A 51491-nucleotide genomic window follows, 5' to 3' on the forward strand; every position below is an offset into this window, starting at 1 on the left:
ACGGCGTAAGTTACCGCACCGAGCTGAACGCATGCGTCAGCCACGGCAACCGCCCTAGTGTAGGGAACTTTGGCGCAAGTGTCCACCGGGATCCCATGTCGCCTCCCCCACTGCCGCCCGAAGGATGCGATCGGGAAGCTATCGACGCACCCCGAAATCTGAACTGCTCGTTCGGCACCGAAGAACGACACCGACGAACGATGATCGCTTTCAACCAGAGTCGCAGCGGGGCAGTTCTTTTCAGGATCGGCACGATTCACATCTCGATGAAAACCACGAATGGGCGTGGGTTCCAAAGGAACCCACGCCCATTCACATGCGTGGTGTGACGAAGCCCGAGGGCCTCAGATCACCAAGAGCTCTTGCGAACTCCGGGAAGCTCGCCGGCGTGAGCCATCTCGCGAACGCAGATACGGCACAAGCCGAACTTGCGGAACACCGAGTGCGGGCGACCGCACCGCTGGCAGCGGGTGTAGGCGCGAACCGCGAACTTGGGCTTCTTGTTGGCCTTGTTGACCAATGCCTTCTTAGCCATGCGCTCAGTTCTCCTTGAACGGGAAGCCGAGGTGCTTGAGCAGTGCACGGCCTTCTTCGTTGTTGGTTGCGGTGGTCACGACGGTGATGTCCATGCCGCGGGGGCGATCGATCTTGTCCACGTCGATCTCGTGGAACATCGACTGCTCGTTGAGGCCGAACGTGTAGTTGCCGTTGCCGTCGAACTGGTTGCCCGAGAGACCGCGGAAGTCGCGGATACGGGGCAGAGCGACAGACACGAGGCGGTCCAGGAACTCCCACATGCGGTCACCACGGAGGGTGACGCGTGCACCGATGGGCATACCTTCGCGGAGCTTGAACTGCGCGATGGACTTACGTGCCTTGCGGATCTCGGGCTTCTGGCCCGTGATCAGCGACAGGTCATGGACAGCGCCGTTGATCAGCTTGGCGTCACGGGCAGCGTCGCCGACGCCCATGTTGACGACAACCTTGACGACGCCGGGGATCTGCATGACGTTCGAGTAGTCGAACTCGCTGTTGAGCGCGTCCTTGATCTCAGCGCGGTAGCGTGCCTTGAGGCGCGGCTGGACCTTGTTTTCGGTGGAGGTCATGTCAGATGTCCTTCCCGTTCTTCCGGGAAATCCGAACGCGCTTGCCGGACTCTTCGTCGGTGCGGTAGCCCACGCGGGTGGGGTTTCCGTCCGAGTCGACGACTGCAACGTTGGAAACGTGGATCGGGGCTTCCTGCGTGACGATGCCGCCGGAGGATGCTCCGCGCTCGTTCGCGGAAACCGCGGTGTGCTTCTTGATTCGGTTCACGCCTTCGACGAGGACCTTGTCGGTCGCGGGGTAGGCCTGAATGACCTTGCCCTTCGCGCCCTTGTCCTTGCCGGCGATGACCAGAACGGTGTCACCCTTGTGCACCTTCATCACAGCACCTCCGGGGCAAGCGAAACGATCTTCATGAACTTCTTCTCGCGCAGCTCACGGCCGACGGGTCCGAAGATGCGGGTTCCACGGGGATCACTGTCAGCCTTGATGAGCACTGCAGCGTTCTCGTCGAACTTGATGTAGGAACCGTCCGGACGACGGCGCTCCTTGGTCGTGCGAACGATGACGGCCTTGACGACCTCACCCTTCTTGATGTTTCCACCGGGGATTGCGTCCTTGACGGTGGCGACGATGACGTCACCGATCCCGGCGTAGCGACGTGACGAACCGCCGAGAACGCGGATGCAAAGGATTTCCTTGGCACCCGTGTTATCAGCGACGCGAACTCGCGACTCCTGCTGAATCACTTGATCTCCCTAGACCTGGAATTTCGTGCGCAACGGATTACCGACCCGGTGCGCGCGGTCATTGTTGCCACCTGCGTCGTGTCTGAGCTGCAGTCCCACCGACTGACGTCGGGAGACGATCACTGCAAGCACCGTTCGAGCTGCGCACGTGAAGACACACCTCTGCCACAGGCAACCGTTCTATTGTAGGGAAGGGTTCACCGAATACCAAATCAGCCGTACTCGACGCAACTCGAACCCTTCGCCCGGAAAGCCGAATGGCCCACTCCCCCAAGGGGAAGCGGGCCATTCGGTGATACTCGATCAGCTCGAGGATTCGATCAGGCTTACTTGGCCTTTTCGAGGACCTCGACCAGACGCCAGTGCTTCGTCGCGGACAGCGGACGGGTTTCCATCAGCTGAACGCGGTCGCCGACGCCGGCAACGCCGTTCTCGTCGTGCGCCTTCACCTTGGTCGTACGGCGGATGATCTTGCCGTAGAGCTTGTGCTTGACGCGGTCTTCGAGCTCGACCACGATCGTCTTTTCCATCTTGTCGGACACGACGTATCCGACACGGACCTTACGGCTCGCGCGCTCTTCTGTGCTCACTGCTTTTTCCTCACTCATGCCGCGTCACCTGCATCCGGACCCACAGCGAGTCCGAGCTCACGCTCACGCAGGACGGTGTAGATGCGCGCGATCTCGTGACGAACGGTGCGCAGTCGTCGGTTGTTGTCCATCTGGCCGGTAGCCATCTGGAAACGAAGGTTGAAAAGCTCTTCCTTCGACTCACGGAGCCGGGTGACCAGCTCGTCTTCACTGAGCTCGCGGAGCTCTGCTGCTGGGGTTCCAGTAGCCATCAGAACTGCTCCTCTCTGGTCACGATCCGGCACTTGCACGGGAGCTTGTGCATCGCGCGGCGCAGGGCCTCACGAGCAATCTCCTCGTTGGGGTATGTCATCTCGAACAGAACGCGTCCGGGCTTGACGTTGGCAATCCACCACTCGGGCGAACCCTTACCGGAACCCATTCGGGTTTCGGCCGGCTTCTTCGTGAGGGGGCGATCCGGGAAGATGTTGATCCAGATCTTGCCGCCACGCTTGATGTGCCGAGTCATGGCGATACGAGCGGACTCGATCTGCCGGTTGGTGATGTAGGCAGGCTCGAGAGCCTGGATGCCGTAGTCACCGAAGGTCACCTGGGTACCGCCCTTGGCGGCACCCGAACGGCTCGGGTGGTGCTGCTTGCGGTGCTTGACCCGCCGTGGGATCAACATGCGTCAGCCCTCCTGATTCTGTTCAGTTGCGGGAGCATCGGCGGTTGCGGTCGCTGCGCGGCCGGCCTCGGTGCTGGTCGCAGTGGTACCGGTGGCACCGGAACGACGCGGACGGCTCGGACGCTCACGACGCGGGCGATCCCCGGCCGGTGCGGCCGTGTTGGCGGCGAGCTCACGCTTGCCACCGACGATGTCGCCCTTGTAGATCCAGACCTTGACGCCGATGCGACCGAAGGTGGTCTTGGCCTCGTAGAGGCCGTAGTCGATGTCCGCACGAAGCGTGTGCAGCGGCACACGGCCTTCGCGGTAGAACTCCGACCGGGACATCTCGGCGCCGCCGAGACGACCGGAGCACTGAACGCGGATTCCCTTGACGTTGGGCTGACGCATGGCCGACTGGATGGCCTTGCGCATTGCACGACGGAAGGCAACGCGGTTCGAGAGCTGCTCGGCCACACCCTGTGCGACGAGCTGTGCTTCAGCTTCTGCGTTCTTGACCTCGAGGATGTTCAGCTGAACCTGCTTGCCGGTCAGCTTCTCGAGCTCGGAGCGGATGCGATCGGCTTCGGCGCCGCGGCGGCCGATGACGATGCCCGGACGTGCAGTGTGGATGTCCACGCGAACACGGTCACGGGTGCGCTCGATTTCGACCTTCGCGATTCCTGCGCGCTCCATGCCGGTGGCGAGGAGCTTACGGATCGCGACGTCTTCCTTGACGTACTCCGCGTACTGCTTGTCTGCGTACCAGCGAGACTTCCAGTCGGTGGTGATGCCGAGACGGAAGCCGTGCGGGTTGATTTTCTGGCCCACTACTGAGCACTTCCCTTCCGGCGATTACGGGTCGATGTTCCGGTCTTCGGCAGGCTCTCCACGATCACGGTGATGTGACTGGTGCGCTTGCGAATACGGAACGCACGTCCCTGTGCACGCGGCTGGAACCGCTTGAGGGTCGCGCCCTCGTCCACGAACGCCGTAGCAACGACAAGCGTGCTGGGGTCGAGGTCGAGGTTGTTCTCGGCGTTGGCTGCTGCGGAGGCGATCACCTTGGCGACCGGCTCGCTCGCTGCCTGCGGCGCGAACTTCAGGATGTTCAGGGCGTCTTCAACCGAGCGCCCGCGGACCAGGTCCACAACTCGACGTGCCTTCATCGGCGTAACGCGAACGTGCTTCGCTACAGCCTTGGCAGTCGGGTTGGCGGTTTCGGTGTTGCTCATCGCCTCTTCGCCTTCCGATCATCCTTGATGTGACCCTTGAACGTGCGGGTCGGTGCAAACTCTCCGAGCTTGTGTCCGACCATGGAGTCGGAAACGAACACGGGGACGTGCTTGCGGCCGTCGTGAACTGCAAACGTGTGGCCGATGAAGTCCGGGATGATTGTCGAACGACGGGACCAGGTCTTGATGACCTGCTTGGTTCCCTTTTCGTTCTGTACATCCACCTTCGCGAGGAGGTGGTCATCGACGAACGGGCCCTTCTTAAGGCTGCGTGGCATCCTTCACTCCCTCCTAGCGCTTGTTCTTGCCGGTGCGGCGGCGACGGACGATCATCTTGTCGCTTGCCTTGTTCTTGCGGGTACGGCCTTCAGGCTTACCCCACGGGCTGACCGGGTGGCGTCCACCTGAGGTCTTGCCCTCGCCGCCACCGTGCGGGTGGTCGACCGGGTTCATCACGACACCACGAACGGTCGGGCGCTTGCCCTTCCAACGCATACGGCCGGCCTTGCCCCAGTTGATGTTCGACTGCTCGGCGTTGCCGACCTCGCCGACGGATGCGCGGCAGCGCACGTCGACGCGACGGATTTCACCGGAAGGCATACGCAGCGTGGCGTAGCTGCCTTCCTTACCGAGGAGCTGGATACTGGCGCCTGCGGAACGAGCCATCTTGGCTCCGCCGCCGGGACGCAGTTCCACACCGTGGATGGTGGTACCAGTCGGGATGTTGCGCAGCGGCAGGTTGTTGCCCGGCTTGATGTCGGCGCCTGCACCGGACTCGACCGGTGAACCCTGCACCAGGCCCTTGGGGGCGATGATGTAGCGCTTCTCACCGTCTGCGTAATGCAGGAGTGCGATGTTTGCTGTGCGGTTGGGGTCGTACTCGATGTGAGCGACCTTTGCCGGGATGCCGTCCTTGTCGTTGCGACGGAAATCGATCAGTCGGTATGCACGCTTGTGTCCGCCACCCTTGTGACGGGTGGTGATACGACCGTGTGCGTTACGTCCACCGCGACCGTGCAGCGGGCGAACCAGCGACTTCTCGGGGGTCGACCGAGTGATCTCGGCGAAGTCCGAGACGCTCGAGCCACGACGGCCCGGTGTTGTCGGCTTGTACTTACGGATTGCCATGAGTCTTCTCGTCCTCTATGTCTCGTCAAGTCCCGGCGCTTACGCGACCGGTCCTCCGAAGATCTCGATGGGCTTGCTGTCAGCGGACAGGGTCACGAGCGCGCGCTTGGTGTCCTTGCGCTTGCCGTAACCGAATCGGGTCCGCTTACGCTTGCCCTGACGGTTGGCGGTGTTGACGCTGGTCACCTTGACGCCGAAGACCTTCTCGACGGCAATCTTGATCTGCGTCTTGTTCGAGTCCGGGTGCACCAGGAAGGTGTAGGTGCCTTCCTCGATCAGTCCGTAGGACTTCTCGGAGATGACCGGAGCGAGCAGGATGTCGCGGGGGTCAGCGATGGTGCTCACTTGGCGTCCTCCTTGTTCTGAGCGCTCTCTGCGGGCCCGTGGATGAACGCGTTGAGTGCCTCGACGCTGAACACGACATCGTCTGCATTGAGCACGTCGTAGGTGTTGAGCTGGTCGGGTGCAATGGGATGCACGCCTTCCAGGTTCTGCACGCTCTTCCAAGCGGCTACATCCTGGCGACCCACGACGAGCAGCAGCTTCTTGCGATCCGAAATCTCGCCGAGGAACGCGATTGCGCCCTTGGTCGAAGGCGTCTGCCCTGCAACCAGTTCGGTGATGACGTGGATGCGCTCGTTGCGTGCGCGGTCAGAGAGGGCTCCGCGAAGAGCGGCTGCCTTCATCTTCTTGGGGGTGCGCTGGCTGTAGTCACGCGGCTGCGGGCCGTGAACGGTTCCGCCGCCGACGAACTGCGGTGCGCGAGTCGAGCCCTGGCGTGCGCGGCCGGTGCCCTTCTGGCGGTACGGCTTCTTGCCACCGCCGCGGACGTCGCCGCGGGTCTTGGTGGAGTGGGTTCCCTGACGAGCAGCTGCGAGCTGCGCGACGACAACCTGATGGAGAAGCGCGATGTTGGCCGGAGCGTCGAAGATCTCAGCGGGGAGATCGACGGTGCCGTTGGTCTTGCCGCCGGCGACCTTGACGTCCAGGGTCAACTTGGTCTCGGTGCTGGTCATGCCCGTGCACCACCCTTCACTGCACTCTTGACGATCACGAGGCCGCCCTTGCGGCCGGGGATCGCACCCTTGATCAGCAGCAGGCCGTTCTCTGCATCCACCTTGTGGACCGAGAGGTTCTGCGTCGTGATGCGGTCGCTACCCATGCGTCCGGACATGCGCATGCCCTTGAACACGCGGCCGGGAGTTGCACAGCCACCGATGGAGCCCGGGCGGCGGTGAACAGCCTGGGTACCGTGCGACGCGCCCTGTCCCTTGAAGCCGTGACGCTTCATGGTTCCGGCGAAGCCCTTGCCCTTGCTGGTTCCGGTGACGTCGACGTATGCGCCGTCCTCGAAGACCTCGGCGGTGAGCTCCTGGCCGACCTCGTAGTCGGAGGTGTCCGCAACGCGGAGCTCCACTACGTGGCGACGCGGGGTCACACCAGCCTTGGTGAACTGGCCGGAAGTCGGCTTGTTCACCTTGCGCGGGTCGATGGCGCCGAACGCGAGCTGAACGGCGCTGTAGCCGTCACGCTCTTCGGTACGGATCTGGGTTACGACGTTCGGCCCAGCCTTCACGACGGTGACCGGGACAACCCGGTTGTTCTCGTCGAAGACCTGGGTCATGCCGAGCTTGGTGCCCAGGATTCCCTTGATCTTGGTATCAGTCATTGTTTTTGTCTCCGCCGTCACTGAATGTTCACGTCGACACTGGCCGGAAGGTCGATGCGCATGAGCGCGTCAACCGTCTTCGGCGTCGGGTCGAGAATGTCGATCAGCCGCTTGTGAGTACGCATCTCGAAGTGCTCGCGCGAGTCCTTGTACTTGTGCGGCGAGCGGATGACGCAATATACGTTCTTCTCGGTCGGCAACGGCACAGGTCCAACGACGCGGGCACCCGTACGGGTTACCGTCTCGACGATCTTGCGCGCTGACGCGTCGATCGCCTCGTGGTCGTAGGCCTTGAGCCTGATGCGGATCTTTTGTCCCGCCACGCTTAGTGTCCTTTTCTTGCCGCGTTTCGTAGCCCGCCTGGTCAGGCTCGAGCTACCTCGTCTGCACAGTCCTTGCCTGGACGATGACACGACGAACACTGAAGCGATCGGGACCAAGTCCAAGTTCTCGGGAGTACCGAGATTCGGATCGAGATCAGGATCTGCTGCCGCTGTTCGTTTGTCATTGTTCTCCGGTACACGCGGTCGGGCGTGTCGCCTTCTCACTCATCCTGCGCCGGACAATCTTTCGATTATCTGGCGCGTGATGCGTACCGGACGTGTTCGATGTCGAACACAAAGTAGGTACTGCTTCCGTCCTGCATTACTTCTCGTCTTGCATGGTCACAGTCGTTGACCCGATTACCCTGACGGGATCTGCGATCGATCGTCTGTGACGTCTTACCCTTACCCGATCACGGCCGCAATCGACCGCGTCCCGGACAAGGCAACCCGACCAGTATGCCGTACCTGGCCCAAATCCTCAACTCCCCCGAACTGCCTTTTCCGAGTGAGCTGCGCGACAACAACCTTACTCAGAAGTAAGATACGCCTATGACTACCTCCAGCCCTACCTATCGCGGATGGCAGAAATTGCCGGACAACGCCCTCGGACATGCAGTTTTCTCGGCGGCGATGTCCATTCGCGTGCCCTATTTCGCCTCTGTTCTCCCCCGGGTGACCAAGTTGGAACCAGGGCTCTGCGAGGTACGCTCCCCCAAATGGTGGGGCGTCCACAATCATCTCGGCACTTTCCACGCGATCGCTGCCTGCAACCTCGCGGAGGTCGCGATGGGCATGCTGAGCGAAGCGACGGTTCCGAACTCCCACCGCTGGATCCCCAAGTCGATGAAGGTCGACTACCTCGCCAAGGCCGAGACCGGCCTGCGGGCGGTCGCCCGACTCGAGACTTTGCCGGACTTCGCGGCGATCGAGAGTGGCACGGAACTTCTCGTTCCCATCTCGATCTTCGACCGGGGCGGCAAGGAAGTAGTCCACGCCGAAATCACCACCTGGGTCTCCCCCAAGTAGGCACTCACGAACCCGCCTGCATCGCAACCTGATTCGCCCGCCAAACAGGCTTCGCAGAATTAGGCACCACCGCAGGTTTCGGCGAATGACGATCGTGGAACACCTCCCCGAACGGCGATGGTCGGTCGGGGTGCCGGTGTCCGGAGGTGGGTTGCGTTCCGGGCACCACATTGTCGACCTCGCGTCACGCCGAGCACCGGGAGGCCTCGTGGAAGAGTTCTTGACCACAACGAGTTCCGAAGCAGGCACGCAGACCTCGTCGTATCCGGACGAGGCCGAGGGATTGGACAGCTTCCGGCGCGACCTCGACGCCATCGACGCTCTACTTCTCGAGACGGTGCGGCAGCGGCTGGAACTCTGCCTGCGCATCGGCGAGTGGAAGCGCTCCCGCGAGGTTCCGATGATGCAACCCGGCCGCGTGCGCGTCGTGCAGGAGCGGGCGCGTGAATTCGCTCGTAGACACGACCTCTCTCCTGACTTCTTCAACGCCCTGTACGAGCTGATGATTGCCGAGACCTGTCGACTCGAAGACCTGGTGATCAACGCACCTGTTGAGGAGGAGGACACTGTTCGGGAATCCGTCGGACCGAGATCAGGATCATCGACATGAGTTCCCGCACCCTTCTGGTGGACAATTACGACTCGTTCACCTACAACCTGTTCACCCTGTTGACCGAGGTCAACGGGGTTGTGCCGATCGTGGTCCGCAACGACGCGGATTGGGATTCCCTCGATCTCGCGTCGTACGACAACGTGGTCATCTCCCCAGGTCCCGGCCGGCCGGATCGCGACCGTGATTTCGGAATCAGCCGCCGTTTCATCGAAGAAGCGCCTCTCCCACTTCTCGGTGTCTGTCTCGGCCACCAGGGCCTGTGCGAGTTGTTCGGCGCGGACGTGGTGGTTGCGCCCGTACCGATGCACGGCCGAATTTCGCTGATCGATCACGACGGCTCGGGCATTTTTGCCGGACTTCCGTCGCCGTTCCGAGCTGTTCGCTACCACTCGTTGACCGTCGAGAATCTGCCGAACGCCTTCGTTCGTACCGCGTGGACGTCCGACGGTCTGCTCATGGGTGTCCGGCACCGGACCAAGCCGATGTGGGGAGTTCAGTTCCATCCGGAGTCCATCAGCACCGAGTTCGGCATAGATTTGCTCGCGAACTTCCGCGATCTGTCCGTCGGACGCACTCTGGATTCGGTGATCCGACCCGAACCTGTTCCGCAAACACCCGACCTGCGGCCGGCGATCAACTACGACGTCGACGACGTGATTCTCGATTTTGCAGTGGACCCGTCGGCGGCCTATGCAGCACTGTTCGCCGACGGCCCGAACGCGTTCTGGCTGGACCGCGCGGCAACCGCAGAGCCGAGTGCGCGCTTTTCGATTCTCGGCGATTCGTCGGGGCCGCTGGCTGAGTTCATCACGTACGACGTGCAAGCCGAGGTACTGACTGTCAGCCGAAAAGGCTTGTCCGACGAGCACATTCGAGTTCCGTTCTTCGATTACTTGGACGCACAACTCGCGACGCGCTTCGTGCCCTCCCATCCGGAACTCGACTTCAACCTCGGCTACGTGGGCTACCTCGGCTACGAACTGAAAGCACAGACCGGAGGAAGGGCAGTCCATCCGGCACCCACTCCTGATGCTGCTCTGGTGTTTGCCGACCGCGCCGTCGTCATCGATCACACCGCGGGCCGCACTCACGTTTTGAGGTTGCGCGAGAAAGTCCGCGACGCCGGCTATGACGATTGGCTCGAATCGACCGTCGACACTTTGGCGCGGATCGGCGCGGACCTTCCGGAACGCACCCCGGTTCCGCTGATCAGCGACACCGTCTGGACGCAGGCTCGCCTTCGGCATGATCGCGATCAGTACCTGTCGTTGATCGGAACGGCCCTCTCGGAGATCCGGGCGGGTGAGTCCTACGAGGTGTGTCTGACCAACATGGCGAGCGTCGACGAAACGATCGATGCACAGCAGGCGTTCGAGTATCTGCGCTCGATCAATCCGACGCCGTACAGCGCACTTCTCGACTTCACCGGTATCTCGGTGGTCTCGGCCTCGCCTGAGCGGTTCCTTCGTGTCGACTCGGCCGGCAACGTCGAGTCCAAGCCGATCAAAGGGACCCGCCCGCGCGGCGTCACCCGAGCGCGTGATGCTGCCCTACGGCAGGACCTGCTCGACAGCGAGAAGGACCGCGCCGAGAACCTGATGATCGTGGACCTCACCCGCAACGACCTCACCAAGGTCTGCGTTCCGGGAAGTGTCCACGTTCCGAGGCTGTTCGCGATCGAGTCGTACTCGTCCGTTCACCAAATGGTGTCGACGGTGCGCGGACACCTGAGTCCGGGGTCGTCGGCGGTGGACTGTGTGCGTGCCGCGTTCCCCGGTGGATCGATGACCGGCGCCCCGAAGGTACGGACGATGGAGATCATCGACCGTCTCGAATCAGGCCCACGTGGGGTCTACTCGGGATCGATCGGGTACTTCGCGCTCGGTGGCGCCGCGGACCTCTCGATCGTGATCCGGTCGCTGGTCTGCACCGAGAGCGGCGTGACCTTCGGAATCGGCGGTGCCATCACAGCGTTGTCCGATCCGGAAGAAGAATTCGACGAGACCACGGTCAAGGCGTCCACGCTGCTCCGTGCGCTCGATGCGGTGTCCTCGCGGGTCCTCGAGTACGGCGGGTAGATCCAGCCATGACGGCGACATCAGGCACAGCGACGGTTGTCGGCGGGCTGGGTGCCGTCGGATCCATGTTCGTCGAACTGCTTCGCGCCGGGGGGTCGACCGTCACCGTCGTCGACCCAGCAGGCAGCGATCCCGACGGAGATGTAGTCGTCGGAGACATCACGAAACCCAGTGAGCAAGTCCTCGCGCACGTGGAGTCCTCGCGCATCATCGTGCTCGCGGTTCCCGAACAGGTCGCTCTAGCCGCACTACCGAGCCTTCGGACATCCGGCGCTCTCGTTGTGGACACGCTGTCGGTCAAATCGCGGATGGACGCAGCAATCGCCGACGCCGGCCGAGAAGGGGAGTTCCTCGGACTCAACCCCATGTTCCGTCCGTCGCTCGGGCCACGCGGTCGGGCCGTCATCGCAGTGCCGTACGTCGGCGGTCCGCAGTCCGACAGATTCCTCGACATCGTGCGCTCGTGGGGAGCGTCGGTCGCGGTGATGGACGCCGATCGTCACGACCGGTTGGCTGCGGCCACCCAGGTTCTGACACACGCGTCGGTGCTGGCTTTCGGCGTTGCCCTGGCCGAACTCGGAGTTTCCGCGGACGAACTCCTCGCGGTCGCCCCTCCCCCGCATCGGGCCTTGCTCGCGCTCCTGGCGCGTGTAGCCGGCGGCGAACCGGAGGTGTACTGGGACGTACAAGCGGGCAATCCGTACGCAGGTGCGACACGAAAAGCACTGTTCGATGCCACCGCACAGGTGGACAGGGCGGCCGAGACCCTCGGCGACTTCACGACGCTGATGAAAACCGCCGACGCAGCGCTCGACAATCGCTCAGGCGAATTGAACGCGGAGTGCCAGAGCTTGTTCGATCGCATTTCCGAAGGGCACGGAGAGATCGCCGAAGGGCACAGAGAGTAGGGCACGATGAGACCTGGAGTGAGTCCGCCCAGCCTCCCGGAGTACGACGCCTCCGATCCGGTCGAGAGTGCAATCGTCCGCCGCCTTGCGAGCAATTGGGCGCGCCGGGCAACCGTGAAGAAGGCGGAACCGGAACTGGACGATCTCTTCGATTCGTCGCTGTCCGACTACCCCGAAGCACTTCTCCCGTTCGCGGAGCATCCGACCTACCTGGCATTGAGCCCCGAGCAGAAGCAACGCCTGCAAGCCTGGGCATGGATCGCGTTCAACAAGAACGTCATGGACATCGAGAAGTACGTCGTCAATCCCGGCTTCGACGTTCTCGCCGAAGACCGACTCGGCGTCGGTCTCGGAGATTGGGCTGCAGTGGCGGTCAATCAGGCGATGGTCGACGAGCAATATCACACGCTCATGCACTTCAATGCCAGTTCAGCGACCCGTCGAGGCAGGGGCTGGGGGCTGCCGGCGAAGGCACTGCCAGACGTCCTGACGGTCCGCACGCGGGCGCAAGCTCTCGACGCAGCCGAGGGGCCTCGCAAGATTGCCCTGACACAGTTGGCGTTCATGACCGTCGCCGAGGTGTCGATCACCGCATACCTCGACCTGATCTCGGACGACCCGGGCGTGCAGTCGATCAACCGCGCGACCATTCGGTTGCACGCTCGCGACGAGTACTGCCATGCCTCGATTGCCGGGGAACTGGCGGTACTGGTCTGGGATTCCTTGAATCGTGGAGATCGCAGCTATCTACTGGAAGGCTTCGAGGGCGCCATGCGCGCTTTCAGCGGGACCGACTTCGGCGCGTGGCGAGCAATCATGGAGATCGAAGCCGTAACCGGCGGACAGAAGATGCTCGACGACATCGAATCGGGACGGCGCAACAACCTGTTCGTCCAGGACTTCAGCGGTATCGAGAGGTTGTACAAGACCTTGAATCTGGACAGGATGTAGCCGACTCTCACGAATCCACGGGCATAGTGCGGGCTCCGGAACCTGACAGCAGTTTCCGCCATGACAACCGATCGGTTTGCCGGTCGTACATTCGGTACGCCGGCCACAACAGAGCATGCAGAATTGACGTCTTGAGAATCATCAAACGAAGTCGTGTAGTCATAGCCTGGTGATACTCGAGCGTTGTCACCGAAGCCTTGTTGTATGACAGAAACTCGATGGGTCCAGTCTCTCCCCTACGACCGGAGATTTCGCTGCGCATGTCCAGGTCAGTGCCGAACTGCATCCCTGCCTTCATCAGGCACAGCGACAGATCCACGTCTTCGTGAATGTCGGTGCGATCACTGACCTTGTCGCGGATCGAGCGCCACGACGTCGCCCGAATCGCCATATTCGAACCAGTCAGTGCGTGCGCCGGTTTGATTCCGTGGAAATCGCCACGGGCCTCGGCTTTGTTCACCGCTGCTCGTTGAAGACCCGAAAACGGTGACTCGTAAAACAACGAGAAACCGGTAACGGCATCAAGATCATGAGAAGCGAAGGAACTTCGAACCGCTCGCGCCCACCCTGGTGCGACACGCGAATCCGCATCGACCCTGCCGATGAATTCACCCACTGCGATGTCGAACCCGGCATTACGTGCATGAACAACGCCCTGACGCGGTTCTACAAGATATCGAATTCGAGAATCCCGCTGCTCGAAAGAACGCGCGATTTCAGGGGTGCGATCGGTGGAATTGTTGTCGACAACTATTATCTCGAGGATCTCGTCCCCTTGACAAGCGAGGGACTCCAAACACCCGGCGATGTAGTCCTCCTCGTTGTACACGGGAACCACCACTGACAACGTGCCGATATCCATGAGCAGTAGGTTACCTCGCCAGAGGGAGTCGACTTGATGATCGAGTCAGGGGTGCCCGTCGATCGAGTACGAACTCGTAGTATTCGACGAGCATTCAGGACGCGCGAACACGGTTCACACCTGTCGGCGACCCGAAATCAGGCCCGGTATCGGACACTGTGCGATATCGCACATTCCCGTCGGTCGGCCTGACCGCGGCTTATCGCCAAGCTGCACATTTGCATCGATCCCCACCGCGCGAAGGCCGGAACGAGGTTGTCCCTCCGGTAACATCCACTGTGCATCCGGAGATAGACGTACAAGGTTCCCGCAACCACTGGGGTCCTTACCAGTGACTCCGGCTCGGGCTACGGCTTGCTCGAGAAAGGACAGTGCCGAGAGGCCCTGTCCAAGCACAGCTCGGCCCGAACACCCATGTAGACAGCGGAGAATTGATGCCCTTATCGACGGACGCGGCGGTAGTCGTGGAGGACGTTCACAAGTCCTTCAAGGATGTGCACGCATTGCGTGGCATCAACTTCCAAGCTCCCAAGGGCACAGTGCTCGGCATCCTTGGACCCAACGGCGCAGGTAAGACCACCACCGTCAAGGTTCTGTCCACGTTGATTCGGCCTGACCGCGGCGTCGCAATGGTTGCCGGATACGACGTCGCTCGCAACCCAGCCGACGTTCGCCGTTCGATCATGATGACTGGCCAGTTCGCCGCACTCGACGACGCACTCACCGGACGCGAGAACATCGAACTGTTCGCTCGCCTGATGGGCCTCGATCGCGCATCCGCCAGGCAACGCGCCGTGGACCTTCTCGAGGAATTCGATCTCGTGGAAGCTGGGGGGCGAGCCGTTGCAGGCTACTCCGGCGGCATGCGACGACGCATCGACATTGCGTGTGGATTGGTAGTGAGGCCAGAAGTCGTATTTCTCGACGAGCCGACGACTGGACTGGACCCCCGCAGCCGCCAGAGCGTGTGGAACCTCGTGCAGACTTTGAAGGAGCAAGGCATCACGGTTCTGCTGACCACTCAGTACCTCGAGGAAGCTGACCTCCTCAGCGACAACATCATTGTCATCGACAAAGGATCTGTCATCGCGGAAGGGACGGCCAACGAATTGAAGGCACGAACCGGCGCCAGCTTCTGCGAAATCGTTCCCGCCGAGGCAAGCTTGCTGGGGCCAGCAGCCAACGCGTTGGGTAATTTGGTTCCGCCGGACTTCCGCTTCGATCTGGCAGTCGAGAACGGCCGAATTGCAATTCCCGCACCCCGTGGTTCTGCGACCCTTGCAGAAGCTCTGCGGCGTCTCGATCACGCACGGATACCACTCGCGGACATCGCCCTGCGCAGGCCTTCACTTGACGACGTGTTCCTGTCGTTGACGGGGCAGTCGCGTCCGAGCGAAACAAGCGATGCGACGTGACCACGACGACGAAATACGCAACTCAAGATCTTGCCTTGAAACAGGTAGGTCAACGGTCCATCACGGTGCCGAATGCAGCTCGGATCGGACGCCATCGTCGTCCGCAGCCATCCGCGGTCACACAGTGGTGGACCCTTACCGGCCGTACCGTTCGCGCAATGATTCGCCGGCACGAATTGCTAGTCGCAATCGTCGCGCCATTGATCTTCACGGTCGGCTTTTACCTGCCCCTCAAGTTCGTAATGCAGCTGCAGGGAATCAATTACGCACAGTTCCTGATGCCGATCATCGTCTTGCAGGCGATGGCCTTCACTTCGATCTCAGCGGCGCAGATGTCGGCGACCGAACGCATCACTGGCTTCAGCAGTCGGATGCAAACCATGCCGGTTTTCGGCCCGGTTCCACTGTTTTCGCGGATGAGTAGTGGATTCCTCCGATCCGTCGTCTCCCTGACGGCAGCAGTGATCTACGGATACGCGATCGGATTTCGCTTCGTCGGTGGTCTGTCACAGGCCATGCTCTTCTGCGTGATCGCGTTGACTTTCAGTACGTGTTTGTCGCTCGGCGGTGATGCAATCGGCTCGCTGTCGAAGAGCCCACAAGCAACCAGTCAGGCATTGACACTTCCCCAATTGATCCTCGGAATGCTCTCGTGTGGATTTGTTCCGGAGAGCGGATTCCCGGAATGGATCCGGCCGTTCGTACGCAATCAGCCCGTATCTCAGTTCTCCTACGCCATGCGGGACCTGGCTGCCGGCACCCTCACCCCGAATACGTTGGTGCCAGTTGCGGCTTGGTCGATCGGTTTGATAGCGGTATGCGGGCCACTCGCATACTGGGCAAGTACGAGGCGAGCGTGATGAGTTCTCTCGAGAAGCGTGAGGAGATACGCAGTGGGAGGGCGCTCGCGTTCCCTCTTCCCAACGCGGCACTACCCGAGAACTCGGCCAGCGCGCTCTGGACCCACAGCCTTATTCAGGCGAAGCGGCTTCTGATCAACTGGGCGCGCGATCCTTCAACGACTGTTCAGGCGCTCGTTTATCCCGCGTTGACCTTGATCATGTTTCGCGTTGTTCTGGGAAATTCCATCACAGCTGCCACCGGGCAGCCGAGTATCTATGGGACTGTCCCGCTCATCATTCTCGTGGGGGCGATGTTCGGTTCGATCGCCAGCGCAGTTGGCTTGCGGGGCGAGCGGAAGAGCGGTCTGCTCGGTCGATTCTGGACGCTGCCCGCACACCGAGCATCGGGCCTGGTGGGCCGGATGATCGCTGAAGCCGTTCGAGTTCTACTGACAACGATCGTCATCATCGGCGTTGGTTATGCCGTCGGCTTCCGGTTCACTCAGGGCCCGCTTGCGGCAGTGGCAATGATACTTCTACCCATCGCATTCGGCATTGGGTTCGCGGTGATGGTCACGGCTCTCGCCACGATGTCGGAAAATGTCCCGCTCGTCGAATTGGTTTCCATTGGGTGCACCCTGTTGATGTTCTTCAACAGTGGTTTTGTCCCGACAATGGCATATCCGGTCTGGCTTCAACCCGTAATTGCCGCACAACCGATGTCCGTCGCAGTCGACGCTATGCGCGGACTTTCGCTCGGAGGCCCGGTCCTGGTGCCAGTTCTGAAAATGCTTGCCTGGTCAGCGGGAATGATCGCTGTTTTTCTATATCCTGCGATTCGGGGTTACCGCCGGGCTGCGGAGACTTCATGACAGACGCATCCAGCGAGTGTGGCCTTATACCAGAATTTAAATATCTAAATACGGTAACAGTCCACAAACAATAACCGACTCAATTCTCTGAATGCGACAAGGTCGCAATCGACAATGAATCAACCGAAAGGTATGAGGTCTTGACGCGAAATTCTACGACCTGGCGACGCACCGTACAGATCGGTGCATTGGCCGTTGCCGGCTCACTGCTCACAGCCGGTCTCGCGCAGGCCACCCCCGCGCGCGTCGGTGGCGACTCATCCGAAACAGCGTCGACGGGCTCCTACATCAAATCCGTCGAGAAGGTCAATGACCGTCAGCTCGTCGTCAACGTCTATGCGGCGTCGATGGACAAGGACGTTCCGATTCAGGTGATCACCCCGGCCGACAACTCCGAACCTCGCCCGATCGTCTATCTGCTGAACGGTGCCGGCGGCGGAGAAGATGCCGCGACATGGGAACTACAAACTGATGTAGTCGATTTTTTCGCTGACAAGAACGTGAACGTCGCCACGCCTGTCGGTGGGCGTCTCTCCTACTACACCGACTGGGAGAAGGACGACCCCAAGGCCGGACGCAACAAGTGGTCGACCTTCCTGGGCAAAGAATTGCCCCCGTTGTTGAACGAAGAGCTGGGGAGCAACGGTAAGCAAGCCATCTCGGCCATCTCGATGTCCGGTACGTCGGTACTGAACTTGGCGATCGAGTACCCCGGTTTCTACAGTTCTGTTGCCGCTTACAGTGGCTGCGCACAGACCAGCGATCCCCTCGGACAAGCATTCGTCCGGACGACCACGGAATGGATCGGCGGCGTCGACGACATCACGAATATGTGGGGACCATTGGACGGACCGGGATGGGTCGAACACGATCCGCTCGTCAACGCAGAGAAGCTGCGTGGGACGCCCATCTACATGAGCACCGGAAACGGGCTTCCTGGAATTCCGAACGACACATTCCTCAACCCACGTCTGAGTGATGGTCGCGCATATACGGAGAACCAGATCATCATCGGCGGCCCGATCGAAGCAGCGACCAACCTTTGCACTTCGAACATGGCCAAGCGCCTGTATGAATTGAATATTCCGGCCGTTGTCGACTTCCAGCCGGTCGGGACCCACTCGTGGGGCTACTGGCAGGATCAGCTACACAAATCATGGCCGTTCATCGCCGGTTCGCTCGGAATCTGAGACAACCGCAGGAACATTCTCAACCAGCCAGCCTGTTCTTCTCGATCAAATGCGAGAAGAACAGGCTGGCTTTCCTCTATACCTCAGTCCGTAGGTACATGGCTTGCGGAATAGCTGACATCAACGAGGGCTTCGCCAGAAAAAGTGACTGAAGTGATCGAAGTGTGAGCCACATCGCGTTCATGCTGCCGACGCCACAATGATTCGCTCCTCAACGAACGCCGCAAGGTACAGATGGGCAGCTCGTGGCTGAAGCACACGCCCTCCTTGCCCGCGCTCCGACGCCGAGCCGAATCCAGGGCAGCAGACATACGTCTGACCATCGATTTGTAGCTCTCCCCCCACGAAGGCGTCACTGGATTCCACGTTTTGAGCAGCAACCCGACCGACGGCTTCAGTCTCGGGTCTCCCGCTGCGATCCCGTCGAACCTTCCCTCCCACTCCACAAGATCTTCGTTCTTCTCGATGGGTAGATTCAACAAATCGGCTAGCGGAGTGGCAGTTTCAATCGCGCGTTCGAGCGGGCTGGAGAAGATCGAAGAGATTGGACGATCACCGAGAATCTCGGCGACTGCCTTCGCCTGGCGATTGCCCAATTCGGAAAGCGAGTATCCGGGTAGCCGGCCGTAAATTACTTTCGACGGATTGAACACCTCTCCGTGACGTACAAAATGCACGACAGTGCGAGGTTCGGCCGACCGAGCCGGGGTTTCATCAGTCATGACGAGCGCTTCTCCTGCGTACGTAGGTACTCGGCGACGATCGGCCCGATCAACTCGAGCTTGTCCGGATGCATCATCGACGTGTGATTGCTGTCGATATCGATGTCAGTGATCTGTCCACCGATCACCGATCTCCATTCGTCTGTCACTGTGAAGTCCATGTCCATGCCCGCAGCTGCCCGGAACATCACCACGTCGCCATCATATTTGCGCGGCTCATACCCGGAGATCAATTCACCACTCGCCGAAGCGAAGTCGTAAAGTGCGCCAATCTGTGTCTCAGTCATGAACGACACCGAGTCCAGCGTTTTACCGATGGCGATGATCTGGCTGCGATCAAGAGAATTGACGTCGGCACCTTCACCGAGTTCCACTCCCCAACTAGCTGCCATGTCACGGGTGTTCTCGAGCGCTACATCATCGTCGACCTCCCTCGGATGACGTGGATCCACCATGAACAGAGAGACCTCGAAACCTTGCTCGCGTAGAAGAACAGCACATGCATGGCCGATGAACCCTCCAACTGAGTGGCCGATTATGTTAAACGGCCCAGTCGGATTCACATCGATCATCTCACGCACGTAACGGTGCGCTAGCTCGTCGACAGAGGTCGGTAATGCCCACGCCTCCGTCATTACGGGAGTTTGCAGGCCGTAGATCGGTGTATCTGCCTCTAGATACGGAGCGAAGCCCGAGGCCTTCCACGCCAGACCACTCATTGCATGGATATAGAAGAGCGGTGGCCGCTGTCCCTCGATGCGAACGGGAAAGAGCACGCCGATCGCATGATCGTCCGGTGTCGCCGAACCTGATTCCCGAGCCTCATCGATCCTGGCAGCGAGTAATTCGGGTGTCGATGCACCGAAGAGCATGCGGACAGGAACATCGAAATCGAGTGTGCTGCTCAAGTTGGCGGTCAATTTCATCGCGATGAGGGAGTTGCCACCCAACTCGAAGAAATCATCATCCAACCCCACCCGATCAACACCCAACACACCCACAAACGCCGACGCCACCACCAACTCCACCGACGACACCGGAGCCCGAAACACCCGAGCCTCGAACACCGGCTCCGGCAACAACGCCCGATCCAACTTCCCCGACGAATTAAGTGGAAACGCATCCAACACCACCACAGCAGCCGGAACCATATAACCCGGAACCCGCTCCCCCACAAACCCCCGCAACACCGACACATCCACAACCGACCCCACCGCCGGCACCACATACCCCACCAACTGATCACCCATCACCGACCCACGCACCACCACCGCAGCCGACAACACCGACCCATGCGACACCAACGCCGCCTCGATCTCCCCCAACTCGATCCGCTGACCACGGAACTTCACCTGAAAATCAGTACGACCGATGTACTCCAACTCACCAACTGTGTTCCAACGGACCAAATCACCCGTCCGATACATCCGCTCACCCGAACCGAACGGCGACGCCACAAACCGATCCGCACTCAAATCCGGACGACCCACATACCCCCGAGCCAACTGCACACCCGACAAATACAACTCACCCGCAACACCCACAGCAACCGGCCGAAGGCGCGAATCCAACACAAACACCCGGCAATTCCACTCCGGCACACCAATCGAGACCACCGACCCCGACCCGGCAGCCGTCACATCCGCAAACGTAAACGACACCGCCGCCTCAGTCGGACCATACAAATTATGCAACCGCGCCGACGACACCAACCCGAACTCACGCACCGCCTCCACCGGCAACGCCTCACCGATCACCAACACATCACGCAACGAACCCAACAACCCCGGATCCACCAACGACGAAAACGTCGACAACATCGTCGGAACAAAATCCGTCACCGACACACCCTGATCATCAATCACCGACGCCAAATACCCCGGATCCCGATGACCATCAGCCGACGCCAACACCAACACCGCACCCACCCGCAACGGCATGAAAAAACCCCACAACGACACATCGAACGTCGTCGCCGTCTTCTGCAAATACACATCAGACGACGTCAAGCGATACTCGCCCTGCATGAACTCGAGCTGATTCACAATCGCCGCATGCGAGACCGCCACACCCTTCGGCCGACCCGTCGACCCCGACGTGAAAATCACATACGCCGTATTCGACGCCCGCAACGGCGAGCGCCGATCCACATCAGAAACCCGCGCACCCGAAAAACCAGACACATCAACAACATCCACACACACAACCCGACGACCCGACGCCACGAAACCATCACGCTCCGTCGACACCACACACACCGGATCAGCCGAATCCAACACATACTCATTACGCGAGGACGGCGCATCAGGATCCAACGGCACCCACGCCCCACCCGCACGCACAATCGCATACAAACCAACCAACAAATCAACCGACCGCCGAACAGCCAACCCCACCAACGACTCCGGCCCAACACCCAAACCAATCAAATAACGCGCAAACCTATTAACCCGCTCATCGAACTCCCCATACGAAAGCACCACATCCCCACACACCACCGCACGCGAACCCGAACAAACCCCCACCACAGAATCAAAACCATCCAACAACAACCCACCCACAACCGGACGAGACGTGTCGTTCCACGACTCGAGCACCAAAGCACGCTCAGACACAGTCATGACCTCGACGTCACCGACCGCTGAACCGGGATCTGCGACCATCGCGCGCAGTATGCGGACAAACCGATCGGTGAAGGCGGACATGGTCGAGGCATCGAACAGATCCGTAGCGTAGAGCCAGGACAGCGCGATCCCTGCGGCATCCCCCGACTCGTTTTCCCGTGGAGCTGCGGTCAATTGCAAATCGAACTTCGCGATGTCGACGCCCGCGTCGAATCCTGAGACACGCAGTCCGGGCAATTCCAGTGCGTCGTCGGCCATGTTCTGGAAGAACAGCGCAACTTGGAACAACGGGTGGTGCGCTTGGGATCGTACCGGGTCGAGCACTTCGACAAGCCGCTCGAATGGCACATCGGCGTTGGCAAAAGCCCCCAGATCGATGTCACGCACATGGTCGAACAAATCGGAGAAGCTTGCTCCTGGATTCACGGCCGTGCGTAACACCAGGGTGTTTACGAACATGCCGATCAGATCGTCGAGTTCGGGTTCCCCTCGTCCAGAGATTGGTGAACCGATCGCCACGTCACCGCTGCCGCTCGACCTTGCCAACAGGACCGCCAGCGCCGCATGGACGACCATGAACAGTGACACGTTGTGGTCAAGTGCGAGTTGCTCCAGGGCACTGTGCAATTCAGCGTCCACGTCCGAACGGTGGACGCCGCCTCTGGTGGAGAGAATTGAGGGTCGTGGACGGTCGGCCGGGAGTTCGATCTTCTCCGGCAGGTCTCGCAAGGTCGTCTTCCAGTACGCGAGCTGCTCGGACATCAACGATGTCGGATCGGAATCCACGCCGAGAACCTCACGCTGCCACATCGCGAAGTCTGCGTACTGCACCGGCAGCGGTGTCCACTCCGGACTCCGGCCGTCCACACGCGCAAGGTAGGCGAACGCAACGTCCCGAACCAACGGCGCTACGGAAACGCCGTCCGCTGAAATGTGGTGAACGACCATCGCCAGGACGTACTCGGACGGATCCGTCTGGAAAAGCTTGACCCGCAACGGAACTGCCGAGCTGACGTCGAATCCGGCGGTAACGAGCGCCAACAGTTCGCCGAGAAGTGCCGAATCGGCCAACGGAACGGGATCGAGGTCGATGTCTGCGGTCGATTCCGGCAGAATTTGCTGATAGCCCACACCGTCGATTCCTGGGTAGACAGTACGAAGGACTTCGTGCCGAGCTAGGACGTCACCGACCGCTGAGGCGAGCGCAACCGTGTCAAGCTCACCACTCAGGCGGAGGACGATCGGAATGTTGTTGACAGCAGATTCGGAATCGAACTGGCTCAGGAACCACATCCGTTGCTGCGCCAGCGACAACGGCACATGTTCCGGACGAATCACCGGCGCAAGCTGTACTCTGGCGGACCCCTCCGCCTCGGCTTCGATTCGGGCAGCCAATGCTTCGACCGTCGATACCTCGAAGAGGGTTTTCACCTGAATGCGTGTCCCGAACGCAGCTCCGAGACGTCCAGCCAGCCTTGCTGCAACAAGTGAGTTGCCGCCGAGTTCGAAGAAGTCGTCTTCGGCACCGACCCTCTCGACTCCGAGCAGGTCGGCGAAGGCCGCTGCCACGAGTACCTGTGCAGGCGTTGATGGTTCGCGGTACGCACGCGAGATGAAGATCGGCTCGGGAAGGCTGCCGGTGTCCAACTTACCCACAGGGGTGAGAGGAATCCGGTCGATGACCATGATCGATGCAGGCACCATGTGGCGAGGAAGAACGGCCCGAGCGCTGGCGGTCAACGAGTCTGGGTCCAGGTCGACGTCGGCATTCGCCATGACATACGACACCAGCGCGGCGTCACCTGAGGAACCGGTGATCGCAACGGTGGCGACGAAGTCGACTCCGGGTTGAGCGGCAAGGACGGCATCGATCTCGCCCAGTTCGATCCGGAAGCCGCGAATCTTGACCTGTGAGTCCCCCCGCCCGAGATATTCGAGGTCGCGCTCACCACTGGTCTGATCGGTGGCTCCGCCATCGCCGCCGGTGCGGATCCACCGCACGGTATCGCCGGTCCGGTAGAGCCGCTCCCCGGCGCCGCCGAACGGATTTGCGACAAAACTTGCCGCAGTAGTTGCGGACAGGCCGTTGTACCCGCGGGCAAGGTGGGTGCCCGACAGGTAGAGTTCGCCGGCGGTTCCGGTGGCGACCGGCTGAAGTCGAGAATCGAGGACGAACACGCCGACACCACGGACGGGACCACCGATCGTCACGGGACGATCGACGGTCAACTCGGCGATGTTGCTGGCGACGGTGGCTTCCGTGGGTCCGTATGCGTTGAAGAACCGTCGGCCGGGTGCCCAGGTGGACAGCAGCGCGGGTGAACACGCTTCACCGCCGACGACCACCACGGCGAGATTGTCGAACTGGTGGGCGCCGTCAACGAAAATCGAACCCAGCGCTGCCGGGGTCACAAACGCGTGCGTGATCTTTTCCGACACCAGAAGTTCCGCGAGTTCGTCGCCGCCGAACATGTCCGGACGCGCGATCACCATCGTCGAGCCTGCACCGACGGCGAGCAGCAGTTCGAGCACGGAAGCGTCGAAACTCGGCGAAGCAAAATGCAGTGTCCGCGACGTAGAGGTGAGCGCATACCGTTCGACCTGTTCCACACACAGGTCTGAAAGCCCGGCGTGGGTGACGACGACGCCCTTGGGCCGTCCTGTCGACCCCGAGGTGTAGATCACGTATGCCGGATGATCCACGCGAAGGGTTCGAACGCGTTCGGTATACGACACCGGATCCGGGGAGATACCGGACAACACGGCCGTCAACACGTCGCCGTCCACTTCCAGCCATTGGACGCTGCGAGGAAGGTCGATAGCGTACGCGGCCGTGGTCAGCCCTATCGAGGCTGCAGAATCGGTGATCATGTGTTCGACGCGGTCTGCAGGATAGCTGGGATCGACCGGCACGAAAGCTGCGCCGGTCTTGGCCACCGCCCACACCGCACAGACCGACTCGACGGAGCGGGGAATCGACACCGCCACCCGGTCCTCCGGCCCGATTCCGCGGCTGATGAGCAACCGAGCCAGACGCGAGGACAGCGCGTCCACTTCGGCATAAGTGAGGGTTTGACCCCCGAATGTGATCGCCGGTGCTGCTGGGTTGAGGTCTACTGCAGCTGCGAGTAACTGAGGCAGCAATGGCACCCGCGCGCGCCTGGTGCGTGCCGGTCGTTCGTTCCTGCCGGCGCGAGATGTCTTCCGCCGGGTCGCGTCGTCAGTACTCATACGACCGCCACCTGCGGTCGAACGGTGTGTACGGAGACCCAACGCTGCATCGAGCAACTCACCTTCGCGTCATACTTCTGAACTGTCACTACCGGTCTGTCCAGACTGGACGCCGGGGAACCCACAATTGCATCAGTGGGCTCCCCCAACACATCCAACCCCTACCGCCCATTGTTACAGCCGGTAACACCGATCCGGGCAACGGCACGATCACCTATGAATTCGGCCACTGGCACGGTCGCCGACGGAGCCCGATCTCACCACCCGAGTAGTTCGCCCGTTGCGAGGACGTACTCGAGATCGGGTAAGTCGGTTCGATCGACGGCCGAGCGGACCTCGTCCGGAAGCACCACATGCGTCACCCAGTCGTCAGCAAGTGAGTCTTCGATTGCCTCGTCGTCACCGAGAATGACGACAGCCGCTCCGGCTGACGCCGCCAGGAGGACCGCGACCGAGTGCTCCGGCGAGCCGACCGCGCCGGCGAATGCCAACCTCGACTCGAAGTCGACGGAATACCGCTTACGCAGCTCCGCCAGAGAGTCCGACAGGTCGCCGTACGTCAGCACTCGGTCACCGTCGACGATCGCCGGATCGTCCGCCATTGTCGACCGGGCGCGATCGACGTAGCTGATCGGACGATCCGACATCGTCGCCAGCCGAGACTCGATCTCCGGTGACGTCAAGAGCAGCGTCGAGGTGTCGGAGTCATTCGACAGGGTCAGGCTTGCCGGATCCGACGGATGCGCCCCGGTAACGGCTGCGCCGGTCTTCACCACAGACCAGTAGGCGATCACGGCATCGACACCACCACCGATGGAGATCGCAGTGCCGGGACCTGCACCTTCCTCGATGAGCAGGCGAGCCAGACGCGAAGACTTCGCGTCGAGTGCCGCGTAAGCGGTCTCCTCGCCGTCTGTTACCACCGCAGGCGCGTCCGGGTCGCTTTCCACGACGGAGGCGAGCAACTGAGGCAGCAACGTCGTGCTCGCGACTGCGCTGGCTTCGCGAACGCCGTCGGCGACCTCGGACTTCTCCATGTCGGTCAGCAGATCGAGATCGCCGACCTGCCTGGTCGGATCGTCGGTGACCTGCTCGAGTACACGAACGAACCGCTGTGCGAACGACTCGACCGTGGTCTTGTCGAACAGGTCCTCGGAATACAGCCACAGGCCGGAGAGTCCGAGGCCGTCCGCTGCGGTGGTCAGGGTGAGCTGAAGGTCGAACTTCGTGGTCAGGACTCCGCTGTCGACGGCGCCTATGGTCAGGTCTGCCAATGCAAACTCGGTCTGGGCGGTCGGTTCCAGCGACAGGACGATTTGGAACAGGCCCCCCGCCCGAGGCGGCAGCGCCTCCACGATTTCCTCGTAAGGAACATCGGCTTCGCCGAACGCGGCCAGGTCGACGTCGCGCACATGCGAAACGAGATCCTCGAAGCGTGCACCGGCATCGACCGTGGTGCGAAGCGCGAGTGTGTTGACGAACATACCGACGAGATCGTCGAGGGCGCGCTCGCCCCTGCCGCCGACAGCGGTACCGATCGCGAAGTCGGAGCCTCCACCCAACCTCGAGATCAGGACCGCCAGTGCGGCGTGGATTGTCATGAACACCGTGGCGTTCTTTGCTCGGGCGATGTCGCTCAGTCGCGAGTGGACATCAGCGTCGACGGTGAACTGGACTGCCCCCGCTGCGGCGGACTGCACCACGGGACGCGGTCGGTCTGTCGGCAAGCCGACATCGGTAGGCAGATCGTCGAGCGCTGTGCGCCAGAAGTCGAGTTGGCGCGCGGCGATCGTTCCCGCGTCATCTACCGATCCCAGTACGTCGCGTTGCCACAGCGCGAAGTCTGCGTACTGCACTTGGAGTGGGCTCCACGACGGTGCACTGCCCCGGGTACGCGCTTCGTAGGCCACCATCACGTCGCGGGCCAGTGGCCCCATCGACTGCCCGTCGGCCGCGATGTGATGCGCGACGAGTACGAACACGTACTGATCTTCTCCGATCTGGAGAAGATCAGTACGTACCGGAACCTCCGATGACACATCGAATCCGGCGGTCGTCGATTCGACTACCTTCGTGTACATCTGCGCGCCGTCGTGGACCGCTGTCGGTTCCCCGAACATGGGCACGAGGTCGGCGCCGACGATCCGCTGCACCGGCCCCAGCCCGTCGGACGGGTAAAGCGTTCGCAGTGACTCGTGGCGCGAGATCACGTCACGCAGAGCAAATTTCAGCGCGTCGACGTCCAACTGCCCGGCCAGACGCAGCGCCATCGGGATGTTGTAGGTCGAGGCGTCGGTGTCCATCTGGTTGAGCACCCACATACGCTGCTGCGCCAGTGACAGCGGAATGCGCTCGGGGCGATCTTGGGCAACGAGCTGCTTTCGCGAACCGGTTCCGACGTGGACTTCGATCGCGCTCGAGAGTTCTTCGACTGTCCGGGTGTCGAACAGAGTCCGTACGGGGACTACGGCGTCGAGGGATCGGCTCAGTCGTGCCGCCGCCCGGGTCGCGATCAATGAGTTACCACCGAGTTCGAAGAACTCGTCGTCGAGTCCGACCTGAGGAACCTCCAGCAATTCGGCGAATACCGTCGCCACGGCCTTCTCGGTGTCGGACACCGGCGCTCGATATTCGGCGGAAGCGAAGACGGGTGCAGGCAGCCGAGCGGAGTCGAGCTTCCCGTTCACCGTGAGGGGCAAGGCGTCCAACAACACTGTCGCGTCGGGAACCATGTAGCCGGTGAGGAAGTCGGCCGCACTTGTGCTGACCGTGCTCGCGTCGAGGTCCGAACCGGCTTCGGGCACGACGTACGCGATGAGCCGATCGCCCAGATCTGCGTCCTTGCGGACGACGGCCACGGCACGGGCGACACCACCGACTCGGAGCAGGGCCGTTTCGACCTCGCCGAGTTCGATCCGGAAACCTCGAAGCTGAACCTGCGAATCGGAACGCCCCAGGTATTCGAGCTGGCCGGCGCGGTTCCAGCGCGCCACATCACCGCTTCGGTACATCGACTCGCCGTGCGATGCAAACGGATTCGCGACGAACCGCCCGGACGTCAATCCGCTCTGCCCCAGATACCCGCGTGCCAGTTGTCCGCCGGCGACGTAGATCTCGCCGGCCGTGCCGATCGCAGCGGGCTGCAAACGGTCGTCGAGTACGTACACCCGAAGGCCGTCGAGTGGTCGACCTATCAACGACGCCGTTGCGGTCTCCGCGCTCGCACGATCGAGCGGGAGATAAGAGACGTGCACCGTGGTCTCGGTGATTCCGTACATGTTGACCAGTTGCGGCGAGTCGTCCGGATGACGGTCGTACCACCGGGTCAGCTGTGCGAGATCGAGTGCCTCGCCACCGAAGATCACGTACCGGAGCGCAAGATCCGACGCGGTACCGTCCGATCCTCCGGAAACACGGTCCGCCTCCGCAAGCTGGTAGAAAGCCGACGGAGTCTGATTGAGCACCGTGACGCCCTCGGTGGTCAGCAATTGTCTGAACTGGTCTGGCGAACGCGACGTCTCGAAGTCGACGACCACGAGTACACCGCCGTGAATGAGCGGACCCCACAGCTCCCACACCGAGAAGTCGAATGCGTAGCTGTGGAACAAAGTCCACACATCCGAGGAATCGAATGCGAATTCCGTCTGCGCGTTGGCGAACAACTCCACAACATTCCGATGAGTGACCGCAACACCTTTGGGGCGGCCGGTAGATCCTGATGTGTAGATGACGTACGCCAGGTCTCTCGAACGCAAAGGCCGCACGCGGTCTGCGTCGGTCACGGGGCGGGAGTCGGCTGCGGCGTCCCGGGGCGAGACAGAAGGGCAGGGCAGTTCCCGCAGCGAATCCGGAGCGACGATCGCACACACCGGAGACGCGTCGGCAAGGGTATATGCGATCCGCTCATCCGGATAGCTCGGATCGATCGGCAGATACGCGGCACCAGACTTGACGACGGCGAGCAGCGCCACGACCAGATCGACCGATCGCGGCAAGAGGACCGCTACCAGGTCCTCGGATCCGACTCCCGAATCGATCAGCGTGCGGGCCAGACAGTTTGCGCGGGAATCGATGTCCCGATACGTCAATCGCTCGTCTCCGAAGACCACCGCAATCTCGTTCGGTGATCGGGTCACCTGTGCATCGAACAGTCCGGCCAGAGTGGTCGAGTCGTCGACGACCGCCCCGGGCGTGGCCCACCCTTCGAGTATCGTCCGGCGTTCGTCCTCACCGAGAATGTCGATGTCGCCGACTGCATTGGACGAATTGGCGACGACGGATGTCAGCACGGCGTTCAGTCGTGACTCGAGGCCTGCAATCGTCGATTCGTCGTAGAGATCGGTGGCGTAGGTGACGGCGAAGGTGAGCCCGCCCGCCTGAGCCGGAGTCTCCCAGACCGTGAACTGCAGGTCGAACTTGGCCAACGTCGGCGCAATGTCGACACCGGAAATGCTCAGACCCGGAATCTCTACGGATCCGTTCGCGCCCTGACCGAGATTCTGGAACGAAAAGCCCACCTGGAAAAGCGGATTACGCGCCTGCGACCGTTCGGGGTCCAGTGCTTCCACCAGACGCTCGAACGGAACGTCAGCGTTCTCGAAACCGGCCAAATCAGTGTCCCGTACCTTCGACAGGAGTGCAGTGAACGACTCGCCCGGGTCGACCTCGGTCCGCAGGACCAAAGTGTTGACGAACATGCCGATCAGATCATCGAGAGCCTGTTCACCTCGTCCGGCCGCTGGTGTACCGATCACGATGTCGGCGGTGCCGGACAGCTTCGCCAGCAGGACGGCCAGCGCGCTGTGCAGAACCATGAAGAGTGACACATTATGTTCTCGTGCAACATGATTCAATGATTCATGCATGGCCGCTTCGATATCGAAGCAGTACTCGGCACCGGAGTGTGAAGCGACTCGCGGACGCGGCCGATCCGACGGCAGGGTCAGTTCGACGGGCAATCCGTCCAGTTGCGACTTCCAGTATTCCATCTGTTTCGAGATCAACGATCCCTGATCGGACTCGACACCGAGTACCCGGCGCTGCCACAGCGCGAAGTCCGCGAATTGGATCGGTAGCGGCTTCCACGTCGGAGCGATTCCCTGCGACCTCGCGGCGTACGCCGAGACGACGTCCCGGACCAGCGGCCCCATCGAAAAGCCGTCACCGCTGATGTGATGGATGGCGAACACCAGAACGTACTGCGAGTCGGCGAGATCGAACAAACGTGCCCGGACCGGCACGTCTGCAGTGACATCGAATCCGGCGAGTACGTATTCCGCCACCCGGTCGGTGACGACGGACTCGTGGATACGTACTGGCGACAGATCAGGCAGTGCATCCGCGGTGTCGAGGACTCGCTGGTATCCGATACCGTCGACTTCCGGATATGTGGTCCTGAGAATCTCATGTCGCTCGAACAGATCACGAAGAGCTGCCTGCATGGCCTCGATGTCGAGATCCCCCGTCAACCGGATCGCGATCGGAATGTTGTCCACTCCGGACGCCGAATCGAATCGGTTCAGGAACCACATGCGCTGCTGCGCGATCGACAGCGGAACCAACTCAGGGCGCTCCTGTGGTTCGAGCGGCGGACGGCCGCCCCGCCCCACGAGCACGTCGATTCGCGCCGCGAGCGACTCCACTGTCGATGCATCGAACAAGATGCGGACCGGCACAGTGGTGTCGAGTGCATGCCCGAGTCGAGCGACGATCTGCGTCGCGATCAGTGAATTACCGCCCAGCGCAAAGAAGTCGTCGTCCAAGCCGACCTGACCGATACCGAGGAGGTCGGCGAAAATACGCGCAACTTCGACCTCGACCACAGATTCGGGTTCCCGGAAGACCGCGATCTCGACCTCAGGATCGCGCAGTTGCTTCCGGTCGAGTTTTCCCGAGGCGTTGAGCGGCAGTTCGTCCAGAACAACATGTGCCGTGGGCACCATGTATGACGGAAGATGTTTCCCCAGTATCGATTCCAGTTCCAGCCAATCGATCAGAGACTCACCGGCCGCCGTCAGGTACGCGACCAGTTGATCGTTCCGGACGGCAACCACCACCGAACCGACCGACGGATGATCACGCAGAATCGACTCGATCTCCCCCAGCTCGATGCGTAGTCCGCGTAGCTTGACCTGAAAGTCGGTACGTCCGATGTATACCAACTCACCCGACGCATTCCATCGCACCAGGTCTCCGGTCCGATACAGGCGTGAGCCGGCAGGTCCGAACGGATCGGCGACAAACCGGTCCGCGGTGAGGTCCGGCCGAGCCACGTACCCCCGGGCCAACTGCACTCCCGCGAGGTAGAGCTCGCCCGCGACCCCGACGGGCACCGGATGCAGTCGTGAGTCGAGTACCAGAACGCGTGTGTTCCAGACCGGCGCGCCGATCGGCATGGTGGTGGTGTCGGCGTCCGTCACCTCATGGAAGGTCACGTCGACCGCGGCCTCCGTCGGTCCGTACAGATTGTGCAGTTCAGTTCCGGGAAGAACCGTCCGGAACTGCGCGGCCACCTGCGGGGCGAGCGCCTCACCCGAGGCGAAGACTCGGGTAAGGGTAGAAGACCTCGTGACAACCGTATCCGCGAGGAACACTTCCAACATCGACGGCACGAAGTGAATGGTGGTCACTCGTTCGGACGCGATCAGCGCGGCCAGATAGGCCGGATCTCGGTGGCCGTCGACGGCAGCGATCGCAAGTCGAGCTCCGACTTGCAACGGCCAGAAGAACTCCCACACGGAGACATCGAAGGTAAAGGGAGTCTTCTGGAGGACCACGTCGTCGCCGAGGAGGCTGTACTCGGCCTGCATCCAGATCAGCCGGTTGACGATCGCGCGGTGTGACACCGCAACGCCCTTCGGTTTGCCCGTCGACCCGGAGGTGAAGATCACGTACGCCGTGTTCTCCCCTCGCAGCGGGCCGAGGCGGTCCGCGTCGGTGACCGGTGCGTCGGAACAACCGGACAGGTCTACGGTATCGATCCTGACTACCAGCACTCCCTCAGCGTCGAATCCATCTCTCTCTGTTGTCAACACACAGATCGGAGCTGCAGTCGACACGACGTATTCGTTGCGCTCGACGGGCTGATCGGGGTCGATGGGCAGATAGCCGCCGCCGGCCTTGACTACCGCGTACATCGCCACCAGCAAATCGAAGCTTCGGCGAATGGCCAAGCCGACCAGGGTATCCGGGCCGACGCCTTCCGACACGAGTTTGCGGGCGAGTTGATTGACCCGCCGGTCGAATTCGAGATACGTCAGCTGATGCCCATCGAAGGTCAGCGCGATCGAATGGGGAGAGCGGACGACCTGTTCATCGAACAGATCCACCAGCGTCACATCGCGAACATCGTGACCGGTGCTGTTCCAGCGCTCGACGACCAGCCCTAGATCGGAGTCGCCGACGACGTCGACGTCCCCGACCGGCCCAGCGGGGGCAGCCGCGACCGCCGAGAGAGTCGCCGTCAGATACTGGACGAAGGAGGCCACCGTCTTACGGTCGAACAGATCCGTTGCGTAAGTGAAGAGTCCACGGAGTTCACCGTCATGCTCGGTGATCGTCAATTGCAGATCGAATTTCGCCACGGACGCATCGACGTCGAGGGCCGATACCGTGACGCCGTCGATGTCGGCCGATTCGTCGCTGCCCTGGGCGACGTTCTGGAACGTGAGCATGACCTGGAACAGCGGATTGCGTGACTGCGATCGTTCCGGGTTGATGATTTCGACGAGGCGCTCGAACGGCACGTCGGCATGCGCGAACGCTTGCAGGTCCGACTCACGCGTGCTGCGAAGCAATTCCGTGAACGACAGCGACAGATCGACGTTCGTCCGCAACACGAGTGTGTTGACGAACATTCCGATCACATCGTCGAGTTCCTGCTCACCACGCCCCGCGACCGGAGTACCGATCACGATGTCGGAGGTGCCGGACAGGCGCGCCAGCATCACGGCGAATGCACTGTGCACGACCATGAATCGCGAAGCCTGATGCTCACGCGCAATTCGGTCGAGGGAATCGACGACGCCCTGCTCGATGGCAAATTGGTACTCTGCACCACCGTTCGTTGCTACGGCTGGACGTGGCCGATCGGTCGGCAGGTCCAGCTGATCCGGGATTCCCGCGAGCCGGCTCTTCCAGTAGTTGACCTGGCCCGAGATGATCGAGTGCGGATCGTCCTCGCTGCCGAGCACCTCACGCTGCCACAGGGTGTAGTCGACGAACTGGACAGCCAGCGGCGACCAGGACGGCGCACGCCCGTGCGATCGCGCCGCATACGCTGTCACCACGTCACGTACCAACGGCACCATCGAGAAACCGTCTCCGCTGATGTGATGGACGACGAAGACAAGCACGTACTCATCGTCGGCAAGTTGGAAGAGCGCGGTACGGAGAGGGATCTCGACCGTGACGTCGAATCCGGGCTGGATCAGCTCCCGCACACGGAGTTCCACAGCCTCGGCCGGAACTCGAACCGGTGACAGATCGAGATCGACTGCCGCCGAACCGAGAACCTGCTGGTAACCGACGCCGTCGATCTCGGGATAGATCGTGCGTAGGCTTTCGTGACGGTCGATCAGGTCCCGCACGGCCCCCGCCAGAGCCGCCGTGTTCAACGGACCGGTCAACCGCACGGCGACCGGAATGTTGTCGACCCCGGATTCCGGCTCGAACCGGTTGAGGAACCACATTCGCTGCTGCGCCAACGACAGCGGGACTCGCTCGGGACGCTCCTGTGGGACGAGAGGCATCCGCCCCGCGTCGCCGGTGTGAGTGCTCAGTCGTGCGGCCAGGGCCTCGACCGTCGACACGTCGAACAGCAGTCGTACCGGCACTACGGTGTCCAAGGACTGACCGAGCCGTGAGACAACTCGCGTGGCAATCAACGAGTTGCCGCCGAGTTCGAAGAAGTCGTCGTCGAGACCGACCTGAGCTACACCCAGAACATCCGAAAAGATCTGGGCCACAGTTTCTTCGACCACAGTGGTCGGAGCGCGGTATGACAGTGTCGCGAACGTCGGCTCGGGCAGGGCCCGCCGATCGACCTTTCCGTTGGCGTTCAATGGAACCGTCTCGATCGCCACGAACGCAGACGGCACCATGTAGTCAGGCAGACGCGCCGCGACGGTCGAACGTATCGCCGCGATGTCGACGTCGGCCCCGTGTGCTGGTACCAGATAAGCCACCAGGCGGTCTCCGACCAGGCTGTCCTTGTGTACCACCACGACAGCAGCCGATACCGAATCGAGTGCCACCAGGGCCCCTTCGATCTCGCCGAGTTCGATTCGGAGTCCACGGATTTTGACCTGGAAGTCGGTGCGGCCCAGATAGTCCAGCTCTCCCGAACCGTTCCACCGGACCTGGTCTCCGGTACGGTACAGCCGCGAGCCTGCCGACCCGAACGGATTCGCCACGAACCTCTCGGCAGTAAGGTCGAAGCGTCCGCCGTATCCGCGGCTGACTCCCACACCTCCCACGTAAAGCTCACCGACCACTCCGGCCGGGACCAGCTGCAGGCGCGAATCCAGCACGTAGAGTTCGATATTCGGAATTGGAATCCCGATGGGGACTCCGTTGACGTCTCCCGGTGCCGCCTCCTGGAAGGACACTACGTCGGAGGCCTCAGTGGGGCCGTAACTGTTGACGACGCGCACACCGGCGGCCATCAGATCTTTGAGCCGACCAACCTGAATGGGCTCACCACCGAGGAACACGACGTCGAGTGATTCGAGGACGCCGTCCACGTCGGCATCGACCAGTGCATCAAATGCACTCGGCGACATGTTCGCGACCTGGACGTCGTCGTCGGAGACGGCGCGAAGGATCTCGGCGGGGTCGAACCCCGCTGCGGCGACGTGAACACTGCCACCGCTGGTAAGCGGTCCCCACACATTCTTCTGCGTGAGATCGAAACTCGGTGACGACGCAACGACCACACCAGCGGCGTCCGGAAGTTCGGATCGGTACCAGGCTGTCGTATTCTCGATGCCCGCCATCGGTACGACCGTGGGCTTGGGCCGACCCGTCGAACCAGAGGTCGAGATGACGTATCCCACGCGCTCACCTGCGCCCCGCTCACGCCAATGGTCCACCCATTCCGGAACAGAATCGCCGGATTCCGCCCCATCAGTGCTCTCGACCCGCAGCACCGGGAGCGCCGTCTGGACGCCGCCGGACGCGATCACCACGCGGGCACTGGTGTCTTCGAGCAATGTATTCACGCGCTCGGTCGGCAACGTGGGATCGATTGGTGTGTAACCGGCGCCGGTCTTCCACACCGCGAGCATTGCCACTACCCACTGCCACGACCTGGGCAGCACCAGCGCAACCACGTCGTCCGCTCCCACACCCGCAGCGAGCAAGTCCTGAGAGAGCACCGACGACCGCGCATCGAGTTCCCCGTAGGTGAGGGTCCGATCATCGGCCACGACTGCAACCGTCGACCGGTCGCGACTGACATGCCGGGCAAAGAGTGCAAGTGGCGATCTGTCGCCGATCGACACACGCTGCCCCACCGACCAGTCGAGCACGCGGGCTGCCTCGCCGGCGCCGAACAGATCGATCTCGCCGACGAGAACGGCCGGATCGGCAGCGACCGCACCGAGCAATACGGACAGCCTGGAACCGAACGTCTCGATGGTCGAGGCATCGAAAAGGTCACGCGCATAATCGATGACGACTGACAGCCCGCCGACCTCGATGTCTTCCCACACCGTGAACTGGAGGTCGAACTTGGCGACTGCGGACTCGAGCTCGAAACCGCTTACCTCGAGGCCGCCGAGCGTTGCGCCACTTTGTGTTTTCTGGCCGAGATTCTGGAACGCGAGCATCACCTGGAACAGCGGATTGTGTGCCTGCGAGCGTGCCGGGTCGAGCACCTCTACCAGGCGCTCGAACGGGACGTCAGCGTTACCGAATGCATCGAGGTCTGCAATCCGTGCCTGGTTCACCAGCTCGTCGAATGTACTTGCCGGATTGATCTCGGTACGCAGCACCAGGGTGTTGACGAACATGCCGATGACGTCGTCGAGTGCGCGATCGCCACGACCCGCCACCGGGGTGCCGATCGCGATGTCAGTGGTTCCGGACAAACGCGCCAACAGCACGGCGATTGCGCTGTGCAATACCATGAACACCGTGGCCTTGTTCGCCTGCGCAATCGACTCGAGGCGCGCGAGTACGTCCGCACCGATAGTCATCGTGTGCGACGCTCCGCGATAACTCGCGACGGGCGGGCGGGGTCGATCCATCGGCAGGTCTAGCCGCTCGGGGAGCCCGTCGAGCTGCTGTGTCCAGTAATCGATCTGGCGCGATATCACCGATTCCGCGTCGTGCTCGCTGCCGAGGACTGTTCGCTGCCAGATCGAGAAGTCTGCATATTGCACGTCCAGCGGCGTGAATTCGGGTGCGCTGCCAGCCGCCCGACTCGCGTAAGCGGTCACGACGTCGCGCACCAAGGGGCCCATCGAGAAGCCGTCACCACTGATGTGGTGGACGACGAATACAAGGACGTATTCCGACGCGGCCACCTGGAAGAGCTTGACCCGCAACGGCACCTGTGAGGTGACGTCGAATCCCCCGGTGATCTCCGTGATGACACGCTCGGTGATCTCGGATTCGGCCACAGCGACCGGCGACAGATCGAGCTCCACGTCGGAGACGGTCAAGATCTGCTGGTAGCCGACGCCGTCGACCTCCGGGTACACAGTACGCAGGCTCTCGTGCCGCTCGACGAGATCATCGATCGCCGAACGGAGCGCAGCGGCATCGAGCATTCCGGTCAGCCGGAGAACGACTGGGATGTGATCGACGGCTGACGTGGAATCGAACCGGTTGAGGAACCACATACGCTGCTGCGCAAGCGAAAGCGGGATCCGGTCGGGACGTTCCTGTGCAACGAGAGGAGCCTTCGTACCGCGGCCAGCAGAATCGCCTACGAGAGAAGCTAATTCGGATACCGTCGGAGCATCGAAGAAAGCTCGCATGTCGAGTTCCACGCCGAGTTCGGCGTTCGCGCGCGCCACCACTCGCGTCGCGAGCAGTGAATTGCCCCCGAGGTCGAAGAATCCGTCGTCGATGCCGAGGTCGTCCCGACCGAGCAGATCGGCAAAGATCGCAACCAACGTCTTCTCGACCGGCGTACTCGCTGCCCGGTATTCGACAACCTGCGCTGTGAACTCGGGCGCCGGCAGCGCCTTGCGGTCCAGCTTGCCACTGGCATTGAGCGGAAACGCCTCGAGTTCGACAAACAGCGACGGCACCATGTAGTCCGGCAGGCGTCCACCCAATTCACGTGCAAGAGCGTCGGTGTCGAGCACAACTCCCGATGCGGGAACCACGTATGCCACCAGATTGTCGCCCAAAGCCGCATCGGAGTGGACGAGAACGGCCGCTTGTGCGATTGCGTCGTTGTCGAGTAGCGCTGATTCGATTTCGCCGAGTTCGATGCGCAGTCCCCGCAGCTTCACCTGGAAGTCGGTGCGGCCGAGGTACTCGAGCAGGCGGTCGGCGCCGGCACCGCGCCATCGGACCAGGTCGCCGGTTCGGTACATGCGCTCGCCGTCCGAGGTGGAATGCGCGACGAACCGATCCGCCGTCAGATCGGGGCGGGAGACATACCCTCTGGCCAGCTGGACCCCCGCGAGGTAAAGCTCGCCGGGGACGCCGGGAGGTACTGGACGCAGTGCGTCGTCGAGGACGAGTAGCTCTGTTTCGGCGACAGCACGGCCGATCGGAATGGAGACCTCGTCCTGCGGTCCGGTTGCGTAGTACGTGACGTCGACGGCTGCCTCGGTCGGTCCGTACAGATTGTGCAGTTCCGCGGTGCTGACGTCGCGCAGCCGCGCGGCGGTCTGGGCGGGAAGCGCTTCACCCGAGGCAAAAACGTAACGTAGCGAGGTGATCTCGGAAGCGCGCGGTTCAGCGACGAAGACCGCGAGCATCGAGGGGACAAAATGTACAACGGTGACGCCGTACTCGATCATCGTCGCTGCGACGTAGGCCGGATCACGATGCCCGTCCGGCTTCGCGATCACGAGGCAAGCGCCGACCTGCAACGGCCAGAAGAACTCCCACACCGACACGTCGAACGTAAACGGCGTCTTCTGCAGGATGACGTCTTCGTCGGTGAAGGGATATTCGCTCTGCCTCCATCGGAGGTTGGCGACGATTGCCTCGTGTGACACACCGACGCCCTTTGGCCTGCCGGTCGAACCCGACGTGAAGATCACGTACGCAAGATTGTCGGTGCGCAGCGGTGACAGCCGGTCACCGTCGGCAAGCGGCGCGCCTGAGTGCGCCGAGACATCGATGTCATCGATCCGCAGTACATCGACGTTTTCGGGAATGCCGACCGCGTCCACTGACGTCGTCAGCACGAGGACGGGCGCGGCGACGTCGATCACATACGCCAGACGCTCAGCGGGATGGTCGGGATCGAGTGGTAGGTACGCACCACCGGCCTTGACGATCGCGTACATCGCAACCAGCAGTTCGACGGACCGACGGATACCCAGGCCGACGAGTGTGTCCGGTCCGACGCCACGGGCGACGAGCTCGCGGGCGAGCTGATTGACCCGGCGATCGAATTCCGCGTAGGTCGACGCCGTGGAGCCGAAACGAAGGGCGACGGCATCGGGGGTACGCGCGACCTGCTCCTCGAACAGACTTACGAGAGTCGACTCGACGACCGACGGAGCCTCGAAAGCAACGACGGAAGTCGCGTCGGCGATGAGCGCACCGACGACGGATTCAAGGCCACCCTCTCGTGTGGCGAGCAACTCCGGCAGCAGCGTGGAGATCACGACCGGTACAAGTGCGTCCGGGCCGAGCGCACCACCCATCGCGGAGTCGAGTGTGGTCAGTTCCGAGTGCAACCGTTCGTAGGTGACCTCGGCGTCTGCATGAACAAGCGCTGTCCGGTCGGGCTCCGCCTCGGCTACTGCAGCGATCAATCTCGGCAGTTCCTCGATCGTCAGCGACTGTGGTCCCGGCATACCGACGGACATCAACACTTCCTCCAACTGACGACAGCACGGCGCAGATCCAACGCACGACTGGTCGTACAGATCAACGCCCATGGGGCAAATACTGCATATTACCCGTCCGTACCGGAACCCTTCCCCAGCGTGGCCTGCGCGTCAGTTATCAAAGACTGGACGAGCGAGGTAGTACCGTCGGCGCCTAGTGCCGGAAGAATGCCCGGAACCAGACCGTTCAGCGAAACCGAGACCAATGCGTCGGCAGTGAGCGCCGCACCCATCGTCTGCTTCATCACAGCCAGTTTTTCGGCCAGCTGTGTGAAGGTCACCGCGGTGTCACCGTGAGTGAAGGCAACCGCCGTCGGATCTGCTGCGGCGGCCGCTGATGCGAGGTCCGGAAGATCGGCGGCGGTCTTCGGCTCGGCTGCCTCGATCAGCGCGCGTTCGAAGTCCGTCACGATGTCGATGGTCCGCAGAACCACCGTCGGATCTGCGGCAACGGCGTCGACCACGGCCCGCAACCTGGCCGCGAACAGTTCCATGGTTGCGGCGTCGTACAGATCGGTTGCATAGGTGAATCGCATCCGGATATCGGACAGCGTACCGCCCTCGTCGAACTCCTCGATTCCGGTGAGCTGCAGGTCGAACATCGCCGAGTCGAATCCGTCGTCCACCGCCGACAGTTCGAGCCCTGGCAGCGCAAACGTGCCAAGTGCCATGTTCTGGAACGTGAGCATCACCTGGAACAGCGGTGAGTATGCCTGTGAGCGCTCACGGCCGACCTGCTCGACCAGACGCTCGAAGGGCACGTCTGCGTTTCCGAACGCCGCGAGGTCCTTCTCCTTCACCTGCTGCAGCAGGTCGACAAACGTGGTTGCCGGTTTCACCTGCGTGCGCAACACCAGCGTGTTGACGAACATACCGACCAGGTCGTCGAGGACTCGCTCGCCGCGGCCCGCCACCGGTGTACCGATCGCGATGTCGTTCGAGCCGCTGAGCTTGGACAGCAGCACCGAGAACGCGGCATGCACGACCATGAACACGGTCGAGTTCTGCTCGCGCGCGATTTCCGCGATTCGACGCGTGGAGTCGGCGCCGAGAGTGAACAGGAAGTCCGCCCCCTTCATCGACTGCGTCGGCGGACGAGGACGGTCCGTCGGCAGTTCCAGAAGTTCGGGAACGCCGGCGAGTTCCTGCGTCCAGTAGGCAAGCTGCGTCGACAGTTCACTGTCCGGATCGCCCTCGGAACCCAGAACGTCGCGCTGCCATAACGTGTAATCCGCGTACTGGACTTCGAGCGGAGCCCATTCGGGTGCCGCTCCCCCGGTACGCGCCGTGTACGCGACCATCGTGTCTCGGATCATCGGCGCCATCGAGAACGCGTCGCCGCTGATGTGGTGGACCACCACGATCAGGACATGCTCAGTGGGCGTGATCTGGAAAAGGCGAACGCGCAGCGGAACACCGGCAGTGACGTCGAAGCCCTGACCGACGACCTTCGCGACCTCGGCCCCAATCGTGTCTTCGCCGACATACAGCACGGCCATGTCGACAACGGCTGCCGACTTCGACTGAATCGACTGCGTCGGGCCGTCCCCGAGATCGGGATAGAACGTCCGCAGGATCTCGTGGCGAGCAACAAGGTCGGAGACGGCCGACTGCAATGCTGCGACGTCGAGATCGCCGGACATCCGGATCGCGACCGGGATATTGTACGCGGCAGACCTGCGGTCGATCTGGTTGAGAACCCACATCCGCTGCTGAGCGAGCGACAACGGAATCTGCGACGGCCGTTCCTGCGCCACCAACTGTGCCCGCGAACCTGAACCGGCATGTTCGAGCACCCGCGACGCCAGCAGTCCGACAGTCGACGCTTCGAAGATGATCCGCACCGGAATCTGGGCGTCAAGTGCCTGACCCAACCTGGCCACGACCTGTGTGGCGATCAGCGAGTTTCCGCCGAGATCGAAGAAGTCGTCGTCCAACCCGACTCGTGGAACGCCCAGGACTTCGGCAAACACCGAGGCCACGATCTCTTCGACCGGATTGCTCGGGGCACGGAACTCCGTTGCCTCGAATTCGGGTTCCGGCAGCGCCTTTCGATCGATCTTGCCGTTGATGTTGAGCGGCAATTCGCTCAGCACCATCAACGCCGACGGCACCATGTAACTCGGCAACTCGCGGACGAGTTCCGCCTTCACGCTGTCGACGTCGACGGTGGCCCCGGCCTGCGGAACGAGGTACCCGACCAGTCGATCCCCCAGTCGCGGATCGGTTTTCGCGACGACAACCGCTGCGTCCACGGACTCAGCAGCTCTGATAACAGCTTCGATCTCACCGAGTTCGATGCGGTAGCCGCGGATCTTCACCTGGAAGTCGGCACGATCGACGTACTCGAGTTCACCGCCACTGCGCCAGACAACGAGGTCGCCGGTGCGGTACAGACGTGTGCCCGGTTCTCCGAAGATGTTGGCGACAAAGCGTTCCGACGTCAGGTCGGCCCGCCCGTGATAACCACGAGCCAGCTGGGTTCCGGCAAGATACAGCTCACCGGTCACTCCGACCGGAACGGGATGCAGTCGCTCGTCGAGCACGTAGACCTGCGAATTCCATTCCGGGGCACCGATCGAGACCGACGAGGTATCGCTCTCGTCCACATCGTGCGCGGTCACTGACACCGCAGCCTCGGTCGGACCGTACAGATTGACGAGTGCCGCGTCGGACATTTTGCGGAACTCTGCCGCCGTTGCCGCGGGCAAGGCCTCACCGATGGCAAGGACACGCTCGAGCGACTGCGGAAGAGTGCCGTCTGCTGCGGCCGTCAGCATCGAGAGCATGGACGGCACCGCGTGCAGCGTCGTCACCTTCTCTTGAGCGATGAGCGCCAGCATGTACTCGGCGTCCTTGTGGCCGTCCGGGTCGGCAATGACCAGGCGGGACCCGGATGTCAACGCGGACCAGAACTCCCAGACCGAGAGGTCGAACGTCGCTGCAGTCTTGAGCAACATTGCGTCGGTCTGGTCGAGACCGTAGCGATCACGCTTCCACAGAAGCTGATTGACGATCGCGGCGTGGGACAGCGCCACACCCTTCGGCTTGCCGGTCGATCCCGACGTGAAGATCACGTACGCGGTATTCGCCGAACGAAGCGGTGCGATCCGCTCGTCGCCGCGCACCGGCGCTCCGGAGACGCGCGACAGATCGAGGGTGTCGATGAGAAGAACGTTGTCGATCCCCGCGAGCGACGGTGCGTCGTTCTCGTTGCTGAGCACGCAGACCGGCGCGGCCATCTCGAGGACGTACCCGGTGCGATCGGCCGGATGATCCGGATCGATCGGAACATAACCGCCGCCTGCCTTGGCAACGGCGTACATGCCGATCACCAGGTCGATGGAGCGTCGCATTCCCAATGCCACCAACGACTCCGGACCGACACCCAGTTCGATCAGGTGACGGGCGAGCCGGTTGACCTTGTCGTCGAACTCCACATACGTCAGCGATTCGAGCCCGTGCACCAACGCGACGGAATCACCGTGAGCGGCAACCTGCTGATCGAACAGATCGACCAGTGTCGCCTCGGCGTCGAGTACCTGCTCCGTTGCATTCCATTCCTGCAGAACCTGATTCGACTCACGCGGATCGAGCACGTCGATGTCGCCGACCACGATCGACGGATCGGCAACCACCGCTGCCAGAACGGTGTTGAACCGATCAGCAAAGGACTGGACTGTCGACTCGTCGAAAAGGTCGTGCGCGTAGCTGAATACGGCCGAGATGCCGGAGGCAACACCACGCTCGTCGTAATTGTCACCGACGATCAACTGCAGATCGAACTGAGCGACACCGTTGTCGATCTCGAGGCCCTTGACGGTGAGGCCAGGCAGTTCCAGGCTTGCCTGTTCCATGTTCTGGAAAAGGAAGCCCACCTGGTAGAGCGGGTGCCGAGCAGTCGAACGTGCGGGGTTGAGAACTTCGACCAGTCGCTCGAACGGAACATCGGCATGCGCAAAGGCCTGCAGGTCGTTCTCGCGCACGCGGGCAAGTAGTTCCGTGAAACTGTCGGAACCGTCGACGTGTGTCCGGAATACCAGGGTATTGACGAACATGCCGATCAGATCGTCGAGCGCACGCTCACCGCGGCCAGCGATCGGGGTGCCAACGGCGATGTCGTCGGTGCCGGAAAGGCGCGCTAACAGAATCGCAAACGCCGCGTGCGTGACCATGAACAGGGTGGTCCCGTGCTCACGGGCCAGCGCCGACAGGCCCTGATGCACTGTTGCGTCGATCTCGAACTGAAGGTAGCCACCGCGGTACGACTGCGCGGCGGGACGCAGACGGTCCGTCGGCAGGTCCAGCTGATCCGGCAGCCCGGCCAAAGCTTGGCTCCAGTAGGCGATCTGCTCGGACGACACGGATTCCGGGTCTTCCTCGCTACCCAGCACCTCGCGCTGCCACAGGCTGTAATCGGCGTACTGCACGTCCAGCGGGGCCCAACCCGGCGCCGTTCCCTGCGCCCGTGCCGCGTAGGCCATGACGAGATCGCGGGCGAACGGAGTAGTCGAGGAGCCATCCGCGGCAATGTGGTGCACCACGACGGCGAGGACGTACTCGTTCTCGGCTACCTGGAACAACCGAATCCGCAGCGGGATTTCGGCCGTCACGTCGAACCTCGTCGACGCCAATTCGACCAGCTTGCCGACAATCTCGGCTTCCGTGACACTCTCGACGTTCAATTCCACCGGCGTATGTCCTACCGGTTCGATGACCTGGACCGGTCCCGAATCGGTTTCCGGATACACAGTGCGCAGGGTTTCGTGGCGGGCAACGACGTCGCCGATCGCCGCACGCATCGCGCCCAGATCGAGTTCACCGCTCAGCCGCAGTGCAAACGGCATGTTGTAGGCACCTGCCGAGCCGTCGAAGCGGTTGAGGAACCACATACGCTGCTGCGCAAGAGAAAGCGGAATCTCTTCCGGTCGATCCTGAGCTGTCAGCGCAAGGCGGCTTCCTTCACCGACGTGTGATTCGAGACGTGCGGCAAGTTCCTGGACGGTGGACGCTTCGAACAGAAGGCGGACCGGTACGGCCGTCTCGAGTTCTTCGGCGATGCGCATGACAACCCGAGTCGCGATGAGGGAGTTGCCACCCAACTCGAAGAAATCATCATCCAACCCCACCCGATCAACACCCAACACACCCACAAACGCCGACGCCACCACCAACTCCACCGACGACACCGGAGCCCGAAACACCCGAGCCTCGAACACCGGCTCCGGCAACAACGCCCGATCCAACTTCCCCGACGAATTAAGTGGAAACGCATCCAACACCACCACAGCAGCCGGAACCATATAACCCGGAACCCGCTCCCCCACAAACCCCCGCAACACCGACACATCCACAACCGACCCCACCGCCGGCACCACATACCCCACCAACTGATCACCCATCACCGACCCACGCACCACCACCGCAGCCGACAACACCGACCCATGCGACACCAACGCCGCCTCGATCTCCCCCAACTCGATCCGCTGACCACGGAACTTCACCTGAAAATCAGTACGACCGATGTACTCCAACTCACCAACTGTGTTCCAACGGACCAAATCACCCGTCCGATACATCCGCTCACCCGAACCGAACGGCGACGCCACAAACCGATCCGCACTCAAATCCGGACGACCCACATACCCCCGAGCCAACTGCACACCCGACAAATACAACTCACCCGCAACACCCACAGCAACCGGCCGAAGGCGCGAATCCAACACAAACACCCGGCAATTCCACTCCGGCACACCAATCGAGACCACCGACCCCGACCCGGCAGCCGTCACATCCGCAAACGTAAACGACACCGCCGCCTCAGTCGGACCATACAAATTATGCAACCGCGCCGACGACACCAACCCGAACTCACGCACCGCCTCCACCGGCAACGCCTCACCGATCACCAACACATCACGCAACGAACCCAACAACCCCGGATCCACCAACGACGAAAACGTCGACAACATCGTCGGAACAAAATCCGTCACCGACACACCCTGATCATCAATCACCGACGCCAAATACCCCGGATCCCGATGACCATCAGCCGACGCCAACACCAACACCGCACCCACCCGCAACGGCATGAAAAAACCCCACAACGACACATCGAACGTCGTCGCCGTCTTCTGCAAATACACATCAGACGACGTCAAGCGATACTCGCCCTGCATGAACTCGAGCTGATTCACAATCGCCGCATGCGAGACCGCCACACCCTTCGGCCGACCCGTCGACCCCGACGTGAAAATCACATACGCCGTATTCGACGCCCGCAACGGCGAGCGCCGATCCACATCAGAAACCCGCGCACCCGAAAAACCAGACACATCAACAACATCCACACACACAACCCGACGACCCGACGCCACGAAACCATCACGCTCCGTCGACACCACACACACCGGATCAGCCGAATCCAACACATACTCATTACGCGAGGACGGCGCATCAGGATCCAACGGCACCCACGCCCCACCCGCACGCACAATCGCATACAAACCAACCAACAAATCAACCGACCGCCGAACAGCCAACCCCACCAACGACTCCGGCCCAACACCCAAACCAATCAAATAACGCGCAAACCTATTAACCCGCTCATCGAACTCCCCATACGAAAGCACCACATCCCCACACACCACCGCACGCGAACCCGAACAAACCCCCACCACAGAATCAAAACCATCCAACAACAACCCACCCACAACCGGACGAGACGTGTCGTTCCACGACTCGAGCACCAAAGCACGCTCAGACACAGTCATGACCTCGACGTCACCGACTGCAGTAGACGGCGTTTCACCGATTTCGGTCAGCAGAGTCTCGAGGCGACCCAGCAGGGCCTGCGCGTACGACTCGTCGAAGAAGTCGGGTAGGTAACGAAGCGTCAGGTGCAGTTGGTCGTCGAGACCGATCAGCAGTGTGAGCGGGTAGTTCGTGGAATCGTCGGAGGCGACATCGTCGATCACCATGCCGTCCAAGAACTCTGCCTGCGCTGCAAGACCGTCACGGTCGACCGGGTAGGACTCGAAGATCACCAGAGTGTCGAAGAGTCCGCCGACGCCCGCGGCGCTCTGCACATCGGTCAGGCCGAGGTAATGGTGATCGAGCAATCCCGCCTGTTCGATCTGAACCCGAGAGAGCAATGCCTCGACGGACTCGGCCAGATCCAGTTGGACACGCACGGGCAGCGTGTTGATGAACAGGCCCACCATCTTCTCGACGCTGTCGAGTTGTGGCGGACGGCCGGAGACCGTGGCACCGAAGACAATGTCCTGGCGACCGGTCATGCGTCCCAGCAGAATTGCCCAGGCAGCCTGGACGATCGTGTTGGCGGTAACGCCGGTCCTCGATGCCAAACCGGTCAGTGTCGCGGTCACCGATTCGCTGAGCGAGATCTGCAACTTCTGCGACAGCGCACTGAATTCCTGACCAACGACGGTGGGAGCCAACAACGTCGGCTCTTCGACGCCGCCCAGCGCTTTCGCCCAGGCATCCATGGACACACTGCGATCCTGCTGGACCAGCCACGCGAGGTAGTTCCGATAGCTCAGTGACCGCGTCTGAGCGGGAATGTTCCCACGCATGGCGTAGTGGCCGAGGAGCGTCTGGAGCAGCAGCGGCATGGACCAGCCGTCGAGGATGATGTGGTGGTTTGCCACAACAAGGCGGTATTCGCTCGCCGCGATCTTGATCAGCGTGAACTTGATCAACGGCGGGTTCGACATGTCGAAGTGCGTGGCCTGGTCCTCGACAAGAATCCGATCCAACTCGCGGCGTCGTTCTTCGCTGTCAGCGATTGTGGTGAGATCCAGTTCGCGCCACGGCACCTCGATGTCACCGAGAACTACCTGGACCGGCGTACCCGTTCCGTCGACCACAAATGCGGTGCGCAGGTTCGGGTGACGATCGATGATGGCCTGTGCTGCGGCGTGGAGGCGATCCGCGTCGACGCGGCCGGACAGCGAGAGAACCATCTGCACGGAGTACAGGTCGACGGTCGACTCGGCCATGACAGCGTGGAACAGCAGACCCGACTGCAGCGGAGCCAGCGGCCAGACGTCCTGCACAGCGGGGAAACGCTGCTCGAACCCGTCGAGATCCCGCTGGGTCAGCGTTACCAGCGGCACGTCCGACGGCGTGAGTCCGCCTGCGCCGACGGCCTGTGCGTGCTGCGCCAGCGCTGTGAGTGCTCCGACCCACAGGTCGGCCAGGGCTTGCACCTCGGTGGCGCTCAGCAATCCGTTCGGGAAGGCAAACGATGCTTCGAGCACCGCGCCGTCAGGGCCGTCGTTGACGATGGCATTGATGTCGACAACCTTGTTGGCCGGCATGTCCGGGTCTTCCGGCGCAGCGACATCGGAGAAGTCGCGTGCCGGAATCCATCCGAGGCCTTGCGCTGCAGCCGGAATATCCTCCGCCACAATGCGACCCAGGTAGTTGAAGCTGACCTGCCCGCTGCTCAGCTTCGACAGCTCAGTGCAGGTGTCGTCGTTGACGTACCGCAGCAGTCCGTAGCCGACACCCTTGTCGGGAGCGGCGAGCAACTGCTCCTTGACTGCCTTGATCGCCGCTCCCGCAGCAACTCCGGCGTCGAAGGCGTCGTCGATGTCGATACCGGCAAGGTCGAGGGCGACGGGGAAGGCCGCCGTGAACCAGCCGACGGTGCGTGAGAGATCGGCACCCGGGACGACGCCCTCTTCGCGGCCGTGGCCCTCGAGCTGGAGCAGTGCCGCTTCGGTGTCGATGCCCCGCTCACGGCGCCAGCGCACCAGTGCCAGAGCAAGTCCGGCCAGCAAACCGTCGTTGGCTCCGCCGCGGAACACCTCGGGCAGAGTTGTCAGCAGGGTTTCAGTGACGCCTGTGGGCACCTCCACGCGCACACGCTCGACTGTTGCCGCAACGTCGACGGACGGATCGAACGCCCGCGAACCGAGAATCGGGTCTGGAGTCGACAGCGTCTTGCGCCAACGTGGCAGTTCTGCCAGTCGCTTGTCTGATCGTGATTCCGCAGCGAGCGAGTGCGCCCAGGTACGCATGGACGTGCCCGTCGGTTCGAGCACGGGTGCACTTCCGCCACTGCGCTGAGCCCACGCGGAAATCAAGTCCGGCACGATGATTCGCCAGGAGACGCCGTCGACGATCAGGTGATGCGCAGCCATGATCAATCGGCCGGTGCGTGTGTCACCGAAGTCGATCCACACGAACTGAGCCATGACACCGGCGGCCGGATCCAACCGGCCGAGAGCGTCGTCGAGAGCACCCGATGCGATGGCCGTCAGGTCTGCGCCCGAAATCGCGGGGTCCACCAGCACCCGTCGCACCAAAGAATCCACGTCGACGGTTCCGGGCGCGGACACAGCCATGCCCGGACCACGCTGATCATCGACCAGACGCGAACGGAACATGTCGTGGTGATTGATGACGGCAGCCAGTGTGTCGACAACACCGGTCCGGTCGATGCCGAGCGGCAACTCCAGCGTCAACAACTGGTTGAAACGCTGGAAGCTGCCGGGCCGTTCGAACATGAATCGCTTGATCGGCGTGAGCGGCATCCAACCGATGCCGCCGCCTTCGATCTCGGCGAGAACAGTGATCGCATCGGCGTCGGAGCCGAAGACGGCAACCTCTGCCAACTCAGCCACCGTCTTGTTCTCGAACACGTCCTTGGGCGTGAACAGAACACCGCGGGCCTTGGCCCGGGACACCAACTGGATCGACATGATCGAGTCTCCGCCCTGAGCGAAGAACGAATCGTCGGTACCGATCTGATCGAGGCCGAGAACGTCGGCAAAGACCTCGCTGAGGACGCGTTCCATCTCGGTCGTGGGAGCACGGAACTCCTTGACCTCGAATACCGGCTCCGGCAAAGCCTTTCGGTCCAGCTTGCCGGCCGGGGTCAGCGGCATGTCGGTCAGAACCATGATCGACGCAGGCACCATGTGCGCCGGCAGGGTGCGTGAGACGAACTCGCTCAGATCCGCCGAGCTGACAGCAGATTCCTTGCCGACAAACACGTACGACACTAGCGCCGGAGCACCGGACGCCAAAGTGGTGCCCATCGTCGCGGCGAACTCGACGTCCGAATGTGCCGTCAGTGCCGCGTCGATCTCACCGAGCTCGATACGGAAGCCACGGATCTTCACCTGGAAGTCGTTGCGGCCCACATACTCAACCTGATATTGGTCAGTCCAACGCACAACATCACCGGTGCGGTACATGCGCTCACCGGGCAGGCCATGCGGGTTGGCAACAAAGCGATCCGCGCTCAATCCCGGGCGGCGATGGTATCCGCGGGTGACCTGGGGACCCGACAGGTACAGCTCACCGGCAACACCGACGGGGACGGGCTGCAGACGCGTGTCGAGAACAAACGCCGCCATGTCGCCGATGGTTCCACCGATGGTCATCCGGTCGCCCGGCATCAGCGGCACACTGACGTTGGTGACGATAGTGGTCTCGGTGGGACCGTAGACATTGAGGAACGTACGTCGACGGTTCGGCTGATCCGCCCACTTGGCCATCAGCTCCGGCGAGTACGCCTCGCCGCCGACACCAACCACCTCGAGATCGTTCAGGCCCGACGGATCCATGGAAGCCAGCGCCGCGGGCGTGATGAAAGCGTGTGTGACGCGTTCGGACTTGAACAGCGCGGTCAACTCGTCGCCGCCGAAGATCGACGTCGGGACGATCACCATGGCAGCGCCTGTCGCGACAGCCAGGAACAGTTCGAGCATCGACGCGTCGAAACTCGGCGACGCGAAGTGCAGCGTGCGGGAGTTCGGCGTCACCAGGTAGTGCTGTGCCTGCGTTGCACTGAAGCTCGCGAGGCCTGCTCCCGTAGCAACAACACCCTTGGGCAAGCCTGTTGTGCCCGAGGTGTAGATCACCCAGGCCGGATGCGCCGGAAGGACGGGGCGCACACGCTCATCTTCACGAATCGGTGAACTATCCTGCGCTGCCATTAATTCCGCGCAAACAGCACTGTCGATCGCGAGCCACTCCACGGTGTCGGTAAGCCCTGCGAGTTCAGCTTCGAAAGTCAGACCGACCGAGACGCCCGAGTCGGAGACCATATGCGCGATGCGGTCGGCCGGGTAGTGCGGATCGATGGGAACAACGGCGGCACCTGTCTTGGATACCGCCCACACCAGCAGGACCGATTCGATGGAACGCGGAATCGACACTGCGACCAGGTCTTCGGCGCCCAGACCGCGAGCGATCAGGACGCGGGCGAGGCGCGACGACCACTCGTCGACCTCGGCGTAGGTCATCGACCGATCCTGGTAGCGGAGAGCTTCGTTGGAGGGATACTGCAACGCGGTCTCGGCCAGGATGTCGGCCAACGGCTTCGGCTCGATGCCCGAGGACGCTCGGCGACTGGTCAATTCGATACGCTCAGGCGCTTCGAGGATGTTGATGTCGCCGACGGCCTGCGTCGCATCCACGGCGACGGCCTCGAGAATCCTAGTCAACCGCTCGGCGAAGGAGACAACTGTCCCCTCGTCGAAGAGATCCGTCGCATAGGTGAAGGTCGCAGTCATGCCGTGACCATCGGCAGCTTCCACCAGGGTCAACTGAAGGTCGAACTTCGCTACAGTTTCCGCGATATCAAATTCAGTGATATCGAGTCCCGGCAACGTCAGGTTATTCTGCCCCAGGTTCTGGAATGCCAAGGCAACCTGGAACAACGGGTTGTGTGCCTGCGAACGAACCGGATCGAGTACCTCGACGATCCGCTCGAACGGCACGTCTGCGTGAGCGAAAGCCGCGAGATCACTCTCACGCGCCGACGTCAGCAGATCGAGGAAACGCATCCCCGGATCGACGTCGGTACGCAGCACGAGCGTGTTGACGAACATGCCGATCAGATCGTCGAGCTGCGCTTCACCGCGACCGGCGACCGGGGTGCCGACTGCGATGTCGGTGGTGCCGGACAACCGGGCAAGAAGTGTTGCCAACGCCGAGTGCATCACCATGAACAGCGATGCCTGGTGCTCGCGACCCACAGCGGCCAGTCCGCGGTGAACATCCGCGGAAATCGGGAAGCTGTAGGTGGCTCCCCGGCCGGTGAACACGGCTGGACGCGCGCGGTCACTGGGCAAGGTGATCTGGTCCGGAACTCCGTCGAGAGCTTTGGCCCAGTAGCCGATCTGCTCTGCGAGTACGGATTCCGTGTCACCCTCGGAACCGAGAACCTCGCGCTGCCACAACGAGTAGTCGGCATACTGCACCGACAACGGCGCCCAGGTCGGGGCTTGACCCTGTGAGCGGGCGTAGTACGCGGTCATCACGTCGCGGATCAACGGACCCATCGAGAAACCGTCGGTGGAGATGTGGTGAATCACTATCGCCAGTACAAACGAGTCCTCCGCGAGCTGGAAGAGCTTGGCCCGCAATGGAACCTCAGCGGTGACGTCGAAGCCTGACGTGACGAAGTCCGTCACCGCCGCCACGATGTCGGATGCTTCGATTTGCACGGGAGCCAGATTCACCGGAACTGCCGCCACCGGCAAGATCCGCTGGTAGCCGGCACCGTCGACCTCGGGGTAGACCGTGCGCAGAACCTCGTGACGCTTCAACACGTCCACGACAGCGTCGTACAACGCCGCCTGATCCAACTCGCCAGTGAGAGTGATCGCCATCGGAATGTTGTTGGCTGCCGATTCGCGGTCCAATTGGTTGAGGAACCACATGCGCTGCTGCGCCAACGACAACGGAACCCGAACCGGACG

29 protein-coding genes are annotated in these 51491 nt (G+C 61.9%); 9 read left to right on the plus strand and 20 right to left on the minus strand.

The genetic code is table 11. The features are described 5' to 3' along the window. Window positions 1–349 precede the first annotated feature (349 nt). From P3G66_RS08825 to rpsJ, 15 genes are all read right to left on the minus strand, one after another. A complete protein-coding gene (locus P3G66_RS08825) occupies window positions 350–535 on the minus strand; it encodes a type Z 30S ribosomal protein S14 (protein WP_003940698.1) in 186 nt (61 codons plus the stop codon). Window positions 536–539: 4 nt separating this feature from the next. Further along, complete coding sequence (gene rplE, locus P3G66_RS08830; RefSeq protein ID WP_003940924.1) at window positions 540–1106, minus strand: 50S ribosomal protein L5; 567 nt, start codon at window positions 1104–1106, stop codon at window positions 540–542. Between the two features lies 1 nt (window position 1107). Continuing rightward, entirely contained in the window at window positions 1108–1425 is a 318-nt protein-coding gene (rplX, locus tag P3G66_RS08835; protein WP_003941019.1) for a 50S ribosomal protein L24, read from the minus strand. After that, the gene (rplN, locus tag P3G66_RS08840) at window positions 1425–1793 is read right to left on the minus strand and encodes a 50S ribosomal protein L14 (protein WP_003940951.1); all 369 of its coding nucleotides are present in this window, start codon (window positions 1791–1793) and stop codon (window positions 1425–1427) included. Before rplN ends, rplX begins: the two co-directional genes overlap by 1 nt. Before the next feature lie 326 nt (window positions 1794–2119). Continuing rightward, window positions 2120–2401 carry a 30S ribosomal protein S17 gene (gene rpsQ / locus P3G66_RS08845; RefSeq protein WP_003941020.1) on the minus strand — a complete coding sequence of 94 codons (282 nt, stop codon included), beginning with the start codon at window positions 2399–2401 and terminating at the stop codon, window positions 2120–2122. After that, complete coding sequence (gene rpmC, locus P3G66_RS08850; protein ID WP_003940734.1) at window positions 2398–2634, minus strand: 50S ribosomal protein L29; 237 nt, start codon at window positions 2632–2634, stop codon at window positions 2398–2400. The genes rpsQ and rpmC overlap by 4 nt, the downstream gene beginning before the upstream one ends. Beyond that, window positions 2634–3050, minus strand: coding sequence for a 50S ribosomal protein L16 (rplP, locus tag P3G66_RS08855; protein WP_003940899.1), 417 nt, complete (start codon window positions 3048–3050; stop codon window positions 2634–2636). Before rplP ends, rpmC begins: the two co-directional genes overlap by 1 nt. A 3-nt stretch (window positions 3051–3053) precedes the next feature. Next, entirely contained in the window at window positions 3054–3860 is an 807-nt protein-coding gene (gene rpsC, locus P3G66_RS08860) for a 30S ribosomal protein S3 (protein WP_003941003.1), read from the minus strand. Continuing rightward, window positions 3860–4264 carry a 50S ribosomal protein L22 gene (gene rplV, locus P3G66_RS08865; protein WP_003940717.1) on the minus strand — a complete coding sequence of 135 codons (405 nt, stop codon included), beginning with the start codon at window positions 4262–4264 and terminating at the stop codon, window positions 3860–3862. The genes rpsC and rplV overlap by 1 nt, the downstream gene beginning before the upstream one ends. Next, window positions 4261–4542 carry a 30S ribosomal protein S19 gene (gene rpsS / locus P3G66_RS08870; protein ID WP_003940820.1) on the minus strand — a complete coding sequence of 94 codons (282 nt, stop codon included), beginning with the start codon at window positions 4540–4542 and terminating at the stop codon, window positions 4261–4263. Before rpsS ends, rplV begins: the two co-directional genes overlap by 4 nt. A gap of 13 nt (window positions 4543–4555) precedes the next feature. Then, window positions 4556–5392, minus strand: a complete 837-nt coding sequence (rplB, locus tag P3G66_RS08875; protein WP_003940895.1) for a 50S ribosomal protein L2 — start codon at window positions 5390–5392, stop codon at window positions 4556–4558. 39 nt (window positions 5393–5431) lie between these two features. Next, a complete protein-coding gene (gene rplW / locus P3G66_RS08880) occupies window positions 5432–5737 on the minus strand; it encodes a 50S ribosomal protein L23 (RefSeq protein WP_003940990.1) in 306 nt (101 codons plus the stop codon). Next, a complete protein-coding gene (rplD, locus tag P3G66_RS08885) occupies window positions 5734–6408 on the minus strand; it encodes a 50S ribosomal protein L4 (RefSeq protein ID WP_003940723.1) in 675 nt (224 codons plus the stop codon). The genes rplW and rplD overlap by 4 nt, the downstream gene beginning before the upstream one ends. After that, window positions 6405–7061 (minus strand): 50S ribosomal protein L3, encoded by a 657-nt coding sequence (gene rplC, locus P3G66_RS08890; RefSeq protein ID WP_003940826.1) that lies wholly within the window; start codon window positions 7059–7061, stop codon window positions 6405–6407. The genes rplD and rplC overlap by 4 nt, the downstream gene beginning before the upstream one ends. Window positions 7062–7078: 17 nt before the next feature. After that, window positions 7079–7384 carry a 30S ribosomal protein S10 gene (gene rpsJ, locus P3G66_RS08895; protein ID WP_003938093.1) on the minus strand — a complete coding sequence of 102 codons (306 nt, stop codon included), beginning with the start codon at window positions 7382–7384 and terminating at the stop codon, window positions 7079–7081. A 552-nt stretch (window positions 7385–7936) separates the two neighbouring features. Here rpsJ and P3G66_RS08900 point away from each other — a divergent pair. The 5 genes from P3G66_RS08900 to P3G66_RS08920 all read left to right on the plus strand — a co-directional run bounded on the left by P3G66_RS08900 (window position 7937) and on the right by P3G66_RS08920 (window position 12963). After that, window positions 7937–8413: a hotdog fold domain-containing protein gene (locus P3G66_RS08900; RefSeq protein WP_003940943.1), complete on the plus strand. Its 477-nt coding sequence runs from the start codon at window positions 7937–7939 to the stop codon at window positions 8411–8413. A gap of 85 nt (window positions 8414–8498) precedes the next feature. Then, entirely contained in the window at window positions 8499–9023 is a 525-nt protein-coding gene (locus P3G66_RS08905) for a chorismate mutase family protein (RefSeq protein WP_042922406.1), read from the plus strand. Beyond that, window positions 9020–11104, plus strand: coding sequence for an aminodeoxychorismate synthase component I (gene pabB, locus P3G66_RS08910; RefSeq protein ID WP_276116398.1), 2085 nt, complete (start codon window positions 9020–9022; stop codon window positions 11102–11104). Before P3G66_RS08905 ends, pabB begins: the two co-directional genes overlap by 4 nt. A gap of 8 nt (window positions 11105–11112) precedes the next feature. Then, on the plus strand, window positions 11113–12012 hold the full coding sequence (locus P3G66_RS08915; protein WP_064112334.1) for a prephenate dehydrogenase dimerization domain-containing protein: 900 nt from the start codon (window positions 11113–11115) through the stop codon (window positions 12010–12012). Window positions 12013–12018: 6 nt separating this feature from the next. Then, window positions 12019–12963: a diiron oxygenase gene (locus P3G66_RS08920; RefSeq protein ID WP_054188115.1), complete on the plus strand. Its 945-nt coding sequence runs from the start codon at window positions 12019–12021 to the stop codon at window positions 12961–12963. 7 nt (window positions 12964–12970) lie between these two features. Here P3G66_RS08920 and P3G66_RS08925 read toward each other — a convergent pair whose 3' ends face one another. Beyond that, a complete protein-coding gene (locus P3G66_RS08925) occupies window positions 12971–13825 on the minus strand; it encodes a glycosyltransferase family 2 protein (RefSeq protein WP_054188114.1) in 855 nt (284 codons plus the stop codon). A gap of 434 nt (window positions 13826–14259) precedes the next feature. Here P3G66_RS08925 and P3G66_RS08930 point away from each other — a divergent pair, with 434 nt between their 5' ends. The 4 genes from P3G66_RS08930 to P3G66_RS08945 all read left to right on the plus strand — a co-directional run bounded on the left by P3G66_RS08930 (window position 14260) and on the right by P3G66_RS08945 (window position 18144). After that, window positions 14260–15240, plus strand: a complete 981-nt coding sequence (locus P3G66_RS08930; RefSeq protein WP_054188113.1) for a daunorubicin/doxorubicin resistance ABC transporter ATP-binding protein DrrA — start codon at window positions 14260–14262, stop codon at window positions 15238–15240. Further along, the gene (locus P3G66_RS08935; RefSeq protein WP_054188112.1) at window positions 15237–16100 is read left to right on the plus strand and encodes an ABC transporter permease; all 864 of its coding nucleotides are present in this window, start codon (window positions 15237–15239) and stop codon (window positions 16098–16100) included. Before P3G66_RS08930 ends, P3G66_RS08935 begins: the two co-directional genes overlap by 4 nt. Continuing rightward, window positions 16100–16954, plus strand: coding sequence for an ABC transporter permease (locus tag P3G66_RS08940; protein ID WP_054188169.1), 855 nt, complete (start codon window positions 16100–16102; stop codon window positions 16952–16954). Before P3G66_RS08935 ends, P3G66_RS08940 begins: the two co-directional genes overlap by 1 nt. Window positions 16955–17094: 140 nt before the next feature. Further along, entirely contained in the window at window positions 17095–18144 is a 1050-nt protein-coding gene (locus tag P3G66_RS08945) for an alpha/beta hydrolase family protein (protein WP_054188111.1), read from the plus strand. A gap of 83 nt (window positions 18145–18227) precedes the next feature. On the opposite strand, the gene P3G66_RS08950 is transcribed toward P3G66_RS08945, so the two are convergent. The 4 genes from P3G66_RS08950 to P3G66_RS08965 form a co-directional block, all read right to left on the minus strand. Beyond that, window positions 18228–18866: a histidine phosphatase family protein gene (locus tag P3G66_RS08950; protein WP_054188110.1), complete on the minus strand. Its 639-nt coding sequence runs from the start codon at window positions 18864–18866 to the stop codon at window positions 18228–18230. Then, the gene (locus P3G66_RS08955; RefSeq protein WP_276116400.1) at window positions 18863–24721 is read right to left on the minus strand and encodes a non-ribosomal peptide synthetase; all 5859 of its coding nucleotides are present in this window, start codon (window positions 24719–24721) and stop codon (window positions 18863–18865) included. Before P3G66_RS08955 ends, P3G66_RS08950 begins: the two co-directional genes overlap by 4 nt. Window positions 24722–24978: 257 nt before the next feature. Continuing rightward, window positions 24979–38727 (minus strand): non-ribosomal peptide synthetase, encoded by a 13749-nt coding sequence (locus tag P3G66_RS08960; protein WP_276116401.1) that lies wholly within the window; start codon window positions 38725–38727, stop codon window positions 24979–24981. An 89-nt stretch (window positions 38728–38816) separates the two neighbouring features. Next, window positions 38817–51473: an amino acid adenylation domain-containing protein gene (locus P3G66_RS08965; RefSeq protein ID WP_346349156.1), complete on the minus strand. Its 12657-nt coding sequence runs from the start codon at window positions 51471–51473 to the stop codon at window positions 38817–38819. Window positions 51474–51491 lie beyond the last annotated feature (18 nt).

The organism is Rhodococcus sp. C3V (assembly GCF_029269915.1).
GTDB classification, from domain to species: domain Bacteria; phylum Actinomycetota; class Actinomycetes; order Mycobacteriales; family Mycobacteriaceae; genus Rhodococcus_F; species Rhodococcus_F qingshengii.

What these genes read in the sequence shown, in the direction of transcription:
- P3G66_RS08825 (WP_003940698.1), bottom strand. Translation starts at nt 535, where the DNA reads ATGGCTAAGAAGGCATTGGTCAACAAGGCCAACAAGAAGCCCAAGTTC.
- rplE (WP_003940924.1), bottom strand. Translation starts at nt 1,106, where the DNA reads ATGACCTCCACCGAAAACAAGGTCCAGCCGCGCCTCAAGGCACGCTAC.
- rplX (WP_003941019.1), bottom strand. Translation starts at nt 1,425, where the DNA reads ATGAAGGTGCACAAGGGTGACACCGTTCTGGTCATCGCCGGCAAGGAC.
- rpsQ (WP_003941020.1), bottom strand. Translation starts at nt 2,401, where the DNA reads ATGAGTGAGGAAAAAGCAGTGAGCACAGAAGAGCGCGCGAGCCGTAAG.
- rpmC (WP_003940734.1), bottom strand. Translation starts at nt 2,634, where the DNA reads ATGGCTACTGGAACCCCAGCAGCAGAGCTCCGCGAGCTCAGTGAAGAC.
- rplP (WP_003940899.1), bottom strand. Translation starts at nt 3,050, where the DNA reads ATGTTGATCCCACGGCGGGTCAAGCACCGCAAGCAGCACCACCCGAGC.
- rplV (WP_003940717.1), bottom strand. Translation starts at nt 4,264, where the DNA reads ATGAGCAACACCGAAACCGCCAACCCGACTGCCAAGGCTGTAGCGAAG.
- rpsS (WP_003940820.1), bottom strand. Translation starts at nt 4,542, where the DNA reads ATGCCACGCAGCCTTAAGAAGGGCCCGTTCGTCGATGACCACCTCCTC.
- rplB (WP_003940895.1), bottom strand. Translation starts at nt 5,392, where the DNA reads ATGGCAATCCGTAAGTACAAGCCGACAACACCGGGCCGTCGTGGCTCG.
- rplD (WP_003940723.1), bottom strand. Translation starts at nt 6,408, where the DNA reads ATGACCAGCACCGAGACCAAGTTGACCCTGGACGTCAAGGTCGCCGGC.
- rplC (WP_003940826.1), bottom strand. Translation starts at nt 7,061, where the DNA reads ATGACTGATACCAAGATCAAGGGAATCCTGGGCACCAAGCTCGGCATG.
- P3G66_RS08900 (WP_003940943.1), top strand. Translation starts at nt 7,937, where the DNA reads ATGACTACCTCCAGCCCTACCTATCGCGGATGGCAGAAATTGCCGGAC.
- P3G66_RS08905 (WP_042922406.1), top strand. Translation starts at nt 8,499, where the DNA reads ATGACGATCGTGGAACACCTCCCCGAACGGCGATGGTCGGTCGGGGTG.
- pabB (WP_276116398.1), top strand. Translation starts at nt 9,020, where the DNA reads ATGAGTTCCCGCACCCTTCTGGTGGACAATTACGACTCGTTCACCTAC.
- P3G66_RS08915 (WP_064112334.1), top strand. Translation starts at nt 11,113, where the DNA reads ATGACGGCGACATCAGGCACAGCGACGGTTGTCGGCGGGCTGGGTGCC.
- P3G66_RS08920 (WP_054188115.1), top strand. Translation starts at nt 12,019, where the DNA reads ATGAGACCTGGAGTGAGTCCGCCCAGCCTCCCGGAGTACGACGCCTCC.
- P3G66_RS08925 (WP_054188114.1), bottom strand. Translation starts at nt 13,825, where the DNA reads ATGGATATCGGCACGTTGTCAGTGGTGGTTCCCGTGTACAACGAGGAG.
- P3G66_RS08930 (WP_054188113.1), top strand. Translation starts at nt 14,260, where the DNA reads ATGCCCTTATCGACGGACGCGGCGGTAGTCGTGGAGGACGTTCACAAG.
- P3G66_RS08940 (WP_054188169.1), top strand. Translation starts at nt 16,100, where the DNA reads ATGAGTTCTCTCGAGAAGCGTGAGGAGATACGCAGTGGGAGGGCGCTC.
- P3G66_RS08950 (WP_054188110.1), bottom strand. Translation starts at nt 18,866, where the DNA reads ATGACTGATGAAACCCCGGCTCGGTCGGCCGAACCTCGCACTGTCGTG.
- P3G66_RS08955 (WP_276116400.1), bottom strand. Translation starts at nt 24,721, where the DNA reads ATGAGTACTGACGACGCGACCCGGCGGAAGACATCTCGCGCCGGCAGG.
- P3G66_RS08960 (WP_276116401.1), bottom strand. Translation starts at nt 38,727, where the DNA reads ATGTCCGTCGGTATGCCGGGACCACAGTCGCTGACGATCGAGGAACTG.